Below are 42,303 nucleotides of genomic sequence, written 5' to 3'. Positions count from 1 at the left end.
TAGGATGGGGATAGCTGTTTCTTTGGTTACTTTCTTTGCAGCAGCAAAGAAAGTGACTGCCGCCCCGCACAGGGGCAACGCAAATAAACCGACGCGAAATTAGGTTTCCCGACGTGCGTGGCCCGATACAGTTAGATGACAGCGCAAGCAAGGAAGCACAAGCAGACCCGATTGACCGGTCGGCCGCGAAGCGGGCCGGAGCCATACGCGCCTTACCAGTCAGTTGAGTGGCGCGATGTGACAGACCGTGCGCGATCCAAGCCCGGTGAGGCCTACGAGGGCACTCGCTACTGCCGGACCACGAGAGTTCTTCTGTGCCGGGGCCGGCCTGAAGTGCTTAGGCTGGGGATAGCTGTTTCTTTGGTTACTTTCTTTGCAGCAGCAAAGAAAGTGACTGCCGCCCCGCATAGGGGCAACGCAAATAAACCGACGCGACTACAGGAAGTCCATAGAAGCGCCCGAAAAACAAAAAACGCACCCGAAAGCAAAAAAACATTCAATCCATAGCCGCATGCGCAACCGACTCATCGGAAGAAGCGCTTTTCGCCGGGCGAATCAAGACCAACAATGGCACCACGAGCAACGTCGCGACAAACATCAACTTGAAGTCATTGAGATAAGCGATCATGGAAGCCTGCTGCGTAATGGTCTGATTGAGCACGGCCATGTCCTGCACAGACCCCCCCGACACCATCGCCTGCACCGCAGGATTGAAAGGCGTCACCTGCGCCGCCAGGTCCGCATGCGCGACTTGCGTGTTCCGCGTCATCAGCGTCTGCACGATCGAAATCCCGATACTGCTGCCGATATTGCGCATGAGGCTATACGTAGCCGTCCCATCGGCGCGCAATTCGGGCGTGAGCGTCGAAAACGTCAGCGCCGACAGCGGCACGAACACGAGGCCCAGCCCGAAGCCCTGAATCACCCCCGGCCACACGATATCCGATGCCGACAGCACGATCGTGTAATGCATCATCTGCCAGAGCGCGAATGCGGAAATCAGAAAGCCCGAAAGCAGCAGCAAACGCGCATCGACATGTTTCAGAAGCCGCCCCGCGACGAGCATCGCGACCATCGTGCCCGCGCCGCTCGGCGCCGTGACGAGGCCCGTCGTCGCGACCGGATAGTTCATCAGGTTTTGCAGCATCGGCGGCAATAGCGCGCGCGTCGCGTACATCACCGCGCCGATCACGAAGATGAAGCACGTGCCCGTCGCGAAGTTGCGATCCTTCAACAACTCGTACTTGAAGAACGAGCGCGCGCCGGCCGTCGCCGTATGCGCGATGAAGAAGATGAAGCTCAGCGCCGCGAGCACCGCCTCGATGCGAATCTCGATCGACCCGAACCAGTCGAGCTGCTCGCCGCGATCCAGCATCGCCTGGAACGCGCCGATGGCAAGGCCGAGCGTCGCGAAGCCGAAGGCGTCGAACTTCACCGCGCGTCGCGCGACCTGCGTCGGCAGGAAACTCATCACGCCAAAGAGCGCGAACGCGCCGATCGGCACGTTGATGAAAAACACCCAGCGCCAGTTGTAGCTGTCGGTGAGCCAGCCGCCGAGCGTCGGACCGAGAATCGGCCCGACCATCACGCCCATGCCCCACACCGCCATCGCCTGGCCTTGTTTCTCGCGCGGATTGATGTCGAGCAGGATCGATTGCGACAGCGGCACCAGCGACGCCCCGAATATGCCCTGCAACAAGCGCGACGCGACGATCTGTGTGAGCGTCTCCGACAGCCCGCAAAACGCCGACGCCACCGTGAAGCCCGCGATCGAAATGCACAGCAGCTTTTTCACGCTCAGCCGATCCGAAAGCCAGCCGGTGAGCGGCGTCGCGATCGCCGCCGCGACGATGTACGAAGTGAGCACCCACGTGATCTCATCCTGCGACGCCGACAGGCTGCCCTGCATATGCGGCAGCGCCACATTGGCGATGGTGCTGTCGAGCGTCTGAATCAGCGTCGCGAGCATGATCGAGACGGTCAGCATGCCGCGATTGAGGGGCGCCGCGGCGCGTTCCGTGGAGACTTCGGAGGACATGGGATACGGCCGTCTGGCGGCGGTTTTAATAAGTACAGTGATGATAAGCAGGCTTATTATACAGCGCAATGCGGACGATTACGGGTCCGCGCACATACACGCACCGAAAGCTCTTCCATATAATCGCGCGATGGAAACCCAACTCGACAAACGCTTCGGCTTCCTGGTCGCGGACGTGGACCGCCTGTGCGGCAACCGGTTCGATGAACTCGCGAAGTCATCGCTCAATCTCACGCGCGCGCAGTGCCGCGTGCTCGCGTATCTCTCGCATTACGGCGAAGTGAATCAGGCGCGGCTCGCCGGGCTGCTCGAAGTCGCGCCGATTTCCGCCGGGCGCCTGCTCGACCGCATGGAGGAGGGCGGCTGGATCGAGCGCCGTCTGAATCCCGACGATCGCCGCGAGCGTCAGGTCCGCATGACCGCGAAGGCCGAGAAGGCGCTCGACCGCGCGCGCCGCGTCGGCGACGAAATCACGTCGGAGGCGCTCGCGGGCTTCAGCCGCCAGGAAAGCGAGCAGCTGATCGCGCTCCTGCAGCGCGTGCGCGGCAATCTGAGCCGTATCGTCGATCGCTGAGGGTTCGGCGAGCCGTGCCAACGTGCCGCCGCATGGATCGCTTATTGCTGACGCGGTCCTCGCAACTGCCGTTGCAGAACGTCGCCATCCATCCGGAGAAGATCGATCATGAACAAACGCACCGCACCGCCGGCCGTCATCGCCATGACCGCGCTGTGTCTGTCGGCGTTCGTCGTCGTGCCCGTCGCACAGGCGCAGGACACGGCGGCGTCCACGCCGAAGCAGGTCAAGAAAGCCGAGCGTAAGGCGGCGCGCGAGAAGAAGAATGCGGAGCTGAAGGAGCTGGAGAAGAACGGCTATAACCCGGCCGGCGAGCAGACCGACTATCCGCAGAATCTGCAGAACGCGCAGTCGAAGATCAATGCGCAGAAGGCCGGCAAGCCCGCGCCGGCGTCGACGCCGTGATATCGACACCGCCGCAGCCGACATGCGCGCCGGATCCGACGTGCTTCCGGCCTATGAAAAAACCGGCGTTTACAGCGCGCGCCGGCCAATTCCCGGCTTTACGAGGGCGGCCAGAGACCCTTCACGACGGGACTATTCGACGAACGCGTCCGGTTACTTCGTCCTTCACGCCGCGTCGGCGAGCGGCACGTCGCGGCGCGACGGCGCGCGTCGCGTCATCGAATGTGCAAGGCGCGCGCCGGGCACGTTGTCGATGCCGAACGCGGGCCGCGCGAGAAAGAAGCCTTGTGCGAGGACATGCGGCCATTGCGCAATCCACTGCGCCTGCGCGGCCGTCTCGACACCTTCGACGACGATCGCCACCTTCAGCCGCGTGAGGAGCGTCAGCACCGATGAGAACACCAGGCACGCATTCGGGCAGCGCGGTGCCCTGGAAAGCAGCTCCTTCGCGATCTTCACCGTCCTGAAGTCGATCGGCCCGAGCGCGGCGAGACACGAGTAGCCGGTACCGAAATCGTCCATCGCGACGCTCACGCCCTTGTTCTTCAGACGCCGCACCACCTTCGGCATGGACGGCATGCGCGTGAGATCCTCGCTCTCCAGCAATTCGAGCTCGATGCAATCCGGCGTGACGCCGCGCGCACGGCAGATCTTCTCCATGCGTTCGGCGAAGTCGGGCAGCGCCGCAACCGATGGCGGCACGTTCACGGCCACGGAATAGTGCGCGCCGCCGCGTGCGCGCCAGGCGTCGATTTCCGACGCAACGGCATCCAGCACGAACCACGTGAGTTCGCCCATGATGTCGGCGTCACCGAACGCCTCGCTGAATGCGCCTGGCAGCAATACGCCGTGCTCCGGATGACGCCAGCGGATAAGCGCCTCCATTTGGGCGAGCTCGCCACTGTCGACTCGGTAGATTCCCTGATAGGCGATGCAGAATTCTCCGGCCTTGAGGCCTGCGAGCACGCGATGCCTGAATGCATGATCTGAGTTCGGCGCGGCTTTCGGTGCAGATGAGCCGTTAGTCGTTCCTTTCATGCTCTCGCCATCCCCTCCCTGTTGGTCGTGGATGCGGTTGCACGAGTCGTGCCAGATCCGCTGTCCCCGTGCCTCTCGATGCGCGCTGCGTCGGCCGATGCGGCCCGATAGCGTTTGCACGCGGTTTCCGGCTATCACGATCGTGCGACAGCGCGCTACATCGCGGTCAGGGTTACATAACGAATCCGCAATGTGTTACGGGATTTGTGGGGTGGCGCACATAAAGCGATATCGCACGGCGTTGCGCCGACAGGCCGCTTTGCAGTTTTGTACAGACGAACTCTGGAATATTTGTAATCCCGACTACTGTCGAGCGAGCGCAAGGTGCGATAACAAGTACTGCTGAGGCGTCTTTTGAATGTATGCGCCGCGCTCGCGACAGCCGTCAGACCGCCGCCGTCTCCGCCACGGGCCGCATGCGTTCGAGCGCGCTGCCGTCCTCGCGGAACAGATGCACGTGACGAATGCTGAAGCCCGCGTTGAGGCGCTGCCCCTCGACCGCAGTCGATTCCCCCGACCCTTTCACCTGAATCACGAGTTCATTCGGCAGACGCACATGCAGCAGCGTTTCACCGCCGAGATGCTCGATCACCATGACTTCGCCGGTGAGACCGCTGTCGATATCGCCGCCGCCTGCTTCGATCAAATGCTCGGGCCGAATGCCGAGCGTGAGCGTCTCGCCCGCTTTCACCGACGAAGCGGCGAACGGCAGCGTGAGCGGCACGCCGCCGGGCAGTTCGATCGTGACGCCCGCGGCATCGACGCGCATCACGCGCACATCCATGAAGTTCATTTTCGGCGAGCCGATGAAGCCGGCGACGAAGCGATTGTGCGGCGTGCGATACAGCTCGAGCGGCGAACCGATCTGCTCGACGCGCCCGTGATTCAGCACGACGATGCGATCGGCCATGGTCATGGCTTCGGTCTGGTCGTGCGTGACGTAGATCATCGTCGCGTTGAGCTGCTTGTGCAGCTTGATGAGCTCGAGGCGCATCTGCACACGCAAGGCGGCATCGAGATTGGAGAGCGGTTCGTCGAAGAGAAAGACTCTCGGCTCGCGCACGATCGAACGGCCGATTGCCACCCGCTGACGCTGCCCGCCCGACAGCGCACGCGGTCGCCGCTCGAGCAACTGGCCGATCTGCAGGATTTCCGCCGCGCGATGCACGCGCTCCTTGATCTGCGCTTCGGGCAACTTGAGCATGCGCAGCCCGAACGCGATGTTTTCGTACACCGACATGTGCGGATACAGCGCATACGACTGAAACACCATCGCGACGCCGCGCTGCGATGGCTCCAGCTCGGTGACGTCCTCGCCGCCAATCAGCACTTGCCCTGAGTCGCTGCGTTCGAGGCCGGCAATGGTGCGCAGCAAGGTGGATTTTCCGCAACCCGAAGGACCGACGAAGACCATGAACTCGCGATCGGTCACTTCGATGTCGACGCCCTTCAGCACGTCGACGCCCGCAAAGGCCTTGCGAATCTGCTGCAGATGAACTGCGCTCATACGTTGTCTCCAGTTCGCTGCTGCGGCAGCGCAGCATCGGATGCATCGTCGATTTTTGTTCTTGACAACCTGTTCGCGCCAAAATATACAATTGTAAAACCGAAATTACAAGTGAAACGACGCGCATGTTTCGAAGCGCGCGAGCGCTGCAAAAGCAGGAAGGAAGCAGGAAAGAACCGAATCCGTCAGCCGTACCCGCTCGAAGAAAACCAAGGAGACAGGCATGAAGAAGCGCTTCATCCCGGCCATGCAGCCCGGCCCGATCAAACACGCCGCGGCAATCGCGCTATTGGCGGCGAGCGCGGCGTTCGCCGCATCGAATGCGCAGGCCTGGACCTTGAAGGAAGCGGCGCAGCCCTACTCGGGCACCACGATCAAGGCCATTTTTCTCGATCGTCCCGGCTACAAGGCCGCGCAACAACTGATCCCGCAGTTCGAGAAAGAGACCGGCATCAAGGTTCGTTGGGAAGTGATTCCCTACGAGAACACGCGCGAGAAGGAAGTGCTCAATTTCGTCGGCGGCGGCGATCAGGACATTGTGCTCGTCGATGTCGTGTGGATCGGCGAGTTCGCGAGCAACAAGTGGCTCGTGCCCATCAAGAAGTTCACCGACGATCCCAAGCTCGCGGACCCGAACCTCAACCTCAAGGGCTTCTTCCCGATTCTCCTCGATTCGTTCGGCACGTGGGACAAGGTCACGTATGGCCTGCCGTTCGATAACTATTCGGGCCTCATGTTCTACAACAAGTGCATGTTGAAGGACGCGGGCTTCGACGAGCCGCCGAAGACCTGGGACGATCTTCTCAACACCTACGCGCCGAAGCTCACGAAGGGCGACAAGTTCGCGTTCGCGCTGCAATCGCGGCGCGGCGAGACGCAATCGGCGGACAGCTTCATGCGCGTGTTGTGGCCCAACGGCGGCTCGTTGCTGGATGCGAAGTTCAAGTCCAACCTGATGTCGCCGCAATCGCAGGCGGGCCTGGACTATCGGCAGAAGCTGATGAAGTTCATGCCGCCGGGCATCGTCGACTTCGATCACGCCGAAGCGGTGAATGCGCTCGCGCAAGGGCAGGTGGCGATGATCACCGAATGGTCCGCCTTCTATCCGACACTGACCGATCCGAGCAAGTCGAAGCTCGGCAACTGTCTCGCGATCACGACCGAGCCGAAGGGCCCGGCGGGTCTGAAGCCCGCGCTCGGCGGCTTCTCGCTCGCGGTGAACGCGAAGTCGAACGCGAAGAAGCAGGCTGCTTCGTGGCTCTTCATTCAATGGATCACGTCCGAGGCAATGGCCAAGCCTTACCTCGAAGCGGGCGGCGTGCCGGCGCGCACGGCGGTGTATCAGGACAAGGCCGTGCAGGACAAGTATCCGTTCGTGAAGCCGATGGTCGAATCGTGGCAGGGCGGCGTGCCGGATTATCGTCCGCGCTTCCCGGAATGGCCGGCGGTGTCGGAAGTCATCGGCGAATGGGGCAGCAAGATGATGCTCGGCCAGGTGACGGTGAAGGAGGGCGCGCAGACCATCGGTCAGAAGACCGAGGACATCCTGAAGAAGGCGGGCTATTACGACGGCAAGAAGCCTTTGCTGAAGTAAATCGCATCAAGAAAGTTACCAGGAACCGGAGGCGATCGAATGGCATCATCCGCAATGCACGCGAGAGGACCGCGCAAGCCCACGCGCTATTTCGGCATCCTGCCGCGTTCGCCCGCCTTCTGGTTCCTGATTCCCGCGATAGCCGCGCTTGCGATCATCGGCATCTATCCGCTGCTGCTCGCGCTCTATAACTCGTTCCATCAGTACAAGCTCGCGGATCTCGGCTCGGGCACGCCGTTCATCGGCGTAGACAACTACGTCGCGACGCTGACCGATCCGACCTTCTGGGAAGCGCTCGGCCGCACCGCGTTGTTCCTGTGTCTCACGTTGCCGATCGAGATCGCGCTGGGTCTTTTCGCGGCGCTCCTGCTTCATCGCATGGAATTGCCGTGGTTGCGCGCGGCGGCGCGCGTGAGCCTCGTGATTCCGATGGCGACGACCTACGCGGTCGTCGGCCTGATCGGACGGCTGATCTTCAATCGCCAGTTCGGCGTGGCGAACTATCTGACGGGTCTAATCGGCATTCCGCCGCAGGACTGGCTCGCGGACCCGACGCTCGCGTTCGTCTCCGTGATGATCATGGATATCTGGCAATGGACGCCGTTCTGCGCGCTGATCCTGCTGGCCGGACTGTCGATGGTGCCGAAAGAAGCAGAAGAAGCCGCGCGCCTCGAAACGCCGAAGTGGAGCATGATCCTCTGGCATTTGCAGCGGCCTTATCTGCTGCCGGGTCTCACGGCCATTCTCATTCTGCGTTCCGCCGACATGCTCAAGATGTTCGACGCCGTCTTCACGATGACGCGCGGCGGCCCCGGCGCGGCGACGGAGTTCATCAGCGTCTATATCCAGCGCGTGGGCTTTCGTCTCTTCGATCAGGGCATGGCGTCCGCGCAGGCGATCATCCTGCTCATTCTGACGATCGTGCTGTCGCGTCTTTATATCCGTTTCGTGTATCGGGAGGCCGCGTGAGTTCACCGACTTTGCAGGCTGCCAATGGCGGCGTGACGCAACGAGCCAAACGCGCGCGCGCCGCGCGAAAGCGCGCCACGGTATGGCATTTTCTGGGCCTCGTCGTCGTGTTCATGTCCTCGGTGTTTCCGTTCTACTGGATGGTCACGACGAGCCTGAAAAGCCAGGCCGATGCGCTCGCTTATCCGCCGAAGTGGCTCTTCTCGCCGACGTTCCATCACTACTCGGCGGCGCTCTTCGAGCATGACGTGGCGGGCAGCCTGCTCAACTCGCTCATCATCGCGAGCAGCACGACGGTGCTCGCGATCCTGCTCGGCACGCCCGCAGCCTATGCGCTCGCGCGCTATGAATTCCGCGGCAAGGAAGACCTGTGGTTCTGGTTCATCTCGAACCGCATGGTGAGTCCTGTCGTGCTCGCGGTGCCGTTCTTCCTGATCGCGACGAAGCTCGATCTCGTCGATACGCATATCGTGCTGATTCTGCTCTATCTGACGTTCTCGCTGCCCATCGTCGTGTGGATCTGCACGGACCAGTTCCGCAATATTCCCGTGGAGCTCGACGAAGCCGCGCGGCTCGATGGCGCATCGCCGTGGCGCGTGTTCTGGCGCATCAACCTGCCGCTCGCGATGCCGGGCATCGTCGTCTCCGCGATCTTCGCGTTCATCTTCTCGTGGAACGATCTGCTCTATGCGCTCGTGCTGACGCGCAGCGACGCGATCACATCGCCGGTCGCCGCCACGAGTTACATGAGCGGTTATGAATTGCCGTGGGGCGAAATCATGGCGACAGGCACGCTGATCGTCCTGCCGATGGTGGTGTTCGCGTTGCTCGTGTCCGGCCGACTGGTGCAAGGCCTGACGATGGGCGCGGTGAAATAAAATCGCGGCGCCTTTCATTGAACACTGGGAAAACATGAGCAAGAGCGCACCGCCCGTCGCGATCGTCGAAGCGGACGATTCCATCGATTCTGAAGAAGAGCTGCAGGCGCGCGTCGCGTGGCATTACTACGTCGGCAATCTGACGCAGCAGGAGATCGCGCAGCGTATCGGCAGCAATCGCGTGCGCGTGAATCGTCTGCTTGCCGCGAGCCGTGAGTCCGGCCTCGTGCAGATCACGATCAACAGCAAGATCGCGCCGTGCGTCGCGCTGGAAGAGGCGCTCGCGAAGCGCTTCGGGCTGGAATGCGCGGTCGTCGTGCCGAGCGGCGCGAACAACGAGGCGAACAACGCGGCGCTCGGCATCGGTGCGGCGACGTACTTCGCGAAGCAGATCGTCACGGGGCAGACCATCGGCCTCGGCTGGGGCCGCACGATTCGCGCCGTGCTGCGCGCGATGCCGCAGCGCACCTACGGACCGGTGTCGGCGGTTTCGTTGCAAGGCGGCCTGTCGCATTGCCCGAGCATCAACACGTTCGACATCGTGTCGGACTTCGCGAACATCTGCCGGGCCGATGGCTATCTCTTCGCCGCGCCGATCTATGTCAGCAGCCAGAAGGCGCGCGACGTCATCCTCCAGGAAGAGACCGTGCGCGAGACGTATGAGCTCGCGCGCAATGCCGATCTCGCGTTGCTGACATGCGGCGATCTGACGGAATCGCTCGTGGTGACATACGGCATTGACAATCCCGAGCAGTTGCGCACGCTCGAAAAGGCGGGCGCGGTCGGCGACATGCTCGGTCATTTCATGGATGAATATGGCGAGCTGATCGATCATCCGCTGAATCGCCGCACCGTCGCGATCACGCTCGACGACCTGCGCAAGATCAGGCGCGTGATTCTCGTGAGCGGCGGCAAGAAGAAGTTTCATGTGACGCGCGCGGCGTTGCGCGGGCGTTATCCGTCGGTGCTCGTGACGGATGAAGACACCGCGCGACGTCTCTGCGACGAACCCTGAAGACGACACCATGACGACCATCGACAGAAACCGCGAGTTCGCGGGCAAGACCGTGCTCGTCACGGGCGCGGGCAAGGGCATCGGTCATGCGACGGTTCAACTGCTGATCGAGCGCGGCGCGCGCGTCATCGCATTGAGCCGCAGCGCCGCCGACCTCGACGCGCTGAAGAACGAGACGGGTTGCGAAACCATCGCCGTCGATCTCGCGGATGCGAACGCCGCGCGCGATGCGGCGCGCGCCGTGCAGCCCGTCGATCTGCTCGTGAACAACGCGGGCATCGCCGTGCTGGAGCCATTTCTCGAAACGACTGTCGAATCCTTCGACCTGACGATGAACGTCAACCTGCGCGCCGCGATGATCGTCGCGCAAGAGTGCGCGAAAAGCATGATCGCGCGCGGCGTGGGCGGGCCGATCGTCAATGTGTCGAGCTTGTCGGCGAATGTGGGCTTCGCGCTGCATGCGGCGTATTGCGCATCGAAGGGTGGGCTCGACGCGATGACGCGCGTAATGGCCAACGAGCTCGGGCCGCACGGCATTCGCGTGAACGCCGTGCTCCCGACCGTCACCATGACGCCGATGGGCGAACGAGCCTGGAGCGATCCCGCCAAATCCGCGCCGATGCTCGCGCGCATTCCGATGAATCGCTTCGTGCAGCCGGTGGAAGTGGCGCGCACGATCGCTTATTTGCTCAGCGACGATTCGAGCATGGTGAGCGGCGTCAGCCTGCTGGTCGATGGTGGATTCCAGTCCTGCTGATCCCGCCTATTTCTCTATCAAAGGAACGACGATGGAAGCACTGGTTCTCGAAGAAGCGAAGCGCATCAGCTTGCGCCCGTTCAGCCTGCCGCAGGTCGTGGGCCCGCGCGATGTGCGCATCAAGATTCATACGGTCGGCATTTGCGGCAGCGACATTCACTACTATCAGCACGGCCGCATCGGGCCGTTCGTCGTCAATGAACCGATGGTGCTGGGGCATGAAGCATCGGGCACGGTCGTCGAGGTGGGCGAGGAAGTGAAGCATCTGAAGGCGGGCGATCGCGTGTGCATGGAGCCGGGCGTGCCGGACATGGAATCGCGCGCATCGCGTGAAGGCTTATACAACCTCGATCCGAAAGTGCGCTTCTGGGCGACGCCGCCGGTGCACGGCTGTCTCGCGCCGTATGTCGTGCATCCGGCCGCGTTCACGTACAAGCTGCCGGACAACGTGAGCTTCGCGGAAGGCGCGATCGTCGAGCCGCTCTCGATCGGTCTGCAGGCCGCGAAGAAGGCCGCGATCAAGCCGGGCGATGTCGCGGTCGTTCTGGGCGCGGGCACCATCGGCATGATGTGCGCGCTGGCCGCGCTCGCGGGCGGATGCAGCCGCGCGATCGTCTGCGATCTCGTGCAGGAGAAGCTGGAACTGATCGGCAGCGTGCAGGGCGTGACCACGGTGAATATCCGCGACAGGCGCCCGCTCGATGTCATCAACGAGCTGACCGATGGCTGGGGCGCGAACATCGTGTTCGAAGCGAGCGGCAACGAGAAGGCGTTCGAAGGCATCGTCGATCTGCTGTGCCCGGGCGGCTGTATCGTGCTCGTCGGCATGCCGCAGCGCGCGATTCCGCTCGATGTGGTCGCGGTGCAGATCAAGGAAGCGCGCATCGAATCGGTGTTCCGTTACGCGAATATCTTTCCGCGCGCCATTCAGTTGATCGCATCGGGCAAGCTCGATGTGAAGCCGTTCATCTCGCGCACGTTCCCGTTCGCGGAAGGCATCAAGGCCTTCGAGGAAGCGGCGAGCGGCGTGCCTACCGACGTGAAGGTGCAGATCGTACTGGAAGAGTAAGCGACACACATAACCAGAGGGAGACACGTCATGGCCGATTCCGAAATGACGGCGATCGTATGCCGCGCGCCGAAAGATTATCGTGTGGAGCGCGTGCAGCGTCCGCGCCCCGGAAGAAATGAACTCGTGATTCGCATCGCCGCGTGCGGCATCTGCGCGAGCGATTGCAAATGCTGGTCGGGCGCGAAGATGTTCTGGGGCGGACCGAATCCGTGGGTGAAAGCGCCGGTGATTCCGGGCCATGAATTCTTCGGATATGTCGAAGAACTGGGCGAGGGCGCAGAAGAACATTTCGGCGTGAAGAAAGGCGATCGCGTGATCGCTGAGCAGATCGTGCCGTGCGCGAAGTGCCGCTATTGCAAGTCGGGCGAGTACTGGATGTGCGAAGTCCATAACATTTTCGGCTTTCAGCGCGAAGTCGCCGATGGCGGCATGGCCGAATACATGCGTTTTCCGCCGACAGCGATCGTCCATAAGATTCCCGACGGCATTTCACTCGAAGATGCGGCGATCATCGAACCTTTGGCTTGCGCCATTCATACCGTGAATCGCGGCGATATTCAGTTGAGCGATGTCGTCGTGATCGCGGGCGCGGGGCCGCTCGGGCTGATGATGGCGCAGGTCGCGCATCTGAAGACGCCGAAGAAGCTCGTCGTGATCGACCTCGTCGAAGAGCGTCTCGCATTGGCGCGCGAATACGGCGCCGACATCACGATCAACCCGAAGACCGACGACGCACTGGAAACGATTCGCTCCATCACGGACCGCTATGGCTGCGACGTGTATATCGAAACGACCGGCGTGCCGGCGGGCGTGTCGCAAGGGCTCGAACTGATCCGCAAGCTCGGGCGTTTCGTCGAGTTCTCGGTGTTCGGCGCCGATACGACGGTCGACTGGTCGATCATCGGCGATCGGAAGGAGCTCGACGTTCGCGGCGCGCATCTCGGACCGTATTGCTACCCGATCGCGATCGATCTGCTCGCGCGCGGCCTCGTCACGTCGAAGGGCATCGTCACGCATGGCTTCTCGCTCGACGAATGGGACGAAGCCATCAAGATCGCGAATTCGCTCGACTCGATCAAGGTCCTGCTCAAGCCGAAATGATTGCGTCTGCAATGATCGATAACGAGGCCGCGATGAGGTAATAAATTCCCCGTTGCTCGGTCCGTTATTGCGCGCGGTGCGAAAATGGACACATAAACTATTGATTTTTATGACAGAATACACCGCAGATGCGTGGAGTCATGCAGTTATCGAGTAATTATTGCGCATCCCTTTGGATCGACGTTCTCTCGTTTTCAGGAGTGTTTTGTTATGGGTAGTCTGAGCATTAGTCATTGGCTCATCGTTCTGGGCATTGTTGCGCTTATCTTCGGTACCAAGAAGCTGCGTAGCGCCGGTTCCGATCTGGGCGGTGCCGTCAAGGCGTTCAAGGAAGGCGTGGGCGGCGATGCGTCGAAGTCGGCTGGCAACGCAGGCGCGACCCCGGCGACCATCGAGGTCCAGGCGAAGGACGTGACCGCGCGATAAGGACGGTCGAAAATCCCCATACTCGTGGCAGGACATTGCCAGGCAAGAAGCCGCCTGCCACGACGTACCACTGCTGATCCGACGCGATCACGCTTCGGCCCGCCGAGGCCAAAAATCCCCTTCTCGCAGAAAGCCGCACGGCCGTAGCCTCCGTCGTCGCTTTTCTTTCCGACGCAATTTCTTCCGACAAAATCCTCATGCCCGCGACGGGAAAACCCCTAGCACGCCAGCGCCTTATTCCCTTTGACAGTCTTTCGAGTCGAAACTAAACTCATTCGAAACGAAAGAGGAAAGGCAAGCACATGCTCGCAAGCAAAAGTTCGCTGAAGCGCAGGTTGCAGATCGTTGAACTCGTCCGGAAGCGTGGTGAGGTGTCGGTCGAGGAGTTGAGCCAGGTTTTCGATGTCTCGAGCGTCACTGTCCGTACTGATCTGACGTATCTCGAGCAACAGCGTTACCTTGTCCGCTCGTTTGGAAAGGCGCGCTATCTCGCGCAGAAGGCGGGAGAGAACATCCTTGTGCCGGTGGCGGACGAGGCCACGCGAAAGGCATTGGAACTGGCGATTGCGCGGTTCGCGGCAGAAGCGGTAGACGACCACCAATCGTTGATGTTCGGCACCGGCGCGATCGTTCACAAGATTCTTCCGTTTCTTGCGGACCGGTCGAATCTCGCGCTGATGGTTCACGACATCGAGATGGCTCGCACTGCGCAGCGCTTTCTTCACTGCGAGCTTTCGCTGACGGGAGGGCAACTGGAAACCGGCGAGACGATCCTGACCGGCCCTGATGCGGAGGCTTTGGTGAGCAGGCGGTCGATAGACCTTTGCATCCTGGAGGCCAATGGGCTCGACCGTGACGGCCAGTTGTTACGCACGGACCCGGAGGTGGCGCGATTGTTCGACGTCGCGCGAAAGGTTGCGAAGCGCACGATCGTGGTGGCCTGCCAGCCGCAGCTCGATGAGCGCGATGGTGAAGCCTTCGCGAATCTCGCGGACATCGACGCGCTCTTGCTGGATGACGGAATCGACCCGCCGACGATGGAATTGATGCCTCAGAGAAATTTGATGCTTGATAGACGGGAAAGCGGCGTTCTCGAGTTTCGCAAGGAAGTGAGCTAAGTCGATCTCGAGATATCGTTGAACGCGACAGGGGCGAGCGTCCGGCTTGTCCTGATGAGTCAGTCCGTAAGTACAACCAATCGAATTGCATATCATGGCTATCACTGAACTGCACAAATCCGGAAAGTCCGGCTATATCCTGGCGATGGGTGAAATCCTCGTCGAAATCATGGCCACGGAGCGCGGACAGTCGTTCCGCCGACCGGGCACGCTCGTCGGGCCGTATGCGAGCGGCGCCCCGGCCATTTTCATCGACCAGGTCGCAAAAGCGGGCAGCCCTTGCGCGATGATCGGCTGCGTCGGCGACGACGATTTCGGCGCGCTCAACGTCGAGCGCCTGCGAGCGGACGGCGTGGACGTCTCGGGTATCGCGGTCATCAAGTCGGCGACGACCGGGAGCGCTTTCGTCACCTATCGCGACGACGGTGACCGCGACTTCATCTACAACATCGCCAACAGTGCATCGGGCCATCTATCGGTCGGCAACGTCCGGGACGATCTGCTCAAGCGATGCCGTCACTTCCACGTGATGGGCTCGTCGCTCTTCTCCTTCCGCATTATCGAAGCGATGAAGAAGGTCATCGAGACGGTCAAAGGCAGCGGCGGCACCGTCAGTTTCGACCCGAACATTCGCAAGGAGATGCTGCGCATCCCGGAGATGCGCGAAGCACTCGACTTCATTCTCGACTACACCGACGTTTTTCTGCCGAGCGGGCACGAAGTGATGCTGCTGGTAGGCGCCGGCACGGAAGCGGCAGCGATCGAAGAACTGCTGAAGCGTGGCGTCAAGGAAGTCGTCGTGAAGCGTGGAAAGGAGGGTTGCAGCTATTACGACGGCGAGACCACGCTCCACTTGCCGGCGCTTCCCGTCGAAGAAGTCGATCCCACCGGCGCCGGAGACTGCTTCGGCGGGACCTATATCGCCTGCCGTTCGCAAGGCATGGCGCTGGAAAAGGCACTGCGTTACGCGAGCGCGGCCGGTGCACTGGCAGTGAGCCACCGTGGTCCGATGGAGGGCACGGCCACCCTTGAAGAACTCGACGCGTTCATCGCAAGCAAAGCGGAGTAATGGCATGAGCAACGTTGTCTCTCGTCTCACGGGCAATTCCCGAGCCGCACAGAAGCTCAAGGGCATGTACTCGATTTGCTCGGCGCATCCGTGGGTTCTGGCTGCCGCAATGAGCCAGGCGCTCGCCGATGATACGCCGCTGCTCATCGAATCGACGTCGAACCAGGTCGATCAGTTCGGCGGCTACACCGGCATGAAACCGGCGGATTTCGTCCGCTTCGTGCATCTCATTGCCGACCGCGTGGGCTTGCCACGCGAACGCATCGTTCTGGGCGGCGATCATCTCGGGCCGAACGCATGGCGCCAGCTTCCGGCTGAAGAAGCAATGAAGCGCGCCGAGGCGCTTATCGCCGCCTACGTGTCGGCGGGCTTCACGAAGATTCACCTCGATACGAGCATGGCCTGTCAGGGCGATGACGAGCGTTTGCCCGACGACGTCGTGGCCGAGCGAGCGGCGCGACTCTGTGCAGTGGCCGAGGCTGCCGCCGATGATAAAGGCGAGCGCCAGCGGCCTGTCTATATCATCGGCACGGAAGTGCCCGTGCCGGGCGGCGCGGCCGAGGAACTGGAAACGGTCGAGGTTACCCACGACACCGCGGCGCTGGACACCGTAGCAGTGCATCGCGATGCGTGGCGCAAGCGTGGGCTCGATGCTGCGTGGGAGCGCGTGATTGCACTCGTCGTTCAGCCGGGTGTCGAGTTCGATCACACGAAAGTGGTGGACTACAAACCCGAGCTTGCGACGGAACTATCCGGTGTGCTCGGTCGCTTGCCCGGCATGGTGTTCGAAGCGCATTCCACCGATTACCAAAAACCCGAAGCGCTCGCCGCGCTGGTCCGAGACGGTTTCGCCATCTTGAAGGTTGGACCTGGCGTGACGTTTGCGTTGCGCGAGGCGCTCTATGCGCTTGCCGAAATCGAAGACGAACTTCTTGCATCGGACGTCAGGTCGAATCTCCGCGCGGTCGTCGAAAAAGTCATGCTCGAAAAGCCCGGCAACTGGCAGAAGTATTATCGCGGCGACGAACAGCAACAGCGGCTTTTGCGAACCTATAGCTACAGTGACCGTGTCCGGTATTACTGGTCGGATCCGGAAGTCGACGCAGCCGCACAGAAGCTCGTGAGCAACCTCTCGAATCGGAAGATCCCGGAGAACCTGCTGAGCCGATATCTTCCCGAGCAGTATTGGCAACTGCGACGCGGCGAACTCGACGGAACGCCGATGAGCCTGATTCAAGGCAAGGTACGCGACGTTATCGGCGCCTACGCCGCCGCGTGCCGATGATGACGTTGTATTGACGGGCAGGTCGGGTTTTTTACGGATCGTATTCAACCTCATATACGTAGTACGCCTACGCGAATTATCGGGAAATACTTCCCAACAGGAGAAGAATCATGGTGTTGAAAGACAAGATTGCCATTCTGACTGGCGGTGGCACCGGAATTGGCGAGGCGGTGGTTCGTCGATATCTGAGCGAAGGAGCCAAGGTAGTGGTCGCCGACGTCAAAACGAAGTCTGACCTCGAGGCGACCTACGCGAAAGAAGACCTTTCTCGACTGCTCCTTTTGCAGGCGGACGTGACCCGGCGCGACGGCATCGAAGCCATTGTGAAATCGACCGTCGAGCGATTCGGCCGGGTCGATATCCTGTTCAACAATGCAGCGGTCTTCGACATGCGTCCGTTGCTGGATGAGTCGTGGGAAATTTTCGACCGCGTCTTTGCCGTCAACGTCAAAGGGATGTTCTTCCTGATGCAAGAGGTGGCCCGGCAAATGGTCAAGCAGGGCGGCGGCGGAAAAATCATCAACATGGCTTCGCAAGCCGGCCGCCGTGGCGAAGCGCTGGTGTCGCATTACTGCGCGAGCAAGGCAGCGGTCATCAGTTATACGCAGTCGGCGGCGCTCGCGCTGGCTGAGCACCGCATCAACGTCAACGGCATTGCGCCGGGCATCATCGACACGCCGATGTGGAAGGAAGTCGACGCGCTCTTCGCCCGCTACGAAAACCGCCCGCTCGGTGAGAAGAAGCGGCTCGTCGGCGAAGCCGTCCCGCTCGGCCGCATGGGCCGGCCCGACGAACTGACAGGCGCCGCAGTGTTCCTGGCATCCGCTGACGCCGATTACATCACGGCGCAGACCCTCAATGTCGACGGTGGCAACTGGATGAGCTGATTGCAATCGTCATGACAAGCAGCCGCAGCACGTCAGAACTGAAGGTAATAACCATCCGGAGACAGAAATGAACGAAGCATCATCGGCTTGCGCGCCTGTTCGCAAAGCCCTCATCGCCGCAGTAGCGCTGTGTGCGACTCAATTCGCGAGTGCTGCAAATGTCACGATCGCGACGCTCAACAACCCTGACATGCTTGAACTCAAGAAGCTGTCGTCAAACTTCGAGAAGGCGAATCCGGACATCAAGCTCAACTGGGTGATTCTCGAAGAGAACGTACTGCGCCAGCGCGCGACGACCGATATCACGACGAACAGCGGTCAGTTCGACGTGGTGGCGATTGGCACGTACGAGGCGCCGCAGTGGGGCAAGCGCGGCTGGCTCGCGCCGATGACGAATCTTCCCGCCGACTACGACCTCGAAGACGTCGTGAAAACCGCGCGCGATGGTCTATCGTCGAACGGCCAGCTCTGGGCCTTGCCGTTCTATGTGGAAAGCTCGATGACGTTCTATCGCAAGGATCTGTTCGCGGAGAAGGGCCTGAAAATGCCCGATCAGCCGACATACGATCAGGTCAAGGAGTTTGCCGACAAGCTCACCGACAAATCGAAAGGCATCTACGGCATCTGTCTGCGCGGCAAGGCCGGATGGGGCGAGAACATGGCCTACGTGTCCACGGTGGTCAACACCTACGGCGGGCGCTGGTTCGATGAAAACTGGAAGGCACAACTCGACACGCCCGAATGGAACAAGGCCATCACGTTCTATTCGGACCTGCTGAAGAAGAACGGCCCTCCGGGCGCAAGCTCGAACGGCTTCAACGAGAACCTCACGTTGATGTCGTCCGGCAAGTGCGCGATGTGGATCGACGCGACGGTTGCCGCCGGCATGCTCTACAACAAGGCGCAATCTCAGGTCGCTGACAAGATCGGGTTTGCCGCTGCGCCGACGGGCGTTACGCCAAAGGGCTCGCACTGGCTGTGGTCGTGGTCGTTCGCGATTCCGAAGACGTCGAAGTCGCAGGACGCCGCGAAGAAGTTTGCGGAATGGGCGACGTCCAGACAGTACATCGAGCTGGTGGCGAAAGACGAAGGCTGGGCTTCCGTTCCGCCCGGAACCCGCAAGTCGACTTACGCGCGGCCCGAATACAAGCAAGCCGCGCCGTTCGGCGAGTTCGTCCTGAAGGCCATTGAAACCGCCAACCCCAACGATTCGAGCTTGAAGAAGGTTCCGTATTCGGGCGTGCAGTTCGTGGGCATTCCCGAGTTCCAGTCGTTCGGGACAGTCGTGGGCCAGGCTATCGCCGGTGTCGTCGCGGGCCAGACCGATGTCGCGTCCGCGCTGAAAGCAGGAAATGCGGCCGCCGACCGGGCGGTTCGACAAGCCGGCTATCAGAAGTAACCGGTACGTCCAGACAAGCGAGGCGCCGAAACTGGTCCGCGCCTCGCTCGCTTCCGAGGTGACCCATCATGCAGCAAGCTGTCTCTTCCGCTCATCCGCCAGCGGCGCCCGCCAGCGGACTCGATCAGAAAGGCGCGACATCGTCGCGCTGGCTGGTCAGCCCGTCCGTCGGCATCCTTGTCTTGTGGATGGCCATTCCGCTCGCGATGACCATCTGGTTCTCGTTCTCGCGATACAACCTGCTCAATCCCGACGTCAAAGGCTTCGCCGGCTTCGATAACTATGTTTTCCTCGCATCGGACCCATCCTTCGGGCCATCCGTCGGACACACGCTTCAACTGATTGTCTCCGTGCTGGTGATAACAGTTGCCGGCGGCATCCTCATGGCGGTTCTGTTCGACAGAAAGTTCTACGGGCAGGGCGTCGCGCGGCTGCTAGCCATTGCTCCGTTCTTCGTGATGCCCACCGTGAGCGCGCTCATCTGGAAGAACATGATTCTGCATCCGGTGTACGGACTCGTGGCGGGCGCGATGCGCGCGGTCGGTCTCACGCCGATCGACTGGTTCGCCGACTATCCGCTTACGGCCGTCATCATGATCGTATCCTGGCAGTGGCTCCCGTTTGCGTTCCTCATTCTGTTCACCGCCATTCAGTCGTTGGACCAGGAGCAGAAGGAGGCGGCAAAGATCGACGGTGCCGGTCCATTCGCGATGTTCTTCTTCATCACGTTGCCGCATCTGAAGCGAGCCGTTGCCGTCGTCGTGATGATGGAAACGATTTTTCTGCTCTCCATCTTCGCCGAGATTTACACGACGACCGGCGGCGGTCCGGGCACGGCCACGACCAATCTGTCGTATCTCATCTATGCATTGGGTCTGCAGCAGTTCGATGTCGGTCTGGCATCGGCCGGGGGCATTCTCGCGGTATTGCTCGCGAACATCGTGTCGTTCTTCCTCGTCCGGATGCTTGCGAGGAACCTGAAGGGAGAGTACGAAAAATGAGCCATGTCCTCACTACTGCCAATACCTCGAAGCGAACGTCACGCTCTTCTCCGTTTGCCTTTGTCCGGAGAAGCGCGCTGGGCGCAATCGCGTGGCTCATGGCGCTGCTGCTGTTCTTCCCGATCTTCTGGATGACCATCACCGCGTTCAAGACCGAGCAGCAGGCGTACGCTTCATCGCTGTTCTTCATACCGACGCTCGATAGCTTTCGGGAGGTCTTTGCGCGCAGCAACTACTTTGCCTTTGCATGGAACTCGGTGCTGATTTCCGTGGGTGTCACGGTCCTGTGTCTCGTGCTTGCCGTTCCGTGCGCGTATGCGATGGCTTTCTTCCCGACCAAACGCACGCAGAAAGTGCTGCTCTGGATGCTATCCACGAAGATGATGCCGTCCGTCGGCGTGCTGGTGCCGATCTACCTGCTGTGGAAGAACACCGGTCTTCTCGACACGGTGACCGGGCTCGTGATCGTCTACACGCTCATCAATCTTCCGATAGCAGTGTGGATGGCGTTCACGTACTTCGCCGAAGTACCGCGAGACATCCTCGAAGCAGGGCGAATCGACGGCGCATCCACATGGCAGGAGATCGTGTATCTGCTCATGCCGATGTCGCTTCCCGGACTGGCATCCACCGCGCTGCTGCTGGTGATTCTGTCCTGGAACGAAGCGTTCTGGAGCATCAACCTGTCGAGTTCGGCGGCAGCGCCGCTCACCGTGTTCATTGCTTCGTATTCGAGTCCCGAAGGGCTTTTCTGGGCGAAGCTGTCCGCAGCATCCTTGCTCGCCGTCGCGCCTATCCTGATTGTCGGCTGGCTGTCGCAGAAGCAGCTCGTGCGCGGGCTTACCTTCGGCGCGGTGAAGTAGTGAAGGAACGATGCCTGAGCATCGCGCGCACTGAACTTGATCAGCCGGCATGCCGGCGAATGAAAGGAGACGCACCATGGCAGGACTGACTTTGCGTGGCGTGAGCAAGCGCTATGAAGAACACGAGGTGATGCGCGACATCAACCTCGACATTGCGGACGGAGAGTTTGTCGTGTTCGTCGGGCCGAGTGGCTGCGGCAAGTCGACGCTCATGAGGATGATTGCCGGGCTCGAGGAAATCAGCGGTGGCGATTTGAGCATCGACGGCGTGCGGGTCAACGAATTGCCGCCTGCGAAGCGAGGCATCGCGATGGTGTTTCAGTCTTATGCGCTCTATCCGCACATGACGCTTTACGACAACATGGCGTTCGGACTGAAGCTTGCCGGAGCGAAAAAGCCCGAGATCGACGCGGCGGTCCGAAACGCGGCGAAGGTGCTTCATATCGATCATCTGCTCGACCGAAAGCCGAAGCAGTTGTCCGGCGGTCAGCGGCAGCGGGTCGCGATCGGTCGAGCCATCACGCGCAAACCCAAGGTTTTTCTTTTCGACGAACCGCTCTCGAATCTCGATGCGGCATTGCGCGTCAAGATGCGTCTCGAGTTCGCCCGTCTGCATGATGAACTCAAGACGACGATGATCTATGTGACTCACGACCAGGTCGAGGCAATGACGCTCGCCGATAAGATCGTGGTGCTGTCGGCCGGCAACATCGAGCAGGTCGGAACGCCGACCGAGCTGTATCACCGGCCCGCGAACCGGTTCGTCGCCGGATTCATCGGCTCTCCGAAGATGAACTTCCTCGATGGCACGATCGAGAGCGTGGGGACGGAGAGCCTTGTCGTCAGGTTCGCTTCGGGGGAAACGCAGATCGCCGCTGTCAGGGCGCCGGGCGCACGGCCGGGAGAGAAGGTCACGGTTGGCGTGCGGCCGGAACATGTGCACGTCAGCGCAATGGGCAAAGGCACCAGTGTCAAGGTGCTGACGGTGGAGTCACTGGGTGACGCGGCCTATCTTTATGCCGAGACCGCCCTGGCACCCGATGGCGTGATTGCGCGGATTCCTCCGCTCGATCGCCATGTCCACGGTGCGCAACTCTCTCTGGTCGTCGATCCGGAACATTGCCATGTTTTCGACGCTGACGGAAAAGCCTTCGAGCGCGCGAGCCGCCACGCTCTGGCCGCTTGAGACGGCAGCCTGGCGTCGGACGGATCGACTATCCGGGATCAAAGCACCTTGCCGGGGTTCAGAATCCGCTGTGGATCGAGGGCCGTCTTGAGCACGCGCATCAGGCCAATTTCGGCGTCGCTGCGCGTGCAGGCGAGGTACGGCCGCTTCAGCACGCCAATGCCGTGCTCCGCCGAGATCGATCCGTCCATTTCCTGAACGACCGCATAGACCGTGCGGTCGAGTTCGTCCACGAGTGCTTCGTCGAGTTCGGCGAGCGACACGCCGATATGCACGTTGCCGTCGCCGATATGCCCGAAGAAGAGGCACACGATGTCCGGCCAGCGCGCGCGCAGCGCCGCCTCGCAACGCTCGGCGAACGCGCCAAGCTCGCCGGTGGGAAGGCTCACGTCGAAGTTCACGAGATGCGGCAACTCATCGATCGCAAGGCCTTCGCGCAGCATCCACATGTCGCGGGCCTGCCGCTCTGACGTGGCGAGCGCGGCATCGTCGATGATCCCCGCTTCGAGACAGTCGCCGAGACACGCTTCGAGCGCCTGCGCCGCATCGCCGCCCGGCGTGCTGGTCGCGCATTCGATCAGCACCGCGAAGCCGTCCGCGCCCGCGAATGGCGCCGCGACGCCTGGCGTGTGACTGCAGACGTATCGATAAAACGACGGCCACATCGCCTCGAAGCTGACGACTTCCTCCACGGCGCGCATCCGGTCCCACAGGCGCAGCACCGTGTCGTAGTCGGCAACGAGGCACATCGCGGTCGCCGGTGCGCCGAGTTTCGGGCGAAGGCGCAGCACCGCGCGCGTGACGATGCCGAGTGTGCCCTCGCTGCCGATGAAGAGTTGCTTCAGGTCATAGCCTGCGTTGTTCTTCAGCATGCGGTTCATCGAGGACAAGACCGTGCCGTCCGCAAGCACCGCTTCGAGGCCGAGCACCTGCTCGCGCATCACGCCGTAGCGGATCGCGCGTGTGCCGCCCGCGTTCGTTGCGATCGTTCCACCGATCTGGCACGTGCCGCGCGCGCCGAGATCCACGCCGAAAGTGAAGCCGGCCGCGTCCGCCGCCTCCTGCACGATCTGCAACGGCGTACCGGCGCGCACCGTGACCGTCGCTGCCGCCGCATCGAGCGACTCGATGCCCGCGAACCGTTCCATCGACAGCACGACTTCGCCGCCGAGCGCGACGCCGCCGCGCGCGAGCCCGGTCAGCCCGCCCTGCGGCACGATCGGCTGTCGGAGCCGCCTGCACAACGCAAGGGTGCGCGATACGTCGTCGATGCTGCGCGGCCGCACGAGCGCGAGCGGACGCACACCGGGGGCCTCGTTGTACGCGGTGAAGTACCGCGGATCGATATCGGCCGACCGCGTGACGAGATCCGCCCCGAGTTCCGCGATAAGCGCGGACTCGATCGCGATCGAGTTCATCGCCACGTCGTCCTGTTTGCCGCTCGCGGCGGCGTAGTCATGAGTCTGCATGGGTTCGGCTGGAAGAGATGACGCGCGTGCGCGAATCGATAACCGGCAATATATTCAGAGCCCGTCTACGCCCACAATCGATAATATTTCATGAAAGTCATGAGTTGATCGCATGGCTGTGAGAAGCCATGCGATGCGGGCGTGGCTCGATCAGACCTCAGGCACGCTTTGCGCGGGCTTTGCAAGCGTGCCACGCTCCACAACGGGCGCGTCCAGCACGAGCTCATTGTCACCGTCCTTGCCGTCGATCAGCGCCATCAGATGCCGCGCCGCGCGAGTACCGATCTCCAGCGATGGCACGCGCACCGTCGTCAGCGGCGGCTGAGTCAGCCGGGCCTGTTCGATGTCGTCGAAGCCGGTCACCGAAAGGTCGTCAGGCACGCGAATGCCCTTCGCGCGGCATTCGTCCAGCAGCCCGATGGCCTGCAGATCCGTGCCGCATATCACGACGCTGGGACGCACTTCGCCGTCCCAGAGTTCGCGCAAGGCTTGCCTTCCGCCTTCGAACGTAAACGGCGCTTCCACGATCCATTCGGGCCTCAGATCGAGGCCCGCTTCCCTGAGCGCGGCGCGCGTGCCTGCCTGCCGCGCACGCACGCGTTCATTGCCGAATGTGGAGCCGCCGCACATGGCTACGCGCCGATGTCCGTATCCGACGATGCGCCGTGCCAACTGATAAGCGGCCTCGAAGTTCGAGAAGCCGACACAATGCGGATACTGCGTTTCGTCGACGGACCAGGTCAGAACATAGGGCAAGTCGTATTGGCGCGTGAGTTCGACGACTTCGGGCGGATGGTCGGTGCCGACGAGCACGAGCCCGTCCACGCCGCGCTCGAGAATCGCGCGCAGCACTTCGAGCTCGCGCGCCGGCTTGTATTCGTGGCTCGCGATCAGCAGTTGATATCCGTAGCCCCACAGCGTTTGCTGAAGCGCCTGAATGGAATCGGCGTAAATGGGGTTATTGAGCGTCGGATAGATGGCCGCGACCGTGCGCGTCTTGCGCGAGGCGAGCGCCTGCGCCGCGCCGTTTCGCACGTAGCCGAGCTGTTCGACGGCGCGCTGCACGTTCGCGAGCGTCTGCGGCTTGACCTGGTCCGGCACGGACAGGGCCCGCGACGCGCTGCCGAGCGATACGCCCGCGAGGCGCGCGACATCGGCGAGCGTGGCGCGGGTCGGCTTCATGGTGCGCTGCGCGTGCGTCCGTAGGCATCGGCGCGCGCAATGCCTTCGATCAGCCTTTGCGCCGTCAAGGGCGGCGTCATGTGCCGGCTGTAGCGCGTGGCGAGCGTCGCCTCGGCGATGAGCGACAGCTCCGCCGATGTGAGCGGGGCGTGCTGCCCCAGTTGTGCGAGCGTGAGCGGCAATCCGACTGCGGTCATAAGCGTGGCCAACGGTTCAATGTCCTCGGGCGATGAATCCTCGACGAACAATTGTACAAGCGTGCCGAACGCAACCAGTTCGCCGTGCATCATCGAGGCCATCGCGGGGACCGCAGTGAGACCGCGGATCAGCGCGTGCGCGAGCGACAGCCCGCCGCTTTCGAAGCCGACGCCGCTCAGAAGCACGGTCGCTTCGACCACGCGCTCGACGGCATCGGTGAGCTCGCCGCGCTCGACATCGGCGTAGGCGCGCGCGCCGTCGTCCAGCAAGGTCGCAAGCGTCGCGCGCGTGAGCAGCAATGCGCTCGGCAGCGGCGGCGTGCCGTATGAATTCAGACCGGCGGCGCGCTGACATTGCGCGGCTTCGTACTTTTTGCTGAGCGCATCGCCGATGCCGGCCGCAAACAGGCGCGCGGGCGCGGCGGCGATCAGCGCGGTATCGACGATCACGGCATCGGGATTGCGCGGCAGCATCTCGATGCCGGCGACGCGATGCGCTTCGTCATACAGGATGATGAGCCGGCTCGTCGGCGCATCGCTCGACGCGGCGGACGGCGCGACGACGATCGGCACGTTCAGCGCCCGCGCGACGCCCTTCGCCGTATCGATGGTCTTGCCGCCGCCGATGGCCACGACGGCATCGGCGCGCACCTCGCGCGCATCGCCGCTCAGTTTCGCGATCACCGCCGCCGTGCATTCGCCCGGAAACGCGGCGATGTGCGGGGCGACGCGCGCTTCTTGCAGCGATTGCGTGACGTTCGCCGACACGCGCGCGGCGACCGCGCCATCGACGAGCACGAACGCGCGGCGCGCGCCGAGTTCGGAGAGCACCGATCCGAGCGCGGCCAGCGCGCCCGGACCTTGCGTATAGCGCCCCGGAAAGCCGATGGTCCGCCAGAGCGCATTGGTCATGTCATCAGCCATCCGCCGGCCACGTCGATCACTTGTCCGGTGACGAACGCGGCTTCGCCGGACGTGAGGAAGAGACACGTCGATGCCACTTCGTCAGGCGCGCCGAGGCGTCGCAACGGCGTTTCCTGCGCGACTTTTTCGTTGGCCTCGCGCGCGACGCCGCGCACGAGCGGCGTATCGATGCGGCCCGGCGCGATCGCGTTCACCGTGATGCCGTGCGGCCCGAGCTCGCCCGCGAGATGCCGCGTCATGCCGATCAGCGCGGCCTTCGTCGTGCTGTAATGCGCGGCGACGATGTCGAGATACGCCTTGCCCGCCACCGACGACATCGACACGATGCGCCCGAAGCGCCGCTCCACCATGCCCGGCGCGAGAATTCGGCAGAAGTTGAAGACGCTGTTCACGTTCACGTCCATCACGCGGCGCCATTCGTCGGGCGCCATCTGCCAGATCGGCATCGGCTTGCCCGCATGCTTCGGCGAGATGCCCGCATTGTTGACGAGCGTATCGACGGGACCGAGCGCCGCTTCGATCGCGCGGCAAGCGGTCTCGCACGCGGCGAAATCGCCGACGTCGGCGTGCGCGAAATGCACGCGCAGGCCCGCATCGGCGAGGCGCTTCGCGAGCGCCGCGCCCGTTTCCTCGTTGACATCGACGATGCCGACCGCGGCGCCATCGCGCGCATAGCGCTCGACGAGCGCCTCGCCGATGCCGCCGCTGCCGCCCGTCACCAGAACCACACGCTTGTCGTGCCGCACGTTATTGGTCTCCCACTTTCAGCATGATCTTGCCGATATGTTGGCTCGATTCCATCAGCTCGTGCGCGGCCTTCACGTCCGCGAAAGGCAGCACGCGATGAATCACCGGCAGCGCGCGGCCCGCTTCGAGCAGCGGCCACACGTGCGCGTGCAGCGCCTTCGCGATCGCCGCTTTCTGTTCGACGCTGCGCGCACGCAAGGTCGAGCCCGTGAAGGTGAGGCGGCGCAGCATGATCGGCATGGCATCCAGTTCGATGCGGCTGCCTTCGAGAAAGGCGATCTGCACGAGCCGGCCTTCGAGCGCGAGCGCGCGGATGTTGCGCGGAATGTAAGCGCCGCCGACCATGTCGAGGATGATGTTCACGCCCTGACCATCGGTGAGCTTCGCGACGGCATCGACGAAATCTTCATCGCGATAGTTGATCGCGTGATCCGCGCCCGCTTCGCGGCACGCCTGCGCTTTTTCCGCGTTGCCGACGGTCGTGATGACGCGCGCGCCGAACGCGTGTGCGAGCTGGATCGCCGTCAGTCCGATGCCGCTCGATCCGCCATGTACGAGAAACGTTTCCCCCGCCTGCAGCCGGCCGCGCTCGAACACGTTGGTCCACACGGTGAAGTAGGTCTCGGGCAAGGCGGCGGCCTGCAACAACGTGAGGCCTTTGGGCGCCGGCAGACAATGCGATGCATCCGTGATGCAGTATTGCGCGTAACCGCCGCCGGGGACGAGCGCGCAGACTTCGTCGCCGGCGCGCCATTGCGTGACGGCCGCGCCCGTCGCGACGACGCGCCCCGACACTTCGAGGCCCAGATGCGGCGACGCGCCCGGCGGCGGCGGATACGAGCCCGAGCGCTGCAACACGTCCGGGCGGTTCACGCCGGCATAAGCGACTTCGATCAGCACGTCGTTCGGGCCGGGCGAGGGCAGCGGTCCTTGCGCGAGCCGCATGCAGTCGGGCGCGCCGCCCGCGCCGTGATCGACGTATTGCATCGATGCAGGAAGAGTGAATGTCATGACGTTCAACGGATGATCGATTCGATGTAATCGGCGGGCAGACCGATCGACGCATAGTGCCTGCGCGCCGCCTCGATCTTCGTGAAGACGTCCTCGTAACCTTGCGCGACGCCTTGCGGATCGACATACGTATAGCCGCCCGTCACGTGGAACCAGGTGATCATCTCGGGCACGTCCTCGGGCACGAAGAGCGTGTGCGTTTCGCCCGCGGGCTCGAACGCATAGCCGCCTTGCTCCGCGACCCAGTCGTGTTCGAGGTAGTACCAGCGGCCCTTGAGCACCATCGCATGAACGGCGCCGCTATGACGATGCCGCGAAATCACGCCGCTGCGGCGCACGCGCAGCAGATTCACGTAATAGCCCTGGCTCGCGTTGAGAATGAGCGGCTTGAACGACACCGTTTCGGTCGCGGGCACCCACAGCTTGTCGTCTTCGAGCCAGTCGGTCATGACGCCGCCGTGCACGAGATCCTTCGACATGTACGGCACTTGCGGCAGTTGATAGGCGATGACCTGTTCGTCGGGCTTCACTTCGGTTTGCATGCGTTTTTCTCCGTGGTTTCTGAATGCGATGCGTCGGTCCGGCGAATCAATGACCGAGATAGGCGCGCCGCACGTGGGGACTATCGAGCAATTCTGCGCCGGTTCCGGAAAGCGCGATGGCGCCGTTTTCGAGCACGTATCCGCGATTCGCGAGCTTGAGCGTATGGAACACGTTCTGTTCGACGAGCAGCACCGTCACGCCGCGTGCCGCCACCGTGCCGACCACGTCGAACATCTGCTCGACGAGCAGAGGCGAAAGGCCGAGCGACGGTTCGTCGAAGACCAATAGCTTGGGCGCGGACATCATGCCGCGCGCGATGGCGACCATCTGCTGCTCGCCGCCCGAGAGCGAGCCGGCCAGTTGCGTGAGACGCTCGCGCACGCGCGGAAAGAGTTCGAGCACTTCCTCCATGCGTTCGCGCCGCGCGCCGCGTGCGGCGTGACGGAACGCGCCCATCAGCAGGTTCTCTTCGACGCTCAGGAAAGGGAACAACTGACGGCCTTCCGGAATCATCGTGACGCCCATCGCGACGATGTCGTGCGACGACTTGCCGACGAGCTCCTGTCCCTGAAACGTGATGCTGCCGCCGCGCGCCGCGACGATGCCGCACAGCGTTTTCAGCGTCGTGGTCTTGCCCGCACCGTTCGCGCCGACGAGCGTGACGATCTCGCCTTCCTGCACATCGAGCGAGACGCCGCGCAGAACTTCGCTCTTGCCGTAGCCGGCCGAGACGTTATGCAGCTTGAGCATCGAGATACCCCTTGCCGAGATAGGCCTGAATCACCTCAGGATCGTTGACGACATCGGACGGCTTGCCTTCCTTCAGCATGCGCCCGGCATTGATGACGATGATGCGGTCCGACAACGCCATCGTCGCCTGCATCATGTGCTCGATCATCAGCACGGCGATGCCCGAATCGCGGATGCGCCGCACCATGTTGATCGCGCGCGCGATGTCGGCGGGATTGAGACCGGCCATCACCTCGTCGAGCAGGAGCGCACGCGGACGCGTGGCGAGCGCGCGCGCCACTTCGAGACGCTTCATGCCGCCGACGGTCAGGCTGCGCGCTTCGGTATCGAGCAACGACGTGAGGTCCGTGATCTCCGCGACTTCGCGCGCGATCGATTCCGCTTCGACGCGCACCCGTGTATGCATGAACGCGCCGAGCATGATGTTCTCCAGCACCGAGAGGCCCGCGAACGGCTGCGCGATCTGGAACGTGCGGCCGACGCCGTCCTTCGCGAAGGCATCGGGCGTGCGCGGCTCGGCCCAGGTGCCATCGGCGAGGCGGATCTTGACGATACCTTCGTTCGGGCGGATGAAGCCCGAGAGCTGATTGAAGACGGTGGTCTTGCCCGCGCCGTTCGGGCCGATCACGCCGAGAATCTCGCCGGCGTGCAGCGTGAGCGAAACGTCGTCGGTGGCGACGAGCCCGCCGAAGCGCTTCTTCAGATGCTCCGCGACCAGCAGGGGCGTGCCGAGCGGCAACGCATCGGCGGGCGCGATCGACTTCGCCGGTTCGGGCGCCGGCGTGCGCGCGCCGGGCAGGCGGTCGATGAAGCGCAGCACGTGAGCGCCCAGATGCCCGACGAGCCCGCGCGGAATGAACAGCACGACGAGCACCAGCACGACGCCGTAGACGAAGCCGTGCGTGCCGCTGCCGAACGAGCTGAGCCAGCCGCGCGCGAGCTCGGCGATCGGCAGCACGAGCACGGTGCCCGCGAGCGGCCCGGCCACGCTGCCGAGTCCGCCGATGAGCGCGAACATCGCGATCTGCACCGACAGTTCCAGCGAGAACGCCGCGGACGGATCGATGAAGGTGAGATACATCGCGTGAAAGGAGCCGATCAGGCTCGTCAGCACGGCCGAGATCACCGCTGCGCCGATCTTCACCTTCACCGCGTTCACGCCGACCGCGCGCGCCGCATCCTCACGCTCGCGCACGGCGATCAGATAGAAGCCGAAGCGCGAACGGCGGATGAGCCACGCGGCCCACAGCGTCACCAGCAGAAAGCCGAACGCGATCAGCAGATACGCCCACTTCTCGCGGAGCACCATCCATTGGAGGCCGATATTGAGCGGCACGTTCAGGCCCGCCGATCCGCCCGTCCAGCTTTCCTCGTGCACGGTGAGCAGCCGGCACACTTCCAGGAACGCGATGGTGGCGAGCGCGAAGAACGGCCCGCGCAGACGCAATGTCGGATACGCGATGACGATCGCCGCCGCCGCCGAAATCACGGCGCCCGCGAACATGCCGAGCCACGGCGTGATGCCGAAGTTGATGACGAGCAGTGTCGCCGCGTACGAGCCGATGCCGTAGAACACCGCGTGCCCGAGCGACAACTGCCCGGCGAAGCCGCCGACGATGTTCCAAGCCGTCGCGAGCGCGCCGAAGATGCACACGAGCACGGCGAGATGAAAGGCGAACGGCGATTGCAGCGCGAACGGCACCGCGAGCAGCGCGAGGAGCGCCAGCGCGCCCATGTAGCCGCGCGGATGCAGAAGATTGGGAAACATCGGATGCCTCGCTGAACGTTATTCGGAGCCGCGGCCGAGGCCGAAGAGGCCGGTCGGGCGCACCACGAGAATGACGAGGAAGATCGCGAAGTAGACGACTTCCTTCATGTCGGGCGAAATGTAGTAGCCCGCGAGACTGTCGATGAGCCCGATCACGATCGACCCGACGAGCGCGCCCGGCAGGCTGCCGAGACCGCCCAGCACGACGATGACGAACGCGGTCAGCACGAAGTACTGGCCGACGGTCGGGAACACCGGATACTGCGCGACGAGCAGGCCCGACGCGAGCCCGACCAGCGCCGCGCCGATGCCGAACGCGAGCACATACGTGGTCTTCACGTTCACGCCCATCAGCGAGGCCGCGTAGCGATGCTGCGCCACCGCGCGAAACGCGCGTCCCGTGTAGGTGCGCTGCAGGAACAGATGCAGGCCGCCCGCGACCGCCAGCGCCGCGGCAAACGTGATCAGCTGCCCGCTCACGATGTTGATATCGCCGAATTGCAGATGCTCGGTGCCGAAGCTCACATCGACGGGATGCACGTCCGCGCCGAAGACCATCAGCGCGAGATTGACGAGCGCGGTGGAGACGCCGACGGTCGCGAAGATCTGAATGTGCGCATCGGCGGAAAGCAGCGGCTGGATGATGAAGCGCTGGATCAGCACGCCGAGCGCGAACAGCAGCAGCGCGACCGGCACCATCGATACATACGGATGCCAGCCGAGCTTCGCGGCGAGCAGCCACACGGCGTACATGCCGACCATCAGCAGTTCGCCGTGCGCGAAGTTGACCACCCGCACGACGCCGAAGATCAGCGTCAGGCCGATGCTGATGATGGCGTACGCGCCGCCCAGCAACAGGCCGTTGACGAGAAGTTGCAGAAGAATGGACATGCTCGTTGCCTGGAGACCGCGCGGCGCCTCGGCGCCGCGCGGTTCGAGTGAAAGAGAAACGCGGATTGAGTGCGGAAGATTTACTGCGCCGTGACCGGCTTGGCGATCGCGACCGCTTCCGGATACACGGTCACGAGCTTGCCGCCTTGCCACTGCATCACGTTGGTGGTCGCGAGCTGGTTCTGGCCGTTGTCGGCGAACTGGAAGCCCCAGCCGGCCGCCGTCGTGCCGGCCGCTTTCTTGTAGGCGAGCACGGCCGCGCGGATCTTGTCCTTATCGGTGGATTTCGCGTTGGCGAGGACATCGAGGAAAGCCTTCGCGCCGACGTAGTTCACGAGACTGTGGCCCGAGCGCGGCGCCATGCCGTAGTGCTTCTGATATCCGGCGGTGAACGTGTCCAGGCCGGGCGCGCCTTTTTCGTTCATCGCGACTTGCGGAAAGTCGATGTCGTACACGCCGTTCATCTGCGCGCCGACGGCCTTGGCCGTATCCGCGAGCGAGTAGCCGCCGCCCGCGCCGATTACCGCCTTCGGCTTGAAGCCTGCCTGCGCGGCCTGGCGGAAGAACAGGATCGAGTCGTTCTGATATGAGGTTTGCAGCACGACATCGACATCCGCGCCCTTCAGACGCAGGATCAGCGACGACAGATCGACGCTCTTCGCCGAATACGGCAACACCTGCACGACATTCAGGCCGAGCTTCTTCGCGCCTTCCTTCTGGAAGCCGGAGACGAGCGTGCCGTACGGCCCGTCTTCCGCGATGATGGCGATCTTCAGCGTCTTCGGATCCACCTTCAACTGCGGCGCGACGACCTTGGTGAGCGCTTCCAGCGTGCCGTCCGCGAAGGTCTTCGTGGTCGAGTTGCTGCGATACAGATACTTGAAGCCGCGGCTCGTGATGGTATCCGCGGTCGCACCGAGTTCGAAGAAGGGCACGCCCGCGAGCTCGGTCACTTGCGTCGCCGCCGACGACACCGCCGACGAGTAACTCCCGAACACCGCCGACACGTTCTCCACCGACGTCAGACGCCGTGCTTCGCCGACGGCCTGGTTGGCATCGACGGCATCGGCTTTGACGAGCACCACTTTTTCGCCGTTGATGCCGCCCGCGGCGTTGCGTTCATCGACGGCGAGCTGCACGCCGCGATAGCTTTCGTCGCCGAGCAACGCGAGTCCGCCGCTGAAAGGGAAGAGCGCGCCGATCTTGATGTCCGCGGCATGCGCCGCGGTGAGGCTCGATGCAGCGAGGCACGCGGCAGCGAGTGAGCGAAGGACCGTGCGGGGAAGGCGCGAGGACATGCGGTGTCTCCTTGTATTGTTCGAAATTGAAGCGCTTCAAATTTAAGGCGCGAGACTGATCTGATTTCCGGGGAATGTCAGTTTTGCGTCTGGTTAGCTGGCTGGATCGAGGTGAGATTCAGCAATCCCGCAGCCGTCACAGCGTGTCGAAAGCCGGATTTGAAGCGCTTCAAGTTTGCGGCCATGAAGTGGCGTCGTCAACCAAGGGTTTCCACGTAACGGGAACGAATGGGGAGCAGGGGATCGGCGGTTGCGTGTGGCGCGCGCGCCCGAAGCTTCATTTCGATGCGCTGGCACGCAGCGTTGTCGAAGCCTTCAGAGGTAGTGCTTTCGGGAAGTGCGTCTTGAACAAGACGCACCGTGAGCATATGCGGCGAGCGATGCAGTTCTCATTCGAACGGCGCGCCACGACGAAAACGCACCCGCCGGCCAAGGCGGACTTCTATCGAAGCCCGCGTGTCCGATACATCGGAAGGCAGCCTTAATCCTGACTGCCCCAGAGATCGTCAGCCGCGCGGATCGCCAGCAAATAGCCGTTCGCGCCAGCCCCGCAGATCACCGCAGTGGCCGCCACCGAGATCGTCGAGTGACGATACTCTTCAGAGCGCCGGTGAATGTTCGTGATGTGCACTTCCACCACCGGCCGGCGGATCAGCTTCACTGCGTCGAGCACCGGAATCCGTCCGAACGAAAAGCCGGCCGGGTTGATGATCAGCGCGGCGTCCTGCAGAAACGCTTCCTGAATCCAGTCGATCAACTGACTTTCGCTGTTGGTCTGACGGAACACGCAATCGAACTTGAGATCCTCGGCGAGCGCGAGACAGTTTTGTTCGATGTCCTTCAGCGTCGTGTTGCCATAGAGGTGAGGCTCTCTCATGCCGAGCATGTTCAGGTTCGAGCCATTGAGGATATAGAGTTTGCGAGTCATGGTTTCAGTGTGTAGCGCTACGTTCGAGGGACGTGCCTCTGGTTTCCCGGGACGTCGCGATCATGAGGAAGGAGAGCAGGTTCAGCGAGCCGCAGACCGCGACGATGGCCCACGGCGAACCGTGAAAGGCGTTGAGCAGCGCCACGGCGACGATCGGCATCGGCCCGCCGGTGAGCAGATTGGCTCCCGAGTACGACAGTGCGGACCCCGTGTAGCGCGCTTCGGTCGGAAAGGACTCGGCGAACCACACCGGCTGGATGCCGCTCTGGAACTGGGTGAAGCCGAGGAAGGCGCCCATCACGGCCATCGTCATGGCGACCGAGTGCTGGTTGAGGACCGGAAAGTAGATCAGGCAGCAGACCAGCGTGCAGAACGAGCCGATCATCAGCGCGCCTTTACGCCCGATCCGGTCGCTGAGATAGCCGCCCGCCAGCGCGCCCACGATGGCGCAGACATTGGCGACCATCAGGAGCATGAAGCCGGTCTGTTTGGGTACGCCGAGGTTCTTCGTCAGATAGCTGAGCGAGAAGACCACGATCAGGTAGAAGAGCGCCGCCGGGCCGCAGAAGAACAGCGTCAACCGCAGTGCGGTGCGCCAGTGGAATCTGAAGACGATGCCGAGCGGATTGGCGGCGCGCGCGCCTTCGCCTTTCTTCCTGAGCGCCTCGAAAGCCGGCGTCTCGCTGACCTTCATGCGGATATAGATACCCAGCAGCACCAGCACGAAGCTCGCAAGGAACGGGATTCTCCATCCGTACGATTCGAAGTCTTCCGCCGAAAGCAGACCGGACAGCGTAAAGAGCGCGAAATTGGCAAGGATCTGGCTGAGCGGCGAGCAAATGCCGAGCAGCCCCGAGTACAGCCCGCGCTTTGCTGCGGACGCGTGTTCCACCGCCATCAGTTGCGCACCCGTCGATTCCCCGCCGAGCGCGAAACCCTGAACGATACGCAGCGAGACCAGCAAGGCGGGCGCGAGGATGCCAACTTGCTGGTAAGTGGGCAGCAGCCCCATCAGGAACGACGACGCGCCCATGACCGAGACCGTGATCAGCATCAGGTTGCGGCGTCCCCAGCGATCGCCGAGCATGCCGCAGATCACCGCGCCGAGCGGACGCGCGGCCAGCCCGGCCCAGAAGCTCGCGAGCGATGCGAGCAGCGACGCGGTCGGATCGAGCGACGGGAAGAACAGCTTGGGAAAGATCGTGGCTGCGACCACGCCGTACAACGCAAAGTCGAACCATTCGAGCGCCGTGCCGACGGTGGCGCCCGCCACCGCGCGACGCGCCATCAAGTGAGTCTGTGCGGTTTGTTCGCCCGCGGCGATGTCTGAGTCAGCAAGCACTGACATGGTGTCTCCCCAATGTTGGTATGGTGAAGCGTTCGTGTCTGGCCACGAACAAGTGCTATTGTTTGCGCTGCGAGGGAGGCGCGTTCCGCACCGGAACTGCATTTCATATCACGAAAATCGGCGGGACATGTCGCTCAAAAACGGGTTGAGAGTTCTGGATTTCCTCGCGTCGCAAGGCGAAGGCGCGGGCCTCCTGGCCATCGCCGACGCTCTGGGCTTGCCGCGCAGCACATGCCACCGCCTGCTCGCCGAGCTTGTCGAAAGCGGCTATGTCAGGCAGCTGGTCGATCACAGCCGCTACATCCTCACCATGCGCATGACGTCGAACGGGCTGGAATTCCTGAGCCTGACCGGCATCGCGGATATCGCCCAGCCGATCATCGAACGCGTCGCGGCGCAGACCGGCGAACTGGCGCGGCTGTCGCTGGTGGACGGCGACGCGATCATCTGGGTGGGCAAAGCGGACGGGCAGCGCACCGGCTTTCGCTACGATCCCGACATGGGTCAGGCAGCACGGCTTTCCTGCACCTCGACCGGACATGCATGGCTCATGACGATGACCGACGAACAGGCCGCCGCGCTGGTCTTGAAGCAGGGCTTCGGACAGCCGAATGAATTCGGACCCGGTGCGCCGACGACCTTGAAAGCCCTGCTCGGCTTCCTGCATGCTGCGCGCGTACGCGGCTATGCCATGATCGACGAGGTGTTTGCTCCGCGCATGTCGGCGGTGGCGGTGCCCGTGGTGAGCGGTTCGCGCTGCGTCGGCGTGATCAGCCTGGCCGGACCGCGCGTGCGGCTGACGGCAGAGAAGATACACACGTACTCGGTGCTTCTGCGCGAGGCCGCCAATGAACTGGCCCAGTTGAGCAATATGGCCGGATTTCCCACGCGGCCACCGCTCGGCAAGGGGTGAGCCGGAAAAGCAAATAGACTGATGAGCGCGCGGATCTCGCGGACTATGGAAGGCATCGCACTGCAGCGTGAATCGCGGTGCGGCACTTCCTATGCTTTCGAGGAGCGGCGCGCCGGCAGATCACTGTCGGATCGCCTCGCTCCAGCCCGGTAATGCTCACCCGGAGGTCAGCGATGCCCAACGCGATGAACGTGGTCAACGAAGTGTATTCCGCTTTTCGCCGGGGCGATGTCGCCGGCGTGATGAAGCTCGTTTCGGACGAAGTCGACTGGCGAGTCGTCGCAGGACCGTCGAGTCTGCCGTATGCGACGACCTGTCGAACGTGCGAAGAGGTTGGGTGTTACCTCGAGGACCTCCTCGCGGCGGAAGAAATCGTACAGTTCGAACCTCGTGAATACATCGATGCAGGCAATAAGATCGTCGTCGTTGGCTTCGTCGAAGTTGTCATCAAGGAGACGAAAAAGCGATTCGAATCGGAATGGGTGCATATCTTCACGGTCGAGGACGATAAGATTACCCGCTGGCTCGAATTCTTCGATACGGCCGCGCATGGCTGAAGCTATGCGCCGCAAAGCGCGAGGGCTGACGCATAATGGTGAACCTCGCGCGGCACTCCGCGCTCAGGTCAATTACATCGAGAAAATGGATAACAACGCATCCAGGCTATATGTCTTTTCCGGCGCGGGACTATCCGCCGAAAGCGGGCTATCGACGTTCCGTACAGGGGACGGCATCTGGACTCGAAACAGCGTCGAAGAGGTTTGCAACATCCGGACGTGGCGGCAAAATCGCCCAGCCGTCTTCGACTTCTACAATGACCGCATCCGTGAGAAGCATGACGCGCAACCCAATGCCGCACACCAACTGCTCGCCAAATGGCAAAACAGGTGGGGAGCAGAACGCGTCCAGCTGCTGACTCAGAACGTCGATGACCTGCTCGAAAAGGCTGGCGCGACTTCCGTCATTCATCTGCACGGCGACCTGAACTCGTTGCTGTGCACGGCGTGTGATCTCGCGTTTCCGAAGGAAGGGTTGTACTTCGACCCCGCAACCGCCTGCCCGATTTGCGGCAACCACGAGGGCGTCAAGCCAGGCGTCGTCTTCTTTGGAGAAGCGGCGCCTGCCTATAACCATCTCCATCGGATCCGGGTGGAGATGCGCGCGCACGACGTGTTTCTCGCCATCGGGAGCGCCTTCGAGGTCGTGCCGCCCGAAGCTATGCTCCCTTGGGACCGGCAAAACGAAAATCCGAATAACTTTCTCGTCGACCCGTCACCCAGCCGGCGCGAGATGTTCGGCGTCGTGCAGGCGCAGCCCGCAACGATAGGACTGCCGCGTCTGGAGGAGCAGATCTCGGTTCTGATGGATTAGCCGCGCGCGCACGGGAACACCCGATCAGCCCGTGCGTGCGTTCGAGCGTGATCTCGCTGAGACGCCTGTTCTACGCGAACCGGGAAATGATCCGCTGATCCCGAAGCCGATGCATCGTGCTCACGAAAGCGATACGCCCAACAGCTTGCCGATTCCATACGTGCAGCCCGCCGCGATCATTCCGATCAACACTTGCCGCACGGAAGAAAACAGCGCGCCGCGTCCATTGAACAGCGACGTGAACACGCCGATACCCGCGAGCCCGAGGCCGCTCAGCACGATGCACTGCACGATGCCTTCCACGCCGCTCGCCCACAGAAACGCGATGGCGGGAATGATCGCGCCCACGGCGAACAACGTGAACGATGCGAGCGCGGCAGTCCATGGATTGCCGCCCAGCTCGCGCGGATCGAGACCGAGTTCTTCGCGCGTGAGCGTGTCGAGCGCCTTGTCCTTGTCGCGCATGATCTGAGCAGCGACGCGCCGCGCTTCCGCGGCATCGATACCCTTCGCCTGATAGATGAGCGCGAGTTCGTGACGCTCCGCATCGGGCATGTGATCCAGCTCGTCTTTTTCCTTCGCGATTTGCGTGCGCGCGAGTTCGCGCGCATTGGTGACGGAGAGCCACTCGCCGAGCGCCATCGACGCCGCGCCCGCGATGAGTCCGGCGAATGCGGTGAGAAGCACGGTCCTACTGTCGCTGCCCGCGCCCGCCACGCCCATGATGAGGCAAAAATTCGACACGAGGCCATCGTTCGCGCCGAGCACGGCGGCCCGCAAGTCGTTGCCCGATGCCACGCCGCGATGCCACGACTCCGCCGCCGCAATCGCGCCGCCCTTGCTCAGCCCTTTGCTGCGATTGGCCACTTCCTGCACGATATCCGCGTGATGCCGTTCTTCCGCCGACATCTGCGCCGCATCGGGTTGCCCGGCGTATTTGTCGCGGTCCGCCATTTCGTTCGCGGCGACGGAGCGCAACACGAAGTCCGGTCCGAATGCTCGCGCGAGCGTGCGCATGATGCGCGTCTTCGCACCGATGCGATGCGTTCGCACGGACACGCCGTTCGCGCGCAGTTTCGCGGCCCATATGTCGGCGTGACGACGTTCGGCCTCGGCCAGTTCCGCATACACGCGCCGCTTGTCGTCCTGTTTCTCGGCTTGCGCGAGCGTGTCGTAGAGCGCCGCGCTGTCGAGTTCATCGGCGAGATTGGAGGTGAAGCGCTTGAGCTCGGTTTGCGACGCCATGTCGTCACCATTTTCGTTCGTCTCATTGATTCAAGAGTAAAGACGAAGCGTATATAACGACGCGAATACCCCTAAGAAACGCGATGACTGAGAATGGAATCGCGTCTCGTCATTGTTTCGATGCAGCTTGCTTGCGATGCGCCGGAAGCATCCGATCGAGTGTGCCATCGCGCAGCACGAACTGATGAAAGAGCGCGCCCGCGATATGCACGCCGGCAAGCGCGATCAGCACCCACGCGACGTTGCGATGCCAGTCGCCGAGCGCATGACCGACCGAAGAGCCAGCGGGTGAAAGCGGCGGCATCGGAATGAAGCCGAAAAGCGTGACAGGCCAGCCACGCGACGATGCATTGGCCCAGCCCATCAACGGTATCGCAATCAGCAGCACATACAGCAGTCCATGCGTATATCGTGCGAGCGCGCGCAACGCGGGCGGCAACGTGGCGGGCTCGGGCGGCGCGGCGTGGGCGCTGCGCCAGAGAAGCCGCACCAGCACGAGCAGGATGATCACCATGCCGACGCCCAGATGCCACGCAATCAGACCGATGGGTTTCGTATCGCGATGCACATCCGGCATCGTCCAGGCGAGTACATATTGAAGCAGCAACAGCAGGGCCGTGAGCCAGTGAAACAGCCGGGCAGGCGCGTTATAAACGGACGCGGGTTCGTATCGCATGGACGTATCTCCAATGAGACGGGCCTGGCGGCGAGTGCCAGGCAGGCCGTGAAGCATCGGGAAGTTATCTTAGCTGAGCCTTAGGGCCGCTCGCGTCATTATTGTTATCGATATCGACGACGATCTTGCCGCGCGCCGTGCCGTCCGCAAGAGCTTCGTAAGCATGCTCCGCGCTGTGCAGATCGAAGCGCCTTGCATCGACGCGCGGCGCAAGTTTGCCTGCTTCCGCGAGCCGCGTGGCTTCGCGCAGCATCTCGCCGTGATGCGCGCGATGCTGGCCCGTCAACAGCGGATACAACGTGAACACGCCGGAATAGCTTGCTTCGCGAAACGAAAGCGGCGCGAGCGCATGCGTGCCCCATCCCAGCGCGCTGACCACATGACCGAAGTGCCTGACCGCTGCAAACGATGCATCGAGCGAAGCGCCGCCCACCGTATCGACGACGAGATCGAAGCCCGCACCGTTCGTATGCGTGTCGACATACTGCTCGACGCTCGTCGCTCGATAGTCGATCGGCGTCGCGCCCAGGCTCTCGATGTAGGCATGATCGCGCTCGCTTGCAGTCGCGAATACATGCGCGCCGAGCGCGCGTGCGAGTTGCACCGATACGTGACCGACACCGCCCGCGCCGCCTTGCACGAGAACCGTTTGTCCCGCCTGCAAATGCGCTCGATCGACGATGCCCGCATAAGAAGTTATGAACGCGAGCGGCAGTGCGGCGGCGCTGCGCATCGAGAGATTCGCGGGCTTGTGCGCGATCAGCGCGGCATCGACCGAGGCGTATTGCGCGAGCGAACCCTGAATGCCGCCGACGCCGCCCGTCATGCCATATACCGCATCGCCGGGTCTGAACGTATCGACGCCCGCACCGACCGCTTCGACGATACCGGCCATATCGATGCCGAGCACGAGCGGCAGCGGATGCTTTGCATGAGCCGCCGTGCCCGCGCGAATCTTCGTGTCGAGCGGATTGAGCCCGCTCGCGGCGATACGCACGAGGACTTCTCCCGGCCCGGGCTCGGGACGCTCGATCTCGACGAGTTCGAGCGGGCCGTTGTGACGATCGAGAACGAGTGCTTGCATGGTGGACATTGAAGGCTCCGAAAAGATTGAACGTCGATAGCGATGCGCTCATACTCCGCCATGCACGCAAGCATGTAAATCGACACTTCTGCACGGCGGTCATACGAATATGAATGGGTCGAATCTCGAATGGAGCGACGTGCGCGTGTTTCTCGCTATCGCACGTCATGGCACGCTGGGCGCGGCAGCGAGGATGATCGGCCAGACGCAGCCGACGATGGGACGCCGCCTGCGCGCGCTCGAAGAAGCGCTGGGCCATGTGCTGTTCCAGCGCACGAGCGACGGTTTCGTGCTCACTGACGAAGGCTCGGCCGTGCTTGCCTATGCCGAGCGCATGGAGGAAGAGGCACTCGGCTTCATGCGCGCATTGGCCGGGCAGGACGCCAGGCTGACCGGGCTGCTGCGCGTTTCATCATCGGACTGGTTCGGCGTGCATGTGCTCACGCCGGTATTCGCGCGCTTTCTCGCGAAGCATCCGGAAGTATCGATCGAGCTCGTCACCGATGCGCGACGCTATGACCTCGCGCGGCGCGAGGCCGATCTCGTGTTTCGCATCGTCCCGTTCGATGAGCCGGACGTTATACAGCGCAAGCTGATGCATATCGATTACGCGTTGTATGGCCGCGCCGATCTCGTTCCGCCCGAAGCGGGCAACGGAGAAGGGCAGACGCTTATCAGCATGAATAGCGCGTTCGATCGATTGCCCGATGTGACTTGGGTGAAGCGCATGCTGCCCAGAGCGAAGATCGTTTTCGGCAGCAATAATCGCGACGCGCAGGCCCACATGTGCGCGCAAGGTGCGGGCTTCGCGGTCCTGCCATGCCCGCTCGGCGATGCCGATGCACGTCTTGCGCGCTTCGATCTCGGCGAAGCGCCACCCGGACGCGACGTATGGCTCGGTTATCACCGAGACCTGAAGCGCGTCGCGCGCTTGCGTGCCTTGCTGGACGAAACGATAACGGCGCTCGGCAGTTGATAACTTCAAATAGACGCGCATAAAAGGCTCAATTTGCTTATCGATTTTCGATGCAACTAACTGTCTGTTTCGCTCAACCCCAACAACACGAAGCCCGCTCCTGTTAAAGAAATAGCAAAGCAGGCATTGAGCCGGACCTTTAGGCAATCCATCGAATACGAAAGAATACGCACCAATCTGGAACGCGATAAAAAAAGCTATCTGCAAGCACCCGTCATTCAAGCTCGATTTTTAAAGCGGCGATACAATCCCGATCCTCAAAGCCGACTGTCTCACGCGATAGCCGCACCTATCATCCAGAAGCCGGAGCCGCTCATGACCACGCTTTCCATCAACGGCCAGAACCACACGATCGAAGCGCCGCCCGACATGCCTCTTCTTTGGGTATTGCGCGACATCGTTGGACTGACCGGAACCAAATTCGGCTGCGGCATTGCGCAATGCGGCGCGTGCACCGTTCATCTCGATGGCGTCGCGGTCCGCTCATGTGTTTTGCCGATCGCGGCAGTAGGCGATCGCAAAGTGACGACGATCGAAGGCGTCGGAGCCACACCCGCGGGCAAGAAAGTGCAGGAAGCATGGCGTCAACTCGATGTCGTGCAGTGCGGTTATTGCCAGTCCGGGCAAGTGATGTCCGCGGCTGCATTGCTCACGACCGTCCCCAATCCCGACGACTCGGATATCGATGCGGCAATGGCGGGCAATATCTGCCGCTGCGGTACTTACTGACTGGTGCATCAAATAGTGCTCTTTTTTCTCAGGCAGCGTAACGGACGTGTCTTTCCTTAAAGAGATTGCGA

General features: G+C 62.5%; 41 protein-coding genes. 23 read left to right on the top strand and 18 right to left on the bottom strand.

The window, feature by feature from the left end; genetic code table 11:
* Positions 1 to 496: 496 nt before the first annotated feature.
* Positions 497 to 2,038: a DHA2 family efflux MFS transporter permease subunit gene (locus AWB78_RS33470; protein ID WP_062610913.1), complete on the bottom strand. Its 1,542-nt coding sequence runs from the start codon at positions 2,036 to 2,038 to the stop codon at positions 497 to 499.
* Between the two features lie 130 nt (positions 2,039 to 2,168).
* On the opposite strand from AWB78_RS33470, the gene AWB78_RS33465 reads away from it, so the two are divergent.
* Positions 2,169 to 2,612, top strand: coding sequence for a MarR family winged helix-turn-helix transcriptional regulator (locus tag AWB78_RS33465; protein ID WP_062610912.1), 444 nt, complete (start codon positions 2,169 to 2,171; stop codon positions 2,610 to 2,612).
* A gap of 108 nt (positions 2,613 to 2,720) precedes the next feature.
* Complete coding sequence (locus AWB78_RS33460) at positions 2,721 to 3,017, top strand: DUF4148 domain-containing protein (RefSeq protein ID WP_062610911.1); 297 nt, start codon at positions 2,721 to 2,723, stop codon at positions 3,015 to 3,017.
* Positions 3,018 to 3,182: 165 nt separating this feature from the next.
* Here AWB78_RS33460 and AWB78_RS33455 read toward each other — a convergent pair whose 3' ends face one another.
* A complete protein-coding gene (locus tag AWB78_RS33455) occupies positions 3,183 to 4,055 on the bottom strand; it encodes an EAL domain-containing protein (protein ID WP_062610910.1) in 873 nt (290 codons plus the stop codon).
* A gap of 385 nt (positions 4,056 to 4,440) precedes the next feature.
* Positions 4,441 to 5,562 (bottom strand): ABC transporter ATP-binding protein, encoded by a 1,122-nt coding sequence (locus AWB78_RS33450; protein ID WP_062610909.1) that lies wholly within the window; start codon positions 5,560 to 5,562, stop codon positions 4,441 to 4,443.
* A 223-nt stretch (positions 5,563 to 5,785) separates the two neighbouring features.
* Here AWB78_RS33450 and AWB78_RS33445 point away from each other — a divergent pair, with 223 nt between their 5' ends.
* From AWB78_RS33445 to AWB78_RS33370, 16 genes are all read left to right on the top strand, one after another.
* The gene (locus AWB78_RS33445; RefSeq protein ID WP_062610908.1) at positions 5,786 to 7,156 is read left to right on the top strand and encodes an ABC transporter substrate-binding protein; all 1,371 of its coding nucleotides are present in this window, start codon (positions 5,786 to 5,788) and stop codon (positions 7,154 to 7,156) included.
* A gap of 39 nt (positions 7,157 to 7,195) precedes the next feature.
* Complete coding sequence (locus tag AWB78_RS33440; protein WP_232477978.1) at positions 7,196 to 8,125, top strand: carbohydrate ABC transporter permease; 930 nt, start codon at positions 7,196 to 7,198, stop codon at positions 8,123 to 8,125.
* The gene (locus AWB78_RS33435; protein WP_062610906.1) at positions 8,122 to 9,003 is read left to right on the top strand and encodes a carbohydrate ABC transporter permease; all 882 of its coding nucleotides are present in this window, start codon (positions 8,122 to 8,124) and stop codon (positions 9,001 to 9,003) included. The genes AWB78_RS33440 and AWB78_RS33435 overlap by 4 nt, the downstream gene beginning before the upstream one ends.
* 34 nt (positions 9,004 to 9,037) lie before the next feature.
* Positions 9,038 to 10,018: a sugar-binding transcriptional regulator gene (locus tag AWB78_RS33430; protein WP_062610905.1), complete on the top strand. Its 981-nt coding sequence runs from the start codon at positions 9,038 to 9,040 to the stop codon at positions 10,016 to 10,018.
* A gap of 10 nt (positions 10,019 to 10,028) precedes the next feature.
* Positions 10,029 to 10,775 (top strand): SDR family oxidoreductase, encoded by a 747-nt coding sequence (locus tag AWB78_RS33425; RefSeq protein ID WP_062610904.1) that lies wholly within the window; start codon positions 10,029 to 10,031, stop codon positions 10,773 to 10,775.
* Positions 10,776 to 10,806: 31 nt separating this feature from the next.
* Positions 10,807 to 11,844, top strand: a complete 1,038-nt coding sequence (locus AWB78_RS33420; RefSeq protein ID WP_062610903.1) for an NAD(P)-dependent alcohol dehydrogenase — start codon at positions 10,807 to 10,809, stop codon at positions 11,842 to 11,844.
* Positions 11,845 to 11,874: 30 nt separating this feature from the next.
* The gene (locus AWB78_RS33415; RefSeq protein ID WP_062610902.1) at positions 11,875 to 12,948 is read left to right on the top strand and encodes an alcohol dehydrogenase catalytic domain-containing protein; all 1,074 of its coding nucleotides are present in this window, start codon (positions 11,875 to 11,877) and stop codon (positions 12,946 to 12,948) included.
* 210 nt (positions 12,949 to 13,158) lie between these two features.
* Positions 13,159 to 13,374 carry a Sec-independent protein translocase subunit TatA gene (gene tatA / locus AWB78_RS33410; RefSeq protein ID WP_062610901.1) on the top strand — a complete coding sequence of 72 codons (216 nt, stop codon included), beginning with the start codon at positions 13,159 to 13,161 and terminating at the stop codon, positions 13,372 to 13,374.
* 302 nt (positions 13,375 to 13,676) lie between these two features.
* Positions 13,677 to 14,492, top strand: coding sequence for a DeoR/GlpR family DNA-binding transcription regulator (locus AWB78_RS33405; RefSeq protein WP_062610900.1), 816 nt, complete (start codon positions 13,677 to 13,679; stop codon positions 14,490 to 14,492).
* Positions 14,493 to 14,586: 94 nt separating this feature from the next.
* Positions 14,587 to 15,561 (top strand): tagatose kinase, encoded by a 975-nt coding sequence (locus AWB78_RS33400; RefSeq protein WP_062610899.1) that lies wholly within the window; start codon positions 14,587 to 14,589, stop codon positions 15,559 to 15,561.
* A gap of 4 nt (positions 15,562 to 15,565) precedes the next feature.
* The gene (locus AWB78_RS33395) at positions 15,566 to 16,846 is read left to right on the top strand and encodes a D-tagatose-bisphosphate aldolase, class II, non-catalytic subunit (protein ID WP_062610898.1); all 1,281 of its coding nucleotides are present in this window, start codon (positions 15,566 to 15,568) and stop codon (positions 16,844 to 16,846) included.
* Between the two features lie 110 nt (positions 16,847 to 16,956).
* Entirely contained in the window at positions 16,957 to 17,733 is a 777-nt protein-coding gene (locus tag AWB78_RS33390) for an L-iditol 2-dehydrogenase (RefSeq protein ID WP_062610897.1), read from the top strand.
* 67 nt (positions 17,734 to 17,800) lie between these two features.
* Complete coding sequence (locus tag AWB78_RS33385) at positions 17,801 to 19,132, top strand: ABC transporter substrate-binding protein (RefSeq protein ID WP_074173589.1); 1,332 nt, start codon at positions 17,801 to 17,803, stop codon at positions 19,130 to 19,132.
* A gap of 68 nt (positions 19,133 to 19,200) precedes the next feature.
* A complete protein-coding gene (locus AWB78_RS33380) occupies positions 19,201 to 20,133 on the top strand; it encodes a carbohydrate ABC transporter permease (protein WP_062610896.1) in 933 nt (310 codons plus the stop codon).
* Entirely contained in the window at positions 20,130 to 20,996 is an 867-nt protein-coding gene (locus AWB78_RS33375; RefSeq protein WP_062610895.1) for a carbohydrate ABC transporter permease, read from the top strand. Before AWB78_RS33380 ends, AWB78_RS33375 begins: the two co-directional genes overlap by 4 nt.
* 76 nt (positions 20,997 to 21,072) lie before the next feature.
* Complete coding sequence (locus AWB78_RS33370) at positions 21,073 to 22,182, top strand: ABC transporter ATP-binding protein (RefSeq protein WP_062610894.1); 1,110 nt, start codon at positions 21,073 to 21,075, stop codon at positions 22,180 to 22,182.
* 38 nt (positions 22,183 to 22,220) lie between these two features.
* Here the strand turns inward: AWB78_RS33370 and AWB78_RS33365 are convergent, their stop codons facing one another.
* The 12 genes from AWB78_RS33365 to AWB78_RS33310 form a co-directional block, all read right to left on the bottom strand.
* Complete coding sequence (locus tag AWB78_RS33365; RefSeq protein ID WP_062610893.1) at positions 22,221 to 23,651, bottom strand: FAD-binding oxidoreductase; 1,431 nt, start codon at positions 23,649 to 23,651, stop codon at positions 22,221 to 22,223.
* A 150-nt stretch (positions 23,652 to 23,801) separates the two neighbouring features.
* The gene (locus tag AWB78_RS33360; RefSeq protein WP_062610892.1) at positions 23,802 to 24,833 is read right to left on the bottom strand and encodes a LacI family DNA-binding transcriptional regulator; all 1,032 of its coding nucleotides are present in this window, start codon (positions 24,831 to 24,833) and stop codon (positions 23,802 to 23,804) included.
* The gene (locus tag AWB78_RS33355) at positions 24,830 to 25,942 is read right to left on the bottom strand and encodes a glycerol dehydrogenase (RefSeq protein ID WP_062610891.1); all 1,113 of its coding nucleotides are present in this window, start codon (positions 25,940 to 25,942) and stop codon (positions 24,830 to 24,832) included. The genes AWB78_RS33360 and AWB78_RS33355 overlap by 4 nt, the downstream gene beginning before the upstream one ends.
* The gene (locus AWB78_RS33350; protein ID WP_062610890.1) at positions 25,939 to 26,700 is read right to left on the bottom strand and encodes an SDR family oxidoreductase; all 762 of its coding nucleotides are present in this window, start codon (positions 26,698 to 26,700) and stop codon (positions 25,939 to 25,941) included. Before AWB78_RS33350 ends, AWB78_RS33355 begins: the two co-directional genes overlap by 4 nt.
* A gap of 1 nt (position 26,701) precedes the next feature.
* Positions 26,702 to 27,688 carry an NAD(P)H-quinone oxidoreductase gene (locus AWB78_RS33345; protein ID WP_062610915.1) on the bottom strand — a complete coding sequence of 329 codons (987 nt, stop codon included), beginning with the start codon at positions 27,686 to 27,688 and terminating at the stop codon, positions 26,702 to 26,704.
* Positions 27,689 to 27,717: 29 nt separating this feature from the next.
* Positions 27,718 to 28,254: a 2,4'-dihydroxyacetophenone dioxygenase family protein gene (locus AWB78_RS33340; RefSeq protein ID WP_062610889.1), complete on the bottom strand. Its 537-nt coding sequence runs from the start codon at positions 28,252 to 28,254 to the stop codon at positions 27,718 to 27,720.
* Between the two features lie 46 nt (positions 28,255 to 28,300).
* Entirely contained in the window at positions 28,301 to 29,005 is a 705-nt protein-coding gene (locus AWB78_RS33335) for an ABC transporter ATP-binding protein (protein ID WP_062610888.1), read from the bottom strand.
* On the bottom strand, positions 28,989 to 30,773 hold the full coding sequence (locus AWB78_RS33330) for a branched-chain amino acid ABC transporter ATP-binding protein/permease (protein ID WP_062610887.1): 1,785 nt from the start codon (positions 30,771 to 30,773) through the stop codon (positions 28,989 to 28,991). Before AWB78_RS33330 ends, AWB78_RS33335 begins: the two co-directional genes overlap by 17 nt.
* Before the next feature lie 18 nt (positions 30,774 to 30,791).
* The gene (locus tag AWB78_RS33325) at positions 30,792 to 31,664 is read right to left on the bottom strand and encodes a branched-chain amino acid ABC transporter permease (protein WP_062610886.1); all 873 of its coding nucleotides are present in this window, start codon (positions 31,662 to 31,664) and stop codon (positions 30,792 to 30,794) included.
* An 80-nt stretch (positions 31,665 to 31,744) separates the two neighbouring features.
* A complete protein-coding gene (locus tag AWB78_RS33320) occupies positions 31,745 to 32,962 on the bottom strand; it encodes an ABC transporter substrate-binding protein (protein WP_062610885.1) in 1,218 nt (405 codons plus the stop codon).
* A 481-nt stretch (positions 32,963 to 33,443) separates the two neighbouring features.
* Positions 33,444 to 33,890, bottom strand: a complete 447-nt coding sequence (locus AWB78_RS33315; protein WP_062610884.1) for a type II 3-dehydroquinate dehydratase — start codon at positions 33,888 to 33,890, stop codon at positions 33,444 to 33,446.
* A 4-nt stretch (positions 33,891 to 33,894) separates the two neighbouring features.
* Entirely contained in the window at positions 33,895 to 35,178 is a 1,284-nt protein-coding gene (locus AWB78_RS33310; protein WP_062610883.1) for an MFS transporter, read from the bottom strand.
* A 187-nt stretch (positions 35,179 to 35,365) separates the two neighbouring features.
* Between AWB78_RS33310 and AWB78_RS33305 the strand changes: the two genes are divergently transcribed.
* The 3 genes from AWB78_RS33305 to AWB78_RS33295 all read left to right on the top strand — a co-directional run bounded on the left by AWB78_RS33305 (position 35,366) and on the right by AWB78_RS33295 (position 37,522).
* A complete protein-coding gene (locus AWB78_RS33305; RefSeq protein ID WP_062610882.1) occupies positions 35,366 to 36,151 on the top strand; it encodes an IclR family transcriptional regulator in 786 nt (261 codons plus the stop codon).
* Positions 36,152 to 36,324: 173 nt separating this feature from the next.
* Positions 36,325 to 36,708, top strand: a complete 384-nt coding sequence (locus AWB78_RS33300; protein WP_062610881.1) for a nuclear transport factor 2 family protein — start codon at positions 36,325 to 36,327, stop codon at positions 36,706 to 36,708.
* Positions 36,701 to 37,522 carry an SIR2 family NAD-dependent protein deacylase gene (locus AWB78_RS33295; protein ID WP_232477977.1) on the top strand — a complete coding sequence of 274 codons (822 nt, stop codon included), beginning with the start codon at positions 36,701 to 36,703 and terminating at the stop codon, positions 37,520 to 37,522. Before AWB78_RS33300 ends, AWB78_RS33295 begins: the two co-directional genes overlap by 8 nt.
* Before the next feature lie 120 nt (positions 37,523 to 37,642).
* Here AWB78_RS33295 and AWB78_RS33290 read toward each other — a convergent pair whose 3' ends face one another.
* The 3 genes from AWB78_RS33290 to AWB78_RS33280 form a co-directional block, all read right to left on the bottom strand.
* On the bottom strand, positions 37,643 to 38,767 hold the full coding sequence (locus AWB78_RS33290) for a VIT1/CCC1 transporter family protein (RefSeq protein ID WP_062610880.1): 1,125 nt from the start codon (positions 38,765 to 38,767) through the stop codon (positions 37,643 to 37,645).
* Between the two features lie 109 nt (positions 38,768 to 38,876).
* A complete protein-coding gene (locus tag AWB78_RS33285; protein WP_062610879.1) occupies positions 38,877 to 39,443 on the bottom strand; it encodes a cytochrome b in 567 nt (188 codons plus the stop codon).
* Between the two features lie 64 nt (positions 39,444 to 39,507).
* On the bottom strand, positions 39,508 to 40,536 hold the full coding sequence (locus AWB78_RS33280) for a zinc-dependent alcohol dehydrogenase family protein (RefSeq protein ID WP_062610878.1): 1,029 nt from the start codon (positions 40,534 to 40,536) through the stop codon (positions 39,508 to 39,510).
* Between the two features lie 100 nt (positions 40,537 to 40,636).
* On the opposite strand from AWB78_RS33280, the gene AWB78_RS33275 reads away from it, so the two are divergent.
* Together AWB78_RS33275 and AWB78_RS33270 are read left to right on the top strand one after the other, a co-directional pair.
* Complete coding sequence (locus tag AWB78_RS33275; RefSeq protein WP_062610877.1) at positions 40,637 to 41,503, top strand: LysR family transcriptional regulator; 867 nt, start codon at positions 40,637 to 40,639, stop codon at positions 41,501 to 41,503.
* 315 nt (positions 41,504 to 41,818) lie between these two features.
* A complete protein-coding gene (locus AWB78_RS33270; RefSeq protein WP_062610876.1) occupies positions 41,819 to 42,232 on the top strand; it encodes a (2Fe-2S)-binding protein in 414 nt (137 codons plus the stop codon).
* Positions 42,233 to 42,303: the final 71 nt, after the last annotated feature.

Origin of the sequence: Caballeronia calidae (assembly GCF_900044055.2) — a bacterium.
GTDB classification, from domain to species: Bacteria; Pseudomonadota; Gammaproteobacteria; order Burkholderiales; family Burkholderiaceae; genus Caballeronia; species Caballeronia calidae.
This window is presented reverse-complemented; position numbering and strand designations above follow the sequence as displayed.

Excerpts from the sequence above, each read along its gene's own strand:
- AWB78_RS33470 (WP_062610913.1), bottom strand. The coding sequence starts at position 2,038 with ATGTCCTCCGAAGTCTCCACGGAACGCGCCGCGGCGCCCCTCAATCGC.
- AWB78_RS33465 (WP_062610912.1), top strand. The coding sequence starts at position 2,169 with ATGGAAACCCAACTCGACAAACGCTTCGGCTTCCTGGTCGCGGACGTG.
- AWB78_RS33460 (WP_062610911.1), top strand. The coding sequence starts at position 2,721 with ATGAACAAACGCACCGCACCGCCGGCCGTCATCGCCATGACCGCGCTG.
- AWB78_RS33455 (WP_062610910.1), bottom strand. The coding sequence starts at position 4,055 with ATGAAAGGAACGACTAACGGCTCATCTGCACCGAAAGCCGCGCCGAAC.
- AWB78_RS33450 (WP_062610909.1), bottom strand. The coding sequence starts at position 5,562 with ATGAGCGCAGTTCATCTGCAGCAGATTCGCAAGGCCTTTGCGGGCGTC.
- AWB78_RS33445 (WP_062610908.1), top strand. The coding sequence starts at position 5,786 with ATGAAGAAGCGCTTCATCCCGGCCATGCAGCCCGGCCCGATCAAACAC.
- AWB78_RS33440 (WP_232477978.1), top strand. The coding sequence starts at position 7,196 with ATGGCATCATCCGCAATGCACGCGAGAGGACCGCGCAAGCCCACGCGC.
- AWB78_RS33430 (WP_062610905.1), top strand. The coding sequence starts at position 9,038 with ATGAGCAAGAGCGCACCGCCCGTCGCGATCGTCGAAGCGGACGATTCC.
- AWB78_RS33425 (WP_062610904.1), top strand. The coding sequence starts at position 10,029 with ATGACGACCATCGACAGAAACCGCGAGTTCGCGGGCAAGACCGTGCTC.
- AWB78_RS33420 (WP_062610903.1), top strand. The coding sequence starts at position 10,807 with ATGGAAGCACTGGTTCTCGAAGAAGCGAAGCGCATCAGCTTGCGCCCG.
- AWB78_RS33415 (WP_062610902.1), top strand. The coding sequence starts at position 11,875 with ATGGCCGATTCCGAAATGACGGCGATCGTATGCCGCGCGCCGAAAGAT.
- tatA (WP_062610901.1), top strand. The coding sequence starts at position 13,159 with ATGGGTAGTCTGAGCATTAGTCATTGGCTCATCGTTCTGGGCATTGTT.
- AWB78_RS33405 (WP_062610900.1), top strand. The coding sequence starts at position 13,677 with ATGCTCGCAAGCAAAAGTTCGCTGAAGCGCAGGTTGCAGATCGTTGAA.
- AWB78_RS33400 (WP_062610899.1), top strand. The coding sequence starts at position 14,587 with ATGGCTATCACTGAACTGCACAAATCCGGAAAGTCCGGCTATATCCTG.
- AWB78_RS33395 (WP_062610898.1), top strand. The coding sequence starts at position 15,566 with ATGAGCAACGTTGTCTCTCGTCTCACGGGCAATTCCCGAGCCGCACAG.
- AWB78_RS33390 (WP_062610897.1), top strand. The coding sequence starts at position 16,957 with ATGGTGTTGAAAGACAAGATTGCCATTCTGACTGGCGGTGGCACCGGA.
- AWB78_RS33385 (WP_074173589.1), top strand. The coding sequence starts at position 17,801 with ATGAACGAAGCATCATCGGCTTGCGCGCCTGTTCGCAAAGCCCTCATC.
- AWB78_RS33380 (WP_062610896.1), top strand. The coding sequence starts at position 19,201 with ATGCAGCAAGCTGTCTCTTCCGCTCATCCGCCAGCGGCGCCCGCCAGC.
- AWB78_RS33375 (WP_062610895.1), top strand. The coding sequence starts at position 20,130 with ATGAGCCATGTCCTCACTACTGCCAATACCTCGAAGCGAACGTCACGC.
- AWB78_RS33370 (WP_062610894.1), top strand. The coding sequence starts at position 21,073 with ATGGCAGGACTGACTTTGCGTGGCGTGAGCAAGCGCTATGAAGAACAC.
- AWB78_RS33365 (WP_062610893.1), bottom strand. The coding sequence starts at position 23,651 with ATGCAGACTCATGACTACGCCGCCGCGAGCGGCAAACAGGACGACGTG.
- AWB78_RS33360 (WP_062610892.1), bottom strand. The coding sequence starts at position 24,833 with ATGAAGCCGACCCGCGCCACGCTCGCCGATGTCGCGCGCCTCGCGGGC.
- AWB78_RS33355 (WP_062610891.1), bottom strand. The coding sequence starts at position 25,942 with ATGACCAATGCGCTCTGGCGGACCATCGGCTTTCCGGGGCGCTATACG.
- AWB78_RS33345 (WP_062610915.1), bottom strand. The coding sequence starts at position 27,688 with ATGCAATACGTCGATCACGGCGCGGGCGGCGCGCCCGACTGCATGCGG.
- AWB78_RS33340 (WP_062610889.1), bottom strand. The coding sequence starts at position 28,254 with ATGCAAACCGAAGTGAAGCCCGACGAACAGGTCATCGCCTATCAACTG.
- AWB78_RS33335 (WP_062610888.1), bottom strand. The coding sequence starts at position 29,005 with ATGCTCAAGCTGCATAACGTCTCGGCCGGCTACGGCAAGAGCGAAGTT.
- AWB78_RS33330 (WP_062610887.1), bottom strand. The coding sequence starts at position 30,773 with ATGTTTCCCAATCTTCTGCATCCGCGCGGCTACATGGGCGCGCTGGCG.
- AWB78_RS33325 (WP_062610886.1), bottom strand. The coding sequence starts at position 31,664 with ATGTCCATTCTTCTGCAACTTCTCGTCAACGGCCTGTTGCTGGGCGGC.
- AWB78_RS33320 (WP_062610885.1), bottom strand. The coding sequence starts at position 32,962 with ATGTCCTCGCGCCTTCCCCGCACGGTCCTTCGCTCACTCGCTGCCGCG.
- AWB78_RS33315 (WP_062610884.1), bottom strand. The coding sequence starts at position 33,890 with ATGACTCGCAAACTCTATATCCTCAATGGCTCGAACCTGAACATGCTC.
- AWB78_RS33310 (WP_062610883.1), bottom strand. The coding sequence starts at position 35,178 with ATGGCGCGTCGCGCGGTGGCGGGCGCCACCGTCGGCACGGCGCTCGAA.
- AWB78_RS33305 (WP_062610882.1), top strand. The coding sequence starts at position 35,366 with ATGTCGCTCAAAAACGGGTTGAGAGTTCTGGATTTCCTCGCGTCGCAA.
- AWB78_RS33300 (WP_062610881.1), top strand. The coding sequence starts at position 36,325 with ATGCCCAACGCGATGAACGTGGTCAACGAAGTGTATTCCGCTTTTCGC.
- AWB78_RS33295 (WP_232477977.1), top strand. The coding sequence starts at position 36,701 with ATGGCTGAAGCTATGCGCCGCAAAGCGCGAGGGCTGACGCATAATGGT.
- AWB78_RS33290 (WP_062610880.1), bottom strand. The coding sequence starts at position 38,767 with ATGGCGTCGCAAACCGAGCTCAAGCGCTTCACCTCCAATCTCGCCGAT.
- AWB78_RS33285 (WP_062610879.1), bottom strand. The coding sequence starts at position 39,443 with ATGCGATACGAACCCGCGTCCGTTTATAACGCGCCTGCCCGGCTGTTT.
- AWB78_RS33280 (WP_062610878.1), bottom strand. The coding sequence starts at position 40,536 with ATGTCCACCATGCAAGCACTCGTTCTCGATCGTCACAACGGCCCGCTC.
- AWB78_RS33275 (WP_062610877.1), top strand. The coding sequence starts at position 40,637 with ATGAATGGGTCGAATCTCGAATGGAGCGACGTGCGCGTGTTTCTCGCT.
- AWB78_RS33270 (WP_062610876.1), top strand. The coding sequence starts at position 41,819 with ATGACCACGCTTTCCATCAACGGCCAGAACCACACGATCGAAGCGCCG.